The 57,671-nt window shown below is 58.0% G+C and carries 48 protein-coding genes (1 of these 48 running past the window's edge); 18 read left to right on the top strand and 30 right to left on the bottom strand.

Translation table 11 applies throughout. The features are described 5' to 3' along the window. Positions 1-1,113 carry the 5' portion of an FAD-binding and (Fe-S)-binding domain-containing protein gene (locus DFR38_RS16700; RefSeq protein WP_110313650.1) on the bottom strand. It extends 1,716 nt beyond the left edge of the window, so only the first 1,113 of its 2,829 coding nucleotides appear in the window; the start codon lies at positions 1,111-1,113; its stop codon lies beyond the left edge, outside the window. Positions 1,114-1,323: 210 nt separating this feature from the next. Between DFR38_RS16700 and DFR38_RS16695 the strand changes: the two genes are divergently transcribed. The 7 genes from DFR38_RS16695 (at position 1,324) to DFR38_RS16665 (ending at position 9,331) form a co-directional block, all read left to right on the top strand. Beyond that, positions 1,324-1,875 carry a hydrolase gene (locus DFR38_RS16695; protein ID WP_059285534.1) on the top strand — a complete coding sequence of 184 codons (552 nt, stop codon included), beginning with the start codon at positions 1,324-1,326 and terminating at the stop codon, positions 1,873-1,875. Between the two features lie 234 nt (positions 1,876-2,109). After that, entirely contained in the window at positions 2,110-2,946 is an 837-nt protein-coding gene (licT, locus tag DFR38_RS16690; protein ID WP_059285533.1) for a BglG family transcription antiterminator LicT, read from the top strand. A gap of 171 nt (positions 2,947-3,117) precedes the next feature. After that, positions 3,118-4,989, top strand: coding sequence for a beta-glucoside-specific PTS transporter subunit IIABC (locus DFR38_RS16685; protein ID WP_059285532.1), 1,872 nt, complete (start codon positions 3,118-3,120; stop codon positions 4,987-4,989). A gap of 10 nt (positions 4,990-4,999) precedes the next feature. Beyond that, positions 5,000-6,409 (top strand): glycoside hydrolase family 1 protein, encoded by a 1,410-nt coding sequence (locus DFR38_RS16680; protein WP_059285531.1) that lies wholly within the window; start codon positions 5,000-5,002, stop codon positions 6,407-6,409. Further along, positions 6,406-7,731, top strand: a complete 1,326-nt coding sequence (locus DFR38_RS16675; protein ID WP_082693361.1) for an OprD family outer membrane porin — start codon at positions 6,406-6,408, stop codon at positions 7,729-7,731. Before DFR38_RS16680 ends, DFR38_RS16675 begins: the two co-directional genes overlap by 4 nt. A 37-nt stretch (positions 7,732-7,768) precedes the next feature. After that, positions 7,769-8,602, top strand: a complete 834-nt coding sequence (locus DFR38_RS16670) for a histidine phosphatase family protein (protein WP_082693360.1) — start codon at positions 7,769-7,771, stop codon at positions 8,600-8,602. A gap of 396 nt (positions 8,603-8,998) precedes the next feature. Further along, on the top strand, positions 8,999-9,331 hold the full coding sequence (locus DFR38_RS16665; RefSeq protein WP_059285528.1) for a DUF2322 family protein: 333 nt from the start codon (positions 8,999-9,001) through the stop codon (positions 9,329-9,331). Between the two features lie 87 nt (positions 9,332-9,418). Here DFR38_RS16665 and DFR38_RS16660 read toward each other — a convergent pair whose 3' ends face one another. The 12 genes from DFR38_RS16660 to DFR38_RS16605 form a co-directional block, all read right to left on the bottom strand. After that, positions 9,419-10,666, bottom strand: a complete 1,248-nt coding sequence (locus DFR38_RS16660; RefSeq protein ID WP_059285527.1) for an aromatic amino acid transport family protein — start codon at positions 10,664-10,666, stop codon at positions 9,419-9,421. Between the two features lie 70 nt (positions 10,667-10,736). Next, a complete protein-coding gene (locus DFR38_RS16655) occupies positions 10,737-11,108 on the bottom strand; it encodes a nuclear transport factor 2 family protein (RefSeq protein WP_059285526.1) in 372 nt (123 codons plus the stop codon). 19 nt (positions 11,109-11,127) lie between these two features. Continuing rightward, the gene (locus DFR38_RS16650; RefSeq protein ID WP_059285525.1) at positions 11,128-12,564 is read right to left on the bottom strand and encodes an FAD-dependent oxidoreductase; all 1,437 of its coding nucleotides are present in this window, start codon (positions 12,562-12,564) and stop codon (positions 11,128-11,130) included. A gap of 306 nt (positions 12,565-12,870) precedes the next feature. Next, a complete protein-coding gene (rplI, locus tag DFR38_RS16645; RefSeq protein WP_110313649.1) occupies positions 12,871-13,320 on the bottom strand; it encodes a 50S ribosomal protein L9 in 450 nt (149 codons plus the stop codon). 18 nt (positions 13,321-13,338) lie between these two features. Next, complete coding sequence (gene rpsR / locus DFR38_RS16640) at positions 13,339-13,566, bottom strand: 30S ribosomal protein S18 (RefSeq protein WP_028535202.1); 228 nt, start codon at positions 13,564-13,566, stop codon at positions 13,339-13,341. 5 nt (positions 13,567-13,571) lie between these two features. Continuing rightward, on the bottom strand, positions 13,572-13,871 hold the full coding sequence (gene priB, locus DFR38_RS16635; protein ID WP_059287688.1) for a primosomal replication protein N: 300 nt from the start codon (positions 13,869-13,871) through the stop codon (positions 13,572-13,574). 18 nt (positions 13,872-13,889) lie between these two features. Further along, entirely contained in the window at positions 13,890-14,267 is a 378-nt protein-coding gene (gene rpsF, locus DFR38_RS16630) for a 30S ribosomal protein S6 (RefSeq protein WP_103524040.1), read from the bottom strand. A 165-nt stretch (positions 14,268-14,432) separates the two neighbouring features. Next, positions 14,433-14,708: a hypothetical protein gene (locus tag DFR38_RS16625; protein WP_110313648.1), complete on the bottom strand. Its 276-nt coding sequence runs from the start codon at positions 14,706-14,708 to the stop codon at positions 14,433-14,435. 176 nt (positions 14,709-14,884) lie between these two features. Then, a complete protein-coding gene (locus tag DFR38_RS16620; protein WP_420865220.1) occupies positions 14,885-15,211 on the bottom strand; it encodes a metal-sensitive transcriptional regulator in 327 nt (108 codons plus the stop codon). Between the two features lie 74 nt (positions 15,212-15,285). Next, positions 15,286-16,782, bottom strand: a complete 1,497-nt coding sequence (locus DFR38_RS16615) for a multicopper oxidase family protein (protein WP_110313647.1) — start codon at positions 16,780-16,782, stop codon at positions 15,286-15,288. 397 nt (positions 16,783-17,179) lie between these two features. Continuing rightward, on the bottom strand, positions 17,180-17,935 hold the full coding sequence (gene rlmB, locus DFR38_RS16610) for a 23S rRNA (guanosine(2251)-2'-O)-methyltransferase RlmB (RefSeq protein ID WP_059286070.1): 756 nt from the start codon (positions 17,933-17,935) through the stop codon (positions 17,180-17,182). Positions 17,936-18,019: 84 nt separating this feature from the next. After that, positions 18,020-21,286, bottom strand: a complete 3,267-nt coding sequence (locus DFR38_RS16605) for a sensor domain-containing protein (protein WP_244909913.1) — start codon at positions 21,284-21,286, stop codon at positions 18,020-18,022. Positions 21,287-21,490: 204 nt separating this feature from the next. Here DFR38_RS16605 and mfd point away from each other — a divergent pair, with 204 nt between their 5' ends. Both mfd and DFR38_RS16595 read left to right on the top strand, forming a co-directional pair. Then, the gene (mfd, locus tag DFR38_RS16600) at positions 21,491-24,892 is read left to right on the top strand and encodes a transcription-repair coupling factor (RefSeq protein WP_059286069.1); all 3,402 of its coding nucleotides are present in this window, start codon (positions 21,491-21,493) and stop codon (positions 24,890-24,892) included. A 179-nt stretch (positions 24,893-25,071) separates the two neighbouring features. Continuing rightward, complete coding sequence (locus tag DFR38_RS16595; RefSeq protein WP_082693449.1) at positions 25,072-25,785, top strand: Clp protease ClpP; 714 nt, start codon at positions 25,072-25,074, stop codon at positions 25,783-25,785. A 28-nt stretch (positions 25,786-25,813) separates the two neighbouring features. Here the strand turns inward: DFR38_RS16595 and DFR38_RS16590 are convergent, their stop codons facing one another. The 6 genes from DFR38_RS16590 to DFR38_RS16565 form a co-directional block, all read right to left on the bottom strand. Further along, positions 25,814-27,427, bottom strand: a complete 1,614-nt coding sequence (locus DFR38_RS16590; protein WP_161968937.1) for a methyl-accepting chemotaxis protein — start codon at positions 27,425-27,427, stop codon at positions 25,814-25,816. 513 nt (positions 27,428-27,940) lie between these two features. After that, complete coding sequence (locus DFR38_RS16585) at positions 27,941-28,270, bottom strand: DHCW motif cupin fold protein (protein ID WP_059286073.1); 330 nt, start codon at positions 28,268-28,270, stop codon at positions 27,941-27,943. Between the two features lie 482 nt (positions 28,271-28,752). Continuing rightward, complete coding sequence (gene adhE / locus DFR38_RS16580; RefSeq protein ID WP_110313646.1) at positions 28,753-31,428, bottom strand: bifunctional acetaldehyde-CoA/alcohol dehydrogenase; 2,676 nt, start codon at positions 31,426-31,428, stop codon at positions 28,753-28,755. A gap of 415 nt (positions 31,429-31,843) precedes the next feature. Continuing rightward, positions 31,844-32,878, bottom strand: coding sequence for a carbonic anhydrase (locus tag DFR38_RS16575; RefSeq protein WP_158527752.1), 1,035 nt, complete (start codon positions 32,876-32,878; stop codon positions 31,844-31,846). Positions 32,879-33,124: 246 nt separating this feature from the next. Then, the gene (locus DFR38_RS16570; protein WP_059286742.1) at positions 33,125-33,997 is read right to left on the bottom strand and encodes a DMT family transporter; all 873 of its coding nucleotides are present in this window, start codon (positions 33,995-33,997) and stop codon (positions 33,125-33,127) included. A 71-nt stretch (positions 33,998-34,068) separates the two neighbouring features. Then, the gene (locus DFR38_RS16565) at positions 34,069-34,695 is read right to left on the bottom strand and encodes a short chain dehydrogenase (RefSeq protein ID WP_158527751.1); all 627 of its coding nucleotides are present in this window, start codon (positions 34,693-34,695) and stop codon (positions 34,069-34,071) included. 243 nt (positions 34,696-34,938) lie between these two features. Between DFR38_RS16565 and DFR38_RS16560 the strand changes: the two genes are divergently transcribed. Both DFR38_RS16560 and DFR38_RS16555 read left to right on the top strand, forming a co-directional pair. Further along, positions 34,939-35,877, top strand: coding sequence for a LysR family transcriptional regulator (locus tag DFR38_RS16560; protein WP_110313653.1), 939 nt, complete (start codon positions 34,939-34,941; stop codon positions 35,875-35,877). A 107-nt stretch (positions 35,878-35,984) separates the two neighbouring features. Next, complete coding sequence (locus DFR38_RS16555) at positions 35,985-37,172, top strand: FAD-dependent monooxygenase (protein WP_110313643.1); 1,188 nt, start codon at positions 35,985-35,987, stop codon at positions 37,170-37,172. Between the two features lie 73 nt (positions 37,173-37,245). Here DFR38_RS16555 and DFR38_RS16550 read toward each other — a convergent pair whose 3' ends face one another. Both DFR38_RS16550 and ppsA read right to left on the bottom strand, forming a co-directional pair. Further along, positions 37,246-37,590: a YgiW/YdeI family stress tolerance OB fold protein gene (locus DFR38_RS16550; protein ID WP_059286740.1), complete on the bottom strand. Its 345-nt coding sequence runs from the start codon at positions 37,588-37,590 to the stop codon at positions 37,246-37,248. A 173-nt stretch (positions 37,591-37,763) separates the two neighbouring features. Continuing rightward, on the bottom strand, positions 37,764-40,151 hold the full coding sequence (ppsA, locus tag DFR38_RS16545; protein ID WP_110313642.1) for a phosphoenolpyruvate synthase: 2,388 nt from the start codon (positions 40,149-40,151) through the stop codon (positions 37,764-37,766). A 322-nt stretch (positions 40,152-40,473) separates the two neighbouring features. Between ppsA and ppsR the strand changes: the two genes are divergently transcribed. The 7 genes from ppsR to DFR38_RS16510 all read left to right on the top strand — a co-directional run bounded on the left by ppsR (position 40,474) and on the right by DFR38_RS16510 (position 45,580). After that, on the top strand, positions 40,474-41,295 hold the full coding sequence (gene ppsR / locus DFR38_RS16540) for a posphoenolpyruvate synthetase regulatory kinase/phosphorylase PpsR (RefSeq protein ID WP_059286739.1): 822 nt from the start codon (positions 40,474-40,476) through the stop codon (positions 41,293-41,295). A 264-nt stretch (positions 41,296-41,559) separates the two neighbouring features. After that, on the top strand, positions 41,560-41,823 hold the full coding sequence (locus DFR38_RS16535) for a hypothetical protein (RefSeq protein ID WP_059286738.1): 264 nt from the start codon (positions 41,560-41,562) through the stop codon (positions 41,821-41,823). Positions 41,824-42,105: 282 nt separating this feature from the next. Beyond that, positions 42,106-43,128, top strand: a complete 1,023-nt coding sequence (trpS, locus tag DFR38_RS16530) for a tryptophan--tRNA ligase (protein ID WP_059286737.1) — start codon at positions 42,106-42,108, stop codon at positions 43,126-43,128. 254 nt (positions 43,129-43,382) lie between these two features. Next, the gene (locus tag DFR38_RS16525) at positions 43,383-44,072 is read left to right on the top strand and encodes a CTP synthase C-terminal region-related (seleno)protein (protein WP_110313641.1); all 690 of its coding nucleotides are present in this window, start codon (positions 43,383-43,385) and stop codon (positions 44,070-44,072) included. Between the two features lie 10 nt (positions 44,073-44,082). After that, positions 44,083-44,409 carry a chorismate mutase gene (locus DFR38_RS16520; RefSeq protein ID WP_059286586.1) on the top strand — a complete coding sequence of 109 codons (327 nt, stop codon included), beginning with the start codon at positions 44,083-44,085 and terminating at the stop codon, positions 44,407-44,409. Between the two features lie 34 nt (positions 44,410-44,443). Next, positions 44,444-44,914 carry a CreA family protein gene (locus DFR38_RS16515; protein WP_059286587.1) on the top strand — a complete coding sequence of 157 codons (471 nt, stop codon included), beginning with the start codon at positions 44,444-44,446 and terminating at the stop codon, positions 44,912-44,914. A 6-nt stretch (positions 44,915-44,920) separates the two neighbouring features. Continuing rightward, positions 44,921-45,580, top strand: a complete 660-nt coding sequence (locus DFR38_RS16510; RefSeq protein ID WP_059286588.1) for a YdcF family protein — start codon at positions 44,921-44,923, stop codon at positions 45,578-45,580. Between the two features lie 372 nt (positions 45,581-45,952). On the opposite strand, the gene DFR38_RS16505 is transcribed toward DFR38_RS16510, so the two are convergent. From DFR38_RS16505 to DFR38_RS16465, 9 genes are all read right to left on the bottom strand, one after another. Continuing rightward, a complete protein-coding gene (locus tag DFR38_RS16505) occupies positions 45,953-47,080 on the bottom strand; it encodes a glycosyltransferase family 4 protein (RefSeq protein WP_204377506.1) in 1,128 nt (375 codons plus the stop codon). A 253-nt stretch (positions 47,081-47,333) separates the two neighbouring features. Next, positions 47,334-49,316 carry an asparagine synthase (glutamine-hydrolyzing) gene (gene asnB / locus DFR38_RS16500; protein WP_059286590.1) on the bottom strand — a complete coding sequence of 661 codons (1,983 nt, stop codon included), beginning with the start codon at positions 49,314-49,316 and terminating at the stop codon, positions 47,334-47,336. Further along, on the bottom strand, positions 49,304-50,377 hold the full coding sequence (locus tag DFR38_RS16495; protein ID WP_110313639.1) for a glycosyltransferase family 4 protein: 1,074 nt from the start codon (positions 50,375-50,377) through the stop codon (positions 49,304-49,306). Before DFR38_RS16495 ends, asnB (DFR38_RS16500) begins: the two co-directional genes overlap by 13 nt. Beyond that, positions 50,370-51,314, bottom strand: a complete 945-nt coding sequence (locus tag DFR38_RS16490; RefSeq protein WP_239688731.1) for a glycosyltransferase family 2 protein — start codon at positions 51,312-51,314, stop codon at positions 50,370-50,372. Before DFR38_RS16490 ends, DFR38_RS16495 begins: the two co-directional genes overlap by 8 nt. Next, entirely contained in the window at positions 51,304-52,368 is a 1,065-nt protein-coding gene (locus DFR38_RS16485; RefSeq protein WP_110313638.1) for an O-antigen polymerase, read from the bottom strand. The genes DFR38_RS16490 and DFR38_RS16485 overlap by 11 nt, the downstream gene beginning before the upstream one ends. Before the next feature lies 1 nt (position 52,369). Further along, positions 52,370-53,647: a glycosyltransferase family 4 protein gene (locus tag DFR38_RS16480; protein WP_158527750.1), complete on the bottom strand. Its 1,278-nt coding sequence runs from the start codon at positions 53,645-53,647 to the stop codon at positions 52,370-52,372. A gap of 114 nt (positions 53,648-53,761) precedes the next feature. Further along, positions 53,762-55,783, bottom strand: a complete 2,022-nt coding sequence (gene asnB / locus DFR38_RS16475) for an asparagine synthase (glutamine-hydrolyzing) (protein ID WP_059286594.1) — start codon at positions 55,781-55,783, stop codon at positions 53,762-53,764. A gap of 197 nt (positions 55,784-55,980) precedes the next feature. Further along, complete coding sequence (locus DFR38_RS16470) at positions 55,981-57,255, bottom strand: lipopolysaccharide biosynthesis protein (protein WP_082693527.1); 1,275 nt, start codon at positions 57,253-57,255, stop codon at positions 55,981-55,983. 227 nt (positions 57,256-57,482) lie between these two features. After that, a partial coding sequence (locus tag DFR38_RS16465; protein ID WP_244909912.1) for a Gfo/Idh/MocA family oxidoreductase occupies positions 57,483-57,671 on the bottom strand: 189 nt, incomplete at its 5' end.

The raw sequence follows: 57,671 nt of genomic DNA, 5'->3' as shown, positions 1-57,671 counted from the left end.
CTCGGCCACATCGGTAAAGCGAATGCCGGACAGATTGGGAATGGTGGCGATATAGCCGCAAATGGCGTCGATCTGCACAGTCAGCGCGCTAGCATCGCGGGCACGGGTTTCCATCAGGATGGCGGCAGCCTCGTCGCCCAGGGTTTTCAGTTCGGCCGGCACCCCCGCCTTGTTTTCCACCGAGCGCAGGCTGGCGCGGTCCAGCAGCTCGGCCGAGGACACCACGTCCTTGTGTTGGGCCAGCAACTGAATGGCATCGCAGGCATCCTTGATGGTGGGGTACAACACCAGCGCCGAGGCCTTGTGCGGCAGTTCTTCCACCGTGTGGTAAGTCGCCTCGGAGACAAAGGCCAGTGTGCCTTCGCTGCCCACAATCAGGTGCAGCAGCATGTCCAGCGGATCGGCAAAATCCACCAGCGCATTCAGGCTGTAGCCGGTGGTGTTTTTCATCTTGTACTTGCGGCGGATGCGCGCTTCCAGTTCGCCATCGGCGCGGATACGCGCAGCCAGCCCAGCCAGCCCGGCCAGCAGCCCGGCATGCGACTGGCGGAAGGCCGCCACACTGGCGGTATCGGCGGTATCCAGCACCGTGCCGTCGGCCAGCACCAGCCGCAGGCTCTTGATGGTCTGGTAAGTGTTTTGCGCCGTGCCGCAGCACATGCCGCTGGAGTTGTTGCTGACAATGCCGCCTATCATGGCGGAATTGATGGTGGCCGGATCGGGACCGATCTTGCGGCCAAACGGCAGCAAGGCGGCATTGGCCGCCGCACCGATTACCCCCGGCTGCAAGCGGATGGCCCGCCCTTCATCCAGGACTTGCAGGTCTTTCCAGCCATGATTGGCCACCACCAGAATGGAATCGCTCACTGCCTGGCCGGACAGCGAAGTCCCCGCCGCGCGGAAGGTCACCGGCAACTTCAACGCCGCAGCCTGTGCCAGCACCGCCTGCACTTCGGCCTCGGAGTGTGTCTGGATGACAATTTTCGGTACCAGCCGGTAACAGGACGCATCCGTCCCGTAGGCCAGGGTGGACAGCGGGTCGCTAAATACCCGCTTGGGGTCGATCACTTCGACAATGGCTTGTTGAAACAGCCGGTAAGCACCTTGCAGCATGAACTCTCTCCGCGGCGCGGGCAGCTGCTCTGTGTCGGCTTGCCACGCCAGGTTGCGCACGTCACCTGCTTGCAGAACTGCAATGACAGGATAACGGTCCCAAGAATGTTGAAGCGGCATAGTGCCACATCTGGCTTATCTGCCCATCAAGGGATTACCCTGTCAGCCAGACGGTTTATGCGTGGAAATAACAGAGAGGGAGACACAGACATGCTGATGCAAATCGATCAGGCCACCCTGCTGGTGGTGGATATCCAGGACAAGCTGCTGCCGGCGGTGGATCAGGCCGACAGCATGCTGGCTGCCAGCTTGTGGCTGGTGGGGGTGGCACACGATACCGGGCTGCCCATCGTGTTTTCCGAACAATACCCGCGCGGCCTGGGCCACACCGAAGCCAGCCTGCTGGCATTGGCGCCACAGGCCAGCGTGGTGGAAAAGCTGCATTTTTCCTGCGTGGCCGCCGACTGCCTGCCAGACAGCCTGCTGGCCCGCAAACAGGTGATTGTCTGCGGCATGGAAACGCATGTCTGCGTTTTGCAGACGGTGCTGCAACTGCTGGCACAGGGCAAACAGGTATTCGTGGTGGCCGATGCCGTGGCCAGTCGCCGCGACAGCGACAAGCAACTGGGCTTGCAGCGCATGCAGGCCGCAGGGGCGGTCTTGGTCAGCCGGGAAATGGTGTTGTTTGAAATGCTGGAGGTGGCCGGTAGTGAGTTATTCAAGGCTATGAGCAAGAAATATCTGATGGGTGTGCAGCCATAAACAATCCATTAAAAGGAAAGCCTGCAAGATAAGACAGATCGCCATGCCAAAAGGGCAGCTTGTCAGTCCTTATCTCTTGCACAGATAATCCCCAGAACGCTGGTTTTCTGGATTATACCTATTCAGCAAATCATCAATCCGGTAGTACCTCCCAGGCTTGTCACTGCAATAGCAGGCAAAACCTGATCCACACATGCCGTTGTGGATCAGGTTTTTGTTTTTGGAGGCTAACAAATGCGTATCTACAAGATACTGAATAACAATGCCGTTATTATCCGTAATGCACAACAGCAGGAACAAGTTGTCATGGGACGCGGGCTAGGCTTTCAAAAACGTCCAGGAGACTTTCTGGACAAAGCCTGTGTGGAAAAAATATTCTCACTGCAAGAGCCTGGCTTGCAAGCCCTGCTCAGCGAACTATTGCAACGGATTCCGGCAGAGATCATCACCACCAGTGATCATATCATTTGCCTGGCACGACAAAAAATTCCGTCTTTGCATGAGCGTATTTACCTGACGCTAGTGGATCATCTGCACTTTGCCATCGAGCGCCATCGTCAGGGCATGGCCATCAGCAATCTCATGTTATGGGATATTCAACAACTCTATCCATGCGAATACGATATAGGCTTGGCCTCATTAGAACTGATCGCACAGGAAATGGATTGTCAACTACCAATAGATGAGGCTGGTTTCATTGCATTGCACCTGGCCAATGCACAATTGACCGGCGACATGAAAATCACCAACCAGATCAGCCTTCTGATGCAGGAAGTACTACAGATTGTGCGCTTGAAAATGCATATCAGACTGGATGAAAACACCCTTGCCTTCCATCGCTTTGTGACTCATCTTAAATTTCTCGCGCAACGTCTGCTCAGTAAAAATGGCTTACTGCCAGGAGATATTGCATTACAAGAAATGGTGCAACAGTCTTGCCCACAAGCGTGGAACTGCGCCAAGACCATTAGCAAGCATATCGAAACCAACGGGCATGAAAAACTGAGCGATGCAGAAATAATGTACCTTAGCTTGCATATAAACCGGCTGCACGACAGGCAAGCCATCTAGCATCCATCCCCATGTTGAGCGCAACAACACCATGAAACCGACATGACTGAATAGCTCAAGCCCTTACTCTCAATGGGATTGTTATCGCAATGGCGAGCAAAACCTGAAATCACTCTCCACTGGGAGAGCTGTTTTCAGGTTTTTTTAATTTGATCACACAAGGAATAAAAAATGGAGGAACTGGCCAACACCATCCTGGCAAATATTGGTGGCAAGGATAATATCGAAAGCCTGGTCCATTGCGCCACGCGCTTGCGCTTCAAACTGAAAAACAGCGCCCTGGCCCACACGGCTGCCTTGAAACAAACACCAGGTGTGCTGATGGTGGTAGAAAGCGGCGGGCAATATCAGGTTGTGATTGGTAATGATGTCAGCCAGGTTTTTGCTGCAATCGAAAAACAGCGTCAGCTGCCAGAGCTGCCAGACCAGGCAGTCGGCGCTGCCCCCAGCGCTGGCGAAACCTTATTCAGCCGCTTTATCGATATTATTTCCGGCATTTTCACCCCATTTCTCGGCGTTCTGGCCGCCTCCGGCATACTGAAAGGTTTGCTGGCACTGGCGCTGGCCTGTCATTGGCTGGCAGCTGACAGCGGTGGTTATCACGTTTTGTATGCCGCCAGTGACGCACTGTTCTTTTTCCTGCCTATTGTCCTGGGCTATACCGCCGGACAGAAATTTGGCGGCTCACCCTTCACCACCATGGCAATCGGCGCCGCCCTGGTACACCCGACCATTCGTAGCCTGTTTGCCAGCGGTGGCAGCGCCGCGTCGCTGGATTTCTTTGGTTTGCCACTGACCTTGCTCGATTATGGTTCGTCGGTAATGCCGGTCATTTTCGCGGCCTGGTTCAGTTGCCTGCTGGAAAAACGCATTCAGCCACGCTTTCCTGCGGCCATTCGCAATCTGGCAACGCCACTGCTCTGCCTTGTCATCACGGTCCCCTTCACCTTTCTGCTGATCGGTCCGCTGGCAACAAAAGCCAGTCAGGGGCTGGCGGCTGGCTACCAATGGCTCTATGCCTTGTTCCCGGTGCTGGCAGGAGCCGTCATGGGCAGTTTGTGGCAGGTGTTTGTCATCTTCGGCCTGCATTGGGGCTTCATTCCGCTCATGTTTAACAATCTCAGCGTACTGGGTTACGACAGCATGTTGCCGCTGCTATTGCCGGCAGTGATGGGACAGGTGGGGGCGGTAGTGGGGGTCATGCTGCGCAGTCGAGACAGCAGGCAACGCTCGCTGGCTGCCTCTGCCGCCACTGCCGGGATATTCGGCATTACCGAACCGGCCATTTATGGCGTCAACCTGCCGGCCAGACGCCCCTTCCTGTTTGGCTGCATCGGCGGGGCGCTGGGCGGCATGGTGGTGGGCTATGTACAAAGCAAGGTTTACTCGCTGGGCCTGGTCAGCATTTTCACCTTCGCCCAGATCATTCCCCCCAGCGGCGTGGATAACAGTGTGTGGGGCGCATTAATCGGTAGCGCCATGGCTTGCCTGTTTGCCTTGCTCGCCACCTTTTTCTTTGGTCTGCCTGCCCCGGCCAATACCAGTACGACCGACGCTCCCCCTACGGAACAAGACAGCATCCGCTCCCCCATCAGCGGCAATATCCGTGAGCTGGCCAGCATTCCCGATACGGCCTTCGCATCCGGCGCCCTGGGAGCCGGGGTTACCATCTACCCCACCACAGACAGCCTGCACGCGCCTTGTGACGGCATCATCAGCGGCGTGCAGCCTTCAGGGCATGCACTCACCCTGCGCACAGCGCATGGCGTGGAAATACTGATTCATGTCGGCATCAATACCGTCCAGCTGCAGGGACAGCATTTTCATTCGCAGATCGTACAGGGGCAGCGCGTCACTGCAGGCCAGCTGCTCATGAACATGGACAGGGAGGCCATCGAGGCGGCCGGCTATGACCCCACCGTGCTGCTTACCCTGTGCCAAGGCGCAGACGAGGCCAGCATCCAGTTACTCCAAACCGGCCAGGTTAAAACTGGCGAGCCATTGTTTCTGCTGCACACCGATCATCACCCAAGCCAAACGTAAGGAGTCCGACATGCAACGTTTTCCCGAGCATTTCCTGTGGGGTGGCGCCATTGCTGCCAATCAGGCCGAAGGTGCCTACCAGCTTGGTGGCAAGGGATTGTCCACCTCGGATGTGCAGCCCCAGGGTATTTTTGGGCCTGTCATCCAGCGCCAGGATGGCGACTTCAACATCAAGGATGTTGCCATCGATTTTTATCACCGCTACCCGGAAGACCTCGCGCTGATGGCAGAAATGGGCTTCCGCTGCCTGCGCACCTCCATTGCCTGGAGCCGCATCTTTCCTGAGGGTGATGAAACAGAAGCCAATGAAGAAGGCCTGGCTTTTTATGAGCGCCTGTTCGACGCAATGGCCAGCCATGGCATCGAGCCGGTCATCACCCTGTCCCACTACGAAATGCCACTGGCGCTGGTCCAGCGCTATGGCGGCTGGCAGGATCGCCGGCTGATCAGCTTTTTTGGCCGTTATGCCAGAACCGTATTCCAGCGCTTTGGCCGGCGGGTGAAATACTGGCTGACCTTCAACGAAATCAATATGTCCTTGCATGCGCCATTTACCGGCGTGGGCATGGCGGCTAACAGCTCACCACAAGCCATCTACCAGGCCATTCATCACCAGCTGGTCGCCAGCGCCCGCGCCGTACGCGATTGCCATGCCATGCTGCCCCACGCGCAAATCGGCAATATGCTGCTGGGCGGCATCGTTTACCCGCTCAGCTGCCATCCGGACGACATGCTGGAAGCCCTGCGACAAAACCGCCAATGGCTGTTCTTTGGTGATGTGCAAGTACATGGCCGCTATCCGGGTTATATGGAACGGTTTTTCCGTGAGCAGCAGATTCAGCTGGAGATCAGCCCGCAAGACCGGGAAGATCTGCAACATGCGGTGGACTTCATCAGCTTCAGTTATTACATGTCCGGCTGCGCCACCGCCGACCCGGCCCTGCAGCAGCGCTTGCGCGGCAATATTCTGGATCTCCTGCCCAATCCGCATTTGCCCAGCTCCGAGTGGGGCTGGCAGATTGATCCGCAAGGCCTGCGCTATCTGCTGAACCTGTTATACGACCGCTACCGCAAGCCGCTGTTCATCGTGGAAAACGGCCTGGGTGCACGTGATGTGGTGGCCGAGGACGGGTCCGTTCAGGATGATTACCGGATCCGTTATCTGAATGACCACCTGCTGCAGGTGGCGGAAGCCTTGCAGGATGGTGTGGAGGTGATGGGCTATACCAGCTGGGGGCCAATTGATCTGGTCAGCGCATCAAAAGCGCAAATGTCCAAGCGCTATGGCTTCATTTATGTTGATCGTGATGATGATGGCCAGGGCAGCCTTGAGCGCCTGCGCAAGAAAAGCTTCTTCTGGTATCGCGATGTGATTGCCAGCCAGGGCGCCAGCCTGCAAGCAGGGGAGGCCCGGCCATGAAAACGCCATGGCAATATCCCCCGGCAAGCCCCCTCGCCCTGACCTTGCTGCTGACGCTGTGCAGCGGACCACCGGCATTGGCAGAGCCCACCCCAGCCTTGACCACAGAAAACGCTGGACTGCTGGGCGGAAGTCGACTGGATTTGTCGCTGCGCAATCTCTACCGCAGCGGCAATGCCAGTGAATGGGACCCGGACCTGCTGCCACATCATTACAGCACCTGGGTACAAGGCATCGGGCTGGATTACCGCAGCGGCTACTGGCAGGACCGGCTGGGCTTTGGCCTTTCCTATGAGTCAGTCATCAACCTGCGCACCCGCACGGAAAACGGCTACACCGACAATATGCTGCCGCCGGACCTCGGCAGCTTCAGCAAGCTCGGCCAAGCCTATCTGCGCTATCAACAACCCGGCCTCAGCGCCCAACTTGGCTGGCAGCGCATGTATAACGTCGGCGTCATTCATGCCCGCGACAGCCGTGCTGCGCAGAAGAGCTACCATGGCCTGCGCCTGGACGGCCAGTCCGGGCAGTGGAGCGGGCTGCTGGCCGTGGTGGATCGCACGATCGACCGGCACGAGCCTGGGCTGCGGCGCTTCTACAGCCGCGATGGCCGTCACCAGCTAAACCATATTGTCAGCGGCCAAGTGAAATGGGAAAGCTCAAAAAACAACTCGCTATTGTATTTTGCCGGTGAAGCCGACCGCTATCTGTTCCGCCAGGGGCTGGAAGCCTCCTGGCAGGCCCTGCCATCCGGACTGCGTATGGAAGGCTTTCTGTATCACAATCGCGGCCTGAGCTGGTGGGAAAGACGGGACTTCAGCCGCGATGCCTATCACTTTGGCTTGAAAGCGAGCCGCGAACTGGGGCCATTCACCCTGGCCGGGGGCGGCAGCCATACCTGGGCAAAACCGCAAAACGCTTCCGACCTGGGCTTCTTCTACTTCAACCTGGCGCGCAACGCGGTAGGCCGCTTCGCCAGCCCGGCCTACAACGGCATCTTCGACTACATGCATGATCGGGAAACCATGCTGTTCGCCAGCCTCAGCTATCGCCCGCAAGCCAGCACGCGCATCGGCATGGCCGGCTATCACGGCGCGGGCATGCGTGCCCAGCATGTTCCGCTGCGCCACTGGGACGTACTTGGCTTCATCGAGTACCAGCCGCCACAGCTAAAGAAGATGACCCTGCGTCTGCTGGCCGACTACGGCCATAGCTGGAAACGCACACGCAACGGACAGGTGGATGTGGCCAGCGGCCAGCAGATCAACAAACCGAAAATCGGCAGCGGCTTCCAGCTTGACTACTTGCTGCCGCTACTGTGAGCCCCAGCCCGAAACCCGCTTCAGCAAAGGAGCCACCATGCGCCTCTCTCCTGCCCGCCTCTGCCTGTTCACCCTCTTCCTGGCCCCTGCTGCCATGGCTGCTGACAGCACGCCAGACATCGAAATCTATATCGCACGCCATGGCAAAACCATGCTGAACGCCAGCGACCAGGTACAAGGCTGGAGTGATGCCGTCCTGACGCCGCAAGGCCAGCGCCAGGCCATCAGCCTGGGGCGCGGCCTGGCCAAGCACGGCATTCATTTCACTGCGGCCTACAGCAGCGACAGTGGCCGTGCCTTGCAAACAGCGCGCCTGGTCTTGGCCCACAACGGGCAGGCCCGCTTGCCGGTGCGCACCGACTGGCGCTTCAGGGAGTTCAATTTCGGCAGCTATGAAACCGCGGCCAATCAGACACTGTGGCAGGCCGTCGCGGCACAGCAGCAGATGAGCCTGGCGCAATGGCTGCAACAGGTCACGCCCAAGGCATTTGCCGATACGGTGGCGGCACTGGACAAGACACGGCAGAAGACGGGCAGCGACACGTGGCCCGCGGAAGACTATGCAGCCATCCAGCACCGTCTGCGCAGCGGCATGGATGAGCTGATCAGCCAGACCCGGCAATCGGGTGGCGGCAAGGTACTGCTGGTATCGCACGGACTCAGCATCAATGCCTTGCTTGACCTGCTGCTGCCCGGTCAGGCTGTGGCAACGATCAAACTGGGCAATGCCAGTATCACCCACCTGCGCTTGCAGCATGGCCAATATCAATTACTGGAAGTCAATGATTTGCGTTATGTCGCAGACGGACAGCTGCCTGTCGGTGCATCGCTGCCGGCAGACAGCATCGCACCACCCACGGCGGCAGAATGAGCAGCGCATAAATGGAAAGGTTGGCCGAAACGTGTGCTTCGGCCAACCTGCTTCCGGTGGCGGCTATGCCGCTCTGTTTTCTCCTTTGCAGACTGGCGCAGGACGGTGATGGCCGCTTGCAACCGCCATCTCCCGTCGCCAGCTACTGCCCCATTCTTAGCAAACAGCGTGCCAGGATAGCCAAACCACTGATATGGCAGGAATTAACCCATAGCCAGCGTATGCACCATCCGCCAGCCATGGCCTGTCGCAGCAAATACGCACCAAACTGGTGCCATGCTGCACCAGCAGCAGCCCGGCAACGGATCATGCCGACAGCAGGCCGTGGCGGCCTGCCTGTGCTAGCATCTGCGGCTATCATCCACTTTTGCCAGCACCACGCAGGAACAGACAACCATGACCACGCCCAGCTTCAAGGACATTCTGGACACCCTCCCCGCCACCAGCGGCATTAGCGCCATCGTGCTGCTGGATGCCGCGGGAGAACCCGTCGCCCGCCTGGAAAACCAGCCTGGCACCGCCGGCTCGGTGCGGGTTTATCATGCCCTGCTCAAGCAGCACGGCCATCTCGACCGCAACGCGGCCCAGCAGGGCCTGGCCCTGTATGCCGAGCACACCGCCGATGCCCGCCTGCATCCGGGTAAACACCCCAATATCGACCGCCTGCTGGCGATTGCCGAAGAGGGCGCTCCCGGCCTGCGCGCCCGCATTGTGCTGGAAAACGGCTGAGCCACCAGCCGGCTTGCCTGAGCGACCCGGCCTGCACCAGCTCGCTCCACGCTTCCCTGCGCAGGCTGGAGCAGGCGTTTTACCTTGTTACCAGCTCTCCGGCAGCACCCCAAACAGCGACACCACCGCATACACGCCGCTGAGGAAAAAGGTGGCCATGATCAGCCACTGCACGCCACGGTGGGCATACCAGCCGCAGACAAATTCGCTGGGCTCATCGCCGTGGCGGCGAGCTGCATTCAGCAGCAAGACCGGGATGATGCCCATCAGCACCCCGCCGAACGTGCCAGCGAAGTACAGCGCGTTGACGAAGCTGGCAATGCCCGAGTAAGCCAGCAGAAAGGGAGGCAATGCCACCACCAGCAGTACCAGCAGCCGCTTTGCTTTCCGGGTTTCGCTGCCCAGATGGAAGTGGTCGAAGATATTGGTGAACAGGCAGCCCCCCAGCCCCCAGTAGGAAGTCAGCATGGCCAGCAGGGCAAAGATATTGGCACTGTAATAGGCCCACTGCCCCAGCGCCCGGCCCCAGCTCAGCGTGGCAACCTGAGTCAGGTTGTCATTGCCCACCAGCGCAATCACCGAGGCGGGAATCAGCGCCACAAAGACAAAGGTCAGCGCCATGCCGCTGATGATCAGCCCGGGCAGCTTGCGTGGCGCAGACAGATTGCCACGCACCAGTTCCGGCACCAGAAACTGGGCACCGAACACGAATACCGCCAGATTGAACACCGGCACCACATACTGCCAACGGCTCACCCACAGATTGCTCAGCCGCGCATCCTGACTGACGATGGAGGCCAGGATCAGCGCCAGAATGATGACGATCATGCTGATGCTGATCAGCTTGTTGCCCGCCCCCAGCACCTTCAGGCCCAGATACAGCACCGCCACCGATGGCACGATGAACAGGATGCTGCCCAGCTCCCGGCTCATGCCATAGCCACCCAGCAAATCCAGCAGGATGCTGCCACTCCCCGCCATATAGGCGGTCAGCGCGCCAAAGCTGTTGGCGGCCACCGCCAGGAACAGCAGCCAGCCGCCTACCCCACCCAGATAACGGCGCGCCAGGCCGCTGAGCTGGTGGTTGCCGCGGGTGCGCAGCGCCACCTCGGTCAGATAGAGCATGGTGATGGTGCACAGCACACAGGTGAGTGCCAGACACAGCAGCAGCGGGAGATAGCCGGTCTTGCGCGCGGCAAAGGCCATGCCCAGCACACCGGCGCCGATATTGGTCCCGAAAATGATGCCTATGGTTTCCAGCCTGCTGATCGGCTGGACCAGCAGGCCGGAGTCTTCATGAGACGGCGCCGCTGGCGCAAGTTCGCTGGAATGCATGGGAGTATCCCGGTAATGGGTCAACTGACGGCAGCACGCCGCCGGCCAGGAGCAGACATGGCGGCAGGGTTTACTGCGGGTGCGAATACAGCTTGAAAGCGATGCGCCACTGCCCCTGGTGCTTGAACAGCGAGACATAATCGGTAAATACCCGCCCAGCCAGAGGCGTTTGCAATTCGGCCATGGCGGCATTGCCGCAGAGGCGGATGTCGCCAATCTGCAGCGCATAGGCAGCCCCTTGCGCATGCGGCGCAGGGCGGCTTTGCAGCAGGCTGCGGTATTGCGCCTGATCCAGCCGCGACTCGGCCCCCTCGACATCCCCCAGCAGCACGGCATCCGGCCGGAATGCCTCTGCCAGTTTCTCCGGGCGGCCGTAATACAGGGCCTCGTAATAGGCGGTGAGCGCCTGGCGGATCTGTTCCAGATCAGATGAGCAGGACATGTGTTTCTCCAGGTGGGATCTAGCGGGAAGGGGTGGCCGCCTTGGTGGGCGACAGCCCGGAAGGGGCCAGCTTGCACAGCTGTTGCATCAGCCAGGACGGCTGGCGGTTTTCATCGGCGGCCAGGTCAACCTGACCTACCGCATGGCGTATCAGCCGGCCTCCCAGATAACGGAAGGGTTCGGGTGGGAAATCGCGCTGCAGGCCGTGTACCAGGCCGCAACGCGCCCATTCGTTGTCCAGTGACAGGGCCAGTGCCGCCAGAATCTTGCCTCCCAGCATGGAGGGACCGACACCGTTGCCGGAATAACCGATGGCATAAAACACATTCGGCTGCTGCGGCAAGGCGCCAAAATGTGGCAGCCCGTTACGGGTGCGGTCGATGGGGCCGGTCCAGTTGCCGACGATGTCGTCTGCCTGCACGCCCGGATAGGTGCGGCGCAAATGGGCGGCCACCGTGGCGGCAATGCCGGATGCACCATCCAGCTTGTCGGCCAGTTTGGCGCCGTATAGCAATTGCTCGCTGCCGCCGCCCTTGCCGAACACGATGCGGCCATCCGGCGTGGTGCGGTAGTAATGCACCAGCATGCGGCTGTCGGAAATGGTCATGCCGTTTGTCCAGCCGATGGACTGCAATAACGCAGGCAGCGGGCGGGTTATGACGACATCGCTGGAGACCACGACAAAGGCCTTGCGGATGTCGGCAAACTGCACCGCCCAGGCATTCATCGCCAGAACCACCTTGTCGGCTCGCACACTGCCCTCGCGGCATTGCACCCGCGCCGGCATGCCGGCGTCCAGCCGCTGCATCGGGGAAGACTCGTATACCCTGACCCCAAGCTGACGGGCAACACGCAACAGGCCGCGCGCCAGCATGGCGGGCTGGATGGACGCTGCCAGCGGCTCGTACACTCCGTCCAGATGCAGGCGGGATCCGCTCAGCTGCGCCGCCTGCCCTGCGGCCAAGCGCTGGAAGGGGGACTGGCCCAGCCGTTCCAGCTGGCTGGCCGTACTGTCCCAACTGCCTAGCTGGGCGGTGGTGGTGGCAGCCCACAACCAGCCATCCAGCCGCAGCTGGGCATCAATGCCATGCTGCTGGCAGAAGGCCTGCAGATCGACAATGGCCTGCGCCGACTGCTGGCACAGGCGCAGCGCTTCGGCCTCGCCGCACATCTTGGCCAGCGACAGGAACTTGGCCCACAGGCTGAGCACGAAACCGCCATTGCGGCCACTGGCCCCGCTGCCGCACAGCCTGGCTTCGACGATGACCACTTCGGTGTCCGGGCGGGCCTGCTTGATTTCGATGGCCGTCCACAAGCCGGTAAAACCACCGCCCACAATACAGACATCGGCGCGGATATCCTGCCGCAATGGTTCGGGGCTGGCCGGCCCTTCCGCTGCCAGCGCTTCGGCAAGCCAGCTACTGAAAGCACTACAGCGGGATGCGGCAGAGGACATGCGCTCATACTCCTGGTATCGGGACAGGGGACTGCCTTGCCGGCGGCCATCAAGCGCGGGGCCAGCCTTCCGTGCAGGGCAGCGCTGTTGGAAAGATCAGCAGGGAGCTTATTTGAATTGAGCGGACAGATTGATGGGAAAGGACTGAAACAGCAGCATGAAAGGAGTTGAGCCTGGCCGGTAAAATCCGCGGCAGCTGTCGGGCAGGTGGACAGCGCAAGCCATGGCGCCGCCAGACGGGCGCCAGACATGAAAAAAGCCCGCCAAGGCGGGCTTTTTCTTGCAGCACAATTCCGGGTAAGGGAATCAGGCTTGACCGACCACAACGATCTTGATCGGAGCAACCACGTCGTGGTGCAGGGCGATTTCGATGTCGTACTCACCGATGGCCTTGAACGGGCCGTTCGGCAGGCGAACTTCGAAACGCTTGATTTCCACGCCGAATGCGGTCACGGCTTCAGCCACGTCCACATTGGTCACGGAACCGAACAGACGGCCATCCACACCGGCTTTTTGCGCGATGGTGATCACGGCGTCAACCAGCTTTTCAGCACGGGCCTTGGCATCAGCCAGGATCTCGGCTTGCTTGGCTTCCAGTTCGGCGCGACGTGCTTCGAACTCTTTCAGGTTGTTTTCGGTGGCGCGCTTGGCTTTGCCTTGCGGGATCAGGAAGTTACGGGCGTAACCGTTCTTGACCTTTACCACGTCACCCAGTTGACCCAGGTTGGCAACTTTTTCGAGCAGAATGATTTGCATCTTAAGTCCTTTCCCGGCTTAGTGTTGGTCGGTGTAAGGCAGGAATGCCAGGAAGCGAGCACGCTTGATAGCAGTGGTCAGCTGACGCTGGTAGCGAGCCTTGGTACCGGTAATGCGAGCCGGGATGATTTTGCCGTTTTCGGCGATGAAGTCTTTCAGCAGATCAACGGATTTGTAGTCGATATCCTTGATGCCTTCTGCCGTGAAGCGGCAGAACTTCTTGCGCTTGAAGAGTTGACGAGCCATTTTGACTAACCTTTTACAAATTCAACATATTCGATATTGAGTACCAACCGCGGATTTTTCAGACTGCGCTGGGACAGGAATCCGGTGAATGTCACCGCGTTTCCGGCCAGTTTCCCGGCATGTTTCCGGGCGTCTTCTCCAATCAGCACGGCCTGGATTTCACAGGCCACATCGCGTTCGAACCCGCCGGCAGTCTGTCTAGACTGGTGCCTGATCCACATTTCCACTACCGGAATACCGGCAGGGGTGTAACGCAGGGCTTCTTCGCGTTCGACCGTCGCGGTCAATACCAGACGGTTCTGCAAGTCCTTGTCTCCTGCCAATTAGGCAGCAGCTTCGGCCTCGGCTGCCGGCTGCTGGGAATCCAGCAGGTTCTTGGCCTTTTCGTCCTTCATCATCGGGGACGCTTCGGTAACGGCGCGATCCAGCTTGATGGTGAGGTGACGCAGAACAGCGTCGTTGAACTTGAAGGCGTGCTCGATCTCGGCCAGGGTTTCGGACTGGCACTCAACGTTCATCAGAACGTAGTGGGCTTTGTGCAGCTTCTGGATCGGGTAAGCCAGTTGACGACGGCCCCAGTCTTCCAGACGGTGAATCTTGCCTTCAGCGGCCAGAACCATGCCCTTGTAGCGCTCGATCATGGCCGGAACCTGTTCGCTCTGGTCCGGATGGACGATGAACACGATTTCGTAATGACGCATGTTAACTCCTTATGGCTATTTAGCTTTTTGCCATGCGGTTGCAAAAAGCAAGGTAGTGAAACCGCAGCATTCTACGCACTTAATCCGGCTGCGGCAAACAAAATCGGCCGCCGCCGCCGCGCAGGATGAAGCCGGCGTGGCAAAAGCCGCAAAGCGGCTGGCGGCTTACAGCCGTTTGTCGCGCCGGATATCGCTGACCAGACCGTTGTGCAGAATCACCAGCGTGGTATAGGGCAGATCGGTATCGCCCAGCCAGAACAGCTGGCGGTCGCCATTGCCGGCAGGGTCGGCGCGCACATAATCCGGCTTGCCGGCCACTTGCAGCAGCTCGGCTTCGCTCATGTCGCGGTGCAGATGCATGAACTGTTCAAAAGGCAGGGGGTCGGCCAGCGACCATGACGACAGCAGCAGGCCGGCCAGCACGGGCAATGCGGTTTTCATCTCGGTGGTTTCCTGAAAAGGGGGCAACAGAATGCTGCAAAGATTAAAGCAAGTCTTGCGCCTGCGCGCGCCGGACATGCTCAGCCGCAGCCAACGCCCTGCGGTTTGTGCTGCCGCCACGGGTCAAGCCCGGCACGGGTGCGGCCTGCTTGACCGCACCAAAGCACGGTCAATGGCTAACGGACTTTCTTCACCACCTCGATCAGCTCGGTCACCATGCCGGTGGCGTCGCCCTCCTGCAAGGCCTTGCTGACACAGCCTTTCATGTGGTTTTCCAGCAACTGCATGGAGACCGCATCCAGCGCCGACTTGACCGCCGCCACCTGGGTCAGCACGTCCACGCAGTAGCGGTCGGCTTCCACCATGCCGCTGATGCCGCGTACCTGGCCTTCGATGCGTGCCAGCCGCTTGAGCAGGGCCGCCTTGTTCGGCTGCACCACGCTCTTGCCGGCCATGTCGGGCGGCGTGTGACAGCAGGCATCGGTTTTGGGGGCAAGGCTCATGCGAACTCCGGCAGCGGTTGGACAACAGGAGTGTCAGTGTAGCATCGCCCGCCCCCCGCCGCCGCCCGCCCGGTTCAACTGCCCACGTCCAGCATGGCCATCATGCCGGCATCTTCATGTTCCAGAATGTGGCAGTGAAACATGCGCAGGCCGGGCATGCCCTGCACAAAGCGCAGGCGCACGGTTTCGCCGGCCGGGATGTTCACCACATCGCGCCAGGCGAGGAAGGGCTCGGTTTGCCACACCCCGTCCTCGGTGCGGGCCTGCACCTGGAACTGGGTGCCGTGGAGGTGGAAGGGATGGTCCATATGCGCCTGGCTGACGATGTCCCATTCCTCGATCTGGCCGACCTTGCCGCTGAAATCCACCCGGTTCATGTCGAATTTCTTGCCATTGATCAGGAACATGGCGGCCGGATCGGCCATGTTTTCGCTGAAGTTGACCACCCGCTTGAGCGCAGGTGCGCCCAGCGGGGTGATATCGCGCAGTTTGTCCGGCAGCGTGGCGGTGGCCTTGTTGCCCGCCTGTCGGATGGTGGCCAGCGTGAGGCTGTCGTCCTGCTCCGGACTCATGGCCTTGCCACGGTGGTATGGCAAGGCCAGCAAGGCGGATGGCTGACCGGGGGTGAAGCGCCCGGTGATGACGATTTCTGCCCGCTCACCCGGTGACAGCAGCAGGCTGTCGATGCGCCGTGGCGTCGCGATCAGCCCGCCATCCGTCCCCACCAGATCGACCTCGTGCGCTGGCAAGGCCAGCTTGAGGATGCGCGCGCTGCTGGCATTCCAGATGCGCCAGCGTTGCCGCTCGCCTTCCGCCAGGGCGATCACCGGTTGCCAGCCGCCATTCACCAGCAGGAACTGGCCTTCGCGGCCATCATGCCGGTCGGCTGCACTGTTATCGGCAATCTGGCCATGGGCATCCAGCTTGAGGTCGGACAACACCAGCCACTGCTCCGGCAGATGGGCCAGCGGGTCATCATGACTTTTCACCACGAACACCCCGGCCAGCCCCATATAGGCCTGCTGTGCGGTATGGCCATGCGGATGCGGGTGATACCAGTAGCTGGCGGCGCTGCCCGCAGCTAGCTCGAAACGATAAGTACGCTGCTGGCCGGGCAGGACCGGAGCATGCGGATTGCCGTCCTGCTCGGCCGGCACCGGCATGCCATGCCAGTGGATGGTGCTGGGCTGCTGCAGCGTATTGGCAAAAGCAATGTTCACTTCGTCCCCCTCCCAGGCCACGATGGCCGGGCCGGGAATCTGGCCGTTATACGCCCAGAACGTGGTGGCCGGCTTGCCCGGCAGCAGCGGCAGGCTGACCGGAGCGGCTTGCAAGCGGCCGACAAACTGGCCGGCCCTGCCGTGATTTTGCAGCCGGGACAGCGCGGGCAATGGCAAGCCGCGTGGCAGGCCCAGGCTATCGGCGGCAGGCATGCTGGCGCTTGCGCCGTGGTCCATGGCCGCGTGATCCATGGCCGGCATGCCGGCCATGCCATCAGCCCGGCTATTGCCTGCCAGCACCGGCAGTAGCGCCAGCGCGCCACTCCATTGCAGAAAATGTCTTCGGTCCATGCGTCGACTCCGTCGGTGGGGGCGGATGTGATGCCTGCCCCGGCAGGATCATCGCAAATCACTCATACCCCCCAAGGGTATAAAACCACTAGAACAGAGTATAGCCAGCAAGGTTCCGCCACGGAGCTGCGCAATGGCAAAAAACTGCCCTGCATCAAAAAACCCCATGCCGTGGCATGGGGTTTTATTGACAAACGCCCTCTCGCTTCCTGCAAGGAAGGCGAGGCTCCCTTACCGGGTAAGGGCGGGCGGATCGGGAATGGAAGGGAAGGCTGCCGAATCAATCAGTTAATTGAAAGGCCCGGCTTTGCCGGGTCCGCTGCAACCGTAGCGAATCATTTTGTCAGCAGCCTGCCCCATGCCGAGGCATGGGGTTTTCGGAGAGCGTGTAGTGGGTTCAGCCGGCCTTTTCGGCGGCCAGCACGCGCTGGCGGCGGCTTTCCGCCAGCACCATGCCGGAGGACACCGACACATTGAGGCTTTCCACCGTGCCGAACATGGGAATGGACACCAGCACGTCGCAGTGTTCGCGCGTCAGGCGGCGCATGCCCTCGCCTTCCGAGCCCATCACCCAGGCCAGCGGGCCGGCAGCATCGACATGGAACAGATCGGTATCGGCTTCCATGGTGGTGCCGGCAATCCACACCCCGGCGTCTTTCAGATCACGCAGGGTGCGCGCCAGATTGGTGACGGTGATGTAGGGAATGACTTCGGCGGCACCGCAGGCCACTTTGGATACGGTGGCATTCAGCCCGGCCGAGCGGTCCTTGGGGGCAATCACCGCATGCGCGCCCATGGCGTCGGCCACGCGCAGGCAGGCGCCCAGATTATGCGGGTCGGTGACACCGTCCAGAATCAGCAGCAGCGGCGGTTCGGCCAGGTTTTCCAGCACGTCGTCCAGGTCTACGTGATTACGGCTGGCATCGATCATCGCCACCACGCCTTGATGGCGGGCGTTGCCACTCATGCTGTCCAGCCGCGCCTTGTCGACAATGTGCAGCTTGATGCTTTCTTCAGCGGCCTTGTCCAGCACGGCCTTGGCCCGTTCATCGTGGCGGCCGCCGGCCAGCCAGATTTCCAGCAGGCTCTTCGGGTTCTGCCACAAGCGGGCGTTGATGGCATGAAAGCCGTGAATGAGTCGCTTGTTGCTCATGCGCTTGAAGCCTTGTAAACGGGGAATGGGCGCTATTGTAGCCGCAAAGCCGCGCCGGCTGCTGCCAAACTGCGCGCGGCCCCGCTACAGACCACCCTGCCAGTCGGCCAGTATGGCCAGACGCGCCGACTTGGCCAGCTGCTCGGCCAATTGCGGAAATTCCGCCGCCGGCACCGGCTTGCCAAAGTGATAGCCCTGCAACAGCGTGCAGCCTTTCATTTCCAGGAAGTCGGCCTGGGCGGCATTTTCCACCCCTTCGGCCACCACGCTGAACTTGAGCTTCTTGGCCATGGCCAGAATGGCCTCGGCAATGGCCACACTGTCTTCATCGCCGGGCAGGCCATCGACAAAGGAGCGGTCGATTTTCAGCGTATCCAGCGGGAAGCGCTTGAGGTGCGACAGCGAGGAATAGCCGGTGCCGAAGTCATCGATGGACAGCCAGACGCCCAGTGCCTTGAGTTCGCCCAGCTGCTGCACGGTTTCCACCGGGTTTTGCATGATCATGCTTTCGGTGATTTCCAGTTCCAGCCGGCCAGCTTCCAGGCCGGTGCTGTGCAGGGCACGCGCCACATTGTCCACCAGCGTGCTCTGCTCGAACTGGCGCGCCGACAGATTGACCGCCACCCGTGGTACATACAGGCCGGCCTGATCCCAGGCTTTCAGCTGGCGGCAGGCTTCCTGCAATACCCAGTCGCCAATCGGCTTGATCAGGCCGGTTTCCTCGGCCAGCGGAATGAAACGCAGCGGCGGAATCAGGCCCAGCTGCGGGTGACGCCAGCGAATCAGCACCTCCACCCCGGACATGTCGCGGCTGGCGGCATTGAGCTGTGGCTGGTAATGCAGCTCGAATTCGCCGCGCTCCAGCGCCTGGCGCATGCCGTTTTCCAGCAGCAGGCGCTCGAAGGTCTGGGTGTTCATCTCGGCATCGAAAAACTGATAGGTGTTCTTGCCGGCATCCTTGGCGCGGTACATGGCGACATCGGCATTTTTCAGCAGGCTGCGCGCATCGGTGCCGTCATTGGGGAAGACGCTGATGCCGATGCTGCCGGTGACAAACACTTCGTGCTCTTCCAGCCGCAGGCCACGGCCCAGTACCGCCAGGATGTCCTCGGCCAGCGCCGCCAGCTCGGCCTGATCGGCAAACTCGGTCAGCAGCAGGGTGAATTCGTCGCCACCTTGCCGGGCCAGCAGGCCGCGCTCGCCCACCGAATTGGACAGGCGGATGGCGATTTCGCGCAGCAATTCATCACCGGACTGGTGACCGAAGGAGTCATTGATCAGCTTGAAACGGTCCAGGTCGATAAACATCACCGCCAGCGGGCCGGGTTCGCCGCTCATCTCGACAATGGCCTGCTCCAGCCGGCTGATCAGGCTGCTGCGGTTGGGTAGCCGGGTGAGCGGGTCGTGATTGGCCAGAAACTGCAGCCGCTCCTCGGCCTGCTTGCGCACGGTGATGTCGGAAAACACCGCCACATAATTGCTGTGAAAGCCAGCATCATCGCGCACCAGCGAAATCGACAGCTCGGCCGGATACCAGTCGCCATTCTTGCGCCGGTCGCGCATTTCACCCTGCCACTGGCCGTGCAGGGCCAGCGCCTGCTGCATGTGCTGGCTGGCCGCATCGTCGCTATCGGCAAAAATGCGCGACAGCTTGCCCAGCGCCTCGCCTTCCTCGTAGCCGGTAATGCGGGTAAAGGCATGGTTGACGGCGATGATGCGGGCATCGGCATCCAGAATCAGGATGCCTTCGGCCGAATTCTCGAATACCTTGGCCGCCAGCTTGAGATTGGTATCCGCCGCGATGCGGTCGGAAATGTCCACCACCACGCCGATCAGCGCCGGCTTGCCCTCGTATTCCACCAGCCGGCTGTGCACTTCCAGATCAACCAGATGGCCGTCGCGGCTGATGGCGCGGGTGGTGTAATGCATGATCTGGATATTCTCGCGCAGGCGGCGCTTGATCTGCAGCCGGATGCGGCTGGCCTCGCTGGGTGGCAACAGCTTCTCCAGCGCCATGTTCTGCATTTCCTGCGGCGGGTAGCCGACAATGTCGGCCAGCTTGGGGTTCACATACACCAGCTTCTCGTCCTGCAGGATGTAAATGCCCACCAGGGTCTGTTCCACCAGTGCCCAGTACTTGTCTTCCGCCTCTTTCTTGGCCTGCAGCTCTTCGCGGCTGCGGGTGATGTCGGTGTCCACACTGCCCACCCCGGCCGGCCGGCCCTGGCTGTCAAACAACGGAAACTTGCTGACCAGCATGGTGAAGCTGTTGCCGCCCACGCTAAAGCTTTCCTCGAACTGACGCGGCTCCAGACAGCTGAGCACCACCGCATCCTGCTGCCTGATGCGGCTGGCGTCGTCTGCAGTGAAATAGTCGTCCAGCGAGTGCCCCACCATGGCGTGCTCGCTGACGCCCAGCATGCGGCTGTAAGCACGATTGGCCAGCAGGAAGCGGCCATCCAGCCCCTTGAGCGACATCATGTTGGGGCTGTTGTTAACCAGCGACTCCACCCGCGAACGGAATTCGTTGAGCTCGTCCTCCTTGCGCCGCTGCACATCACTGAGCGTGGCCACCAGCAAGGCCGCCACAATGAAGGTGAGGCAGAGCACGGTGTCGTTCATCAGCTCGGTCACGCCGGCATGCAGATACAGGCCGGGCAGATAACACGGCAGCGACAGCAGCAGGCAGAGCAGCGAACCGGACAGGCAGGCCCCCAGCAGACGGCCACGGAAGGCAGCCCAGATCAGCAGTGGGAAGAACAGGACCGGACGGGGAAAAGGCAGGCTTTGCGCATTGCTGACCATGGAGGCCCACACCACCAGCATCACCAGCAGAATCACCAGCAATTCCAGCAGGCGGCGCTGCTCGGGCCAGCCGGACATGCGCAACAGCGGTAGCCAGCAGGTCATGGCCAGCATGGCACAGCCGGCAGCCAGCGCCGTCCATTGCAATACCTGCGGCAAGGCGCCATGCCACAGCGAAAAGACGCCGAGCAAGGCAATCGGCGGTGCCAGCAGATAGGCGGACACTTCCAGCAGCCGCCACAGCAACTGGGCAATGGCCGAGCCATCCTCTTCACCGGCAGTGCCTTGCAGCAGGCGTGCGCCCGGCAGCATCAGCAGCAGCGACGCCGACAGGGCCAGCGCCCATGGCCAGGCCAGCCACTGCATGCTGATCAGCCATGCCGCCACCGGCCAGCGCCAGGCCACGCCAGCGCCACGCCATAGCAGCCAGCCGGCAAACAGGCCGTGCGGCAGGAAACCATATAGAGGTATTTCACCCAGCTCGTGCCTGGGCCATAACAACAAGCTGGCAGCGAACAGCGCAAAGGCCGCCCAGCTTGCAAACATCCCCTTTGTATTCACTCTCCCAGTCCTTTGCAGCCATGCATTGACCCTGCCCGCTCTTGTTCGGGGGCAGTCATTATTCGAAGTGTGGTTCAGATGCCTGGCGGGTCGCGGGCCTTGTGGCCTCTTGTAAATGGATGGCAAACACACCTTTGGTATGAAATGCCCGCTGGTATAATACCCGCAGATCCACGAATGTGAAGAAGAATGTTGGACACTCTGCCCCGCATTGCCCCGGCCGGTCAAAAGACCCGCTGTCCCGCCCTGCCGGATGGTCTGGACGCGGCCGTACTGGCTGGTCTGGCCCAGGCTGGCCACACCCTGCTCATTCTCACTGCCGATGCCCAGGCCGCCCAGCGGCTGAAGGCCGAACTGCCGTGGTTTGCGCCCGACATCAAGGCCGCGCTGCTGCCCGATTGGGAAACCCTGCCCTACGACCATTTTTCGCCACACGGCGAACTGGTAAGCGAGCGGCTGGCCACGCTGTGGCAGATCCACCGCGGCGAATGCCAGGTGGTGATTGCTCCGGTCAGCACCGCCATGACGCGGCTGGCGCCGGTCAGCTACCTGCTGGGTCGCACCTTTCTGCTGCAGAGCAAGCAGGCACTGGATGTGGAGCAACTGCGCGCCGACATGGTGACGGCAGGCTACAACCACGTCACCCAGGTGATGGCGCCGGGCGAGTTTTCCATTCGTGGCGGCCTGGTGGACCTGTTCCCCATGGGCAGCCCCCTGCCCTACCGCATCGACCTGTTCGACAAGGAAATCGACAGCCTGCGCACCTTCGACCCGGACAGCCAGCGCACGCTGTACCCGGTGCCGGAAATCCGCATGCTGCCGGCACGGGAATACCCGGCCGATGAAAGCGGCGTCACCGCCTTCCGCCAGCACTACCGCGAGCGCATGGAGGGCGACCCGTCCAAGAGCCGCATTTATAAAGAGGTATCGGCCAATCTGTTCCCGGCCGGCATCGAGTACTACCTGCCGCTGTTCTTCGACCAAACCGCCACCCTGTTCGACTACGTGGGCGAATCGGCATTGGTGGTGCTGCACCGCGACGTGGCCGGGGCTGCCGATACCTTCTGGAAAGACGTGCAGAACCGCTACCACATGGCGCAGGGCGACCCGGAACGTCCGGTACTGCCGCCGGCCGATGTGTTTTTGCGCCAGGACGAATTCCTCGGCCGCATCAAGCCCTATTCGCGCATTGAAATCCCCGCCAGCGGCGACGCAGACTCTGCCAGCCTGATGCTGCCCGACCTGGCCGTCGAGCGCCGTGCCGACAACCCGCTGCACAAGCTGGCGCATTATCTGCAACACAGCGGCCAGCGCGTGCTGCTGACGGCAGAAAGCCTGGGCCGGCGCGAAACCATGGTGCAGTTCCTGCACGAGCATGGCATCAAGCCGCAACTGATCGACCACTGGCAAGAGTTTGCCAGCGGCAACATGCCGCTGGCGCTGGTGGTGGCCCCGCTGTATTCCGGCTTTGCCCAGCAACAGCCGCCACTGTCCATCATTACCGAGAGCGAGCTATACCAGCACATCGCACGCAGCCACACCCGCCGCCGCCATGTGAAGATGAGCTCGGACTCCATGCTGCGCGACCTGGCCGAGGTGAAATCCGGCGACCCGGTGGTGCACGAGCAGCACGGCATCGGCCGCTATATCGGCCTGGTGTCGATGGACCTGGGCGAAGGCGAAACCGAGCTGATGCAGCTGGAATACGCCGACAATGCCACGCTCTATGTGCCGGTGAGCCAGCTGCACCTGATTTCGCGCTATGCCGGTGGCCCGTCCGAGCAGGCCCCGCTGCACAAGCTGGGCAACCCGGCCTGGGAAAAAGCCAAGAAACGCGCCGCGGAAAAAGCCCGCGACACCGCCGCCGAGCTGCTTAACCTCTATGCCCAGCGCGCCGCGCGCGAAGGCCACAGTTTTACCCTGTCCCACCACGATTACGATGCCTTTGCCGCCGGCTTCGGCTTCGAGGAAACCATCGATCAGGCCAATGCCATCGAAGCGGTGATTCACGATATGTGCAGCGGCAAGCCGATGGACCGCCTGGTGTGTGGCGATGTGGGCTTTGGCAAAACCGAAGTGGCGCTGCGCGCCGCCTTTGTTGCGGTAATGGGCGGCAAGCAGGTGGCGCTGCTGGTGCCCACCACCCTGCTGGCCGAGCAGCATTTCCAGAATTTCTCCGACCGTTTCAACGACTGGCCGGTGAAGATTGCCGAGCTGTCGCGCTTTCGCAGCGCCAAGGAAAGCAAGGCGGCGCTGGCCGGGCTGGCCGAGGGCACGGTGGACATCGTCATCGGCACCCACAAGCTGGTGCAGCCGGACGTACAGTTCAAGAACCTGGGGCTGGTGATCATCGACGAAGAACACCGCTTTGGCGTGCGCCAGAAAGAACAGCTCAAACGCCTGCGCGCCAATGTCGACGTGCTCACCCTCACCGCCACACCGATTCCGCGCACGCTGTCGATGGCGCTGGAAGGACTGCGCGACTTCTCGGTCATCGCCACCGCACCCAACCGCCGGCTGGCGGTGAAAACCTTTATCAGCCCGGCCAGCAATGGGGTGATCCGCGAGGCCGTACTGCGCGAACTCAAGCGCGGCGGCCAGGTGTTCTTCCTGCACAACGAAGTGGACACTATCGAAAACATGCGGGAAAAACTGGCCGAACTGGTGCCGGAAGCGCGCATCGGCGTGGCCCACGGCCAGTTGCGCGAGCGCGAGCTGGAACAGGTGATGCGCGATTTCCTGCAACAGCGCTTCAATGTGCTGCTGTGCTCCACCATCATCGAAACCGGCATCGACATTCCCAATGCCAACACCATCCTGATCAACCGCGCCGACAAGTTCGGCCTGGCCCAGCTGCACCAGCTGCGTGGCCGGGTGGGCCGCAGCCATCACCAGGCTTATGCCTATCTGCTGACGCCGGACGGCATGAGCAAGGACGCCGGCAAACGGCTGGAAGCCATCCAGCTATCCGGCGAGCTGGGGGCCGGTTTCTATCTGGCGATGCACGATATGGAAATCCGTGGCGCGGGCGAAGTGCTGGGCGAAGGCCAGTCGGGCGAAATGCAGGAAGTGGGTTTCTCCCTGTTTACCGAGATGCTCAAACAAGCGGTGCGCGACCTGAAAAAAGGCCGCGAGCCGGACCTGGACGCACCGCTGGGCGTCACCACCGAAATCAATCTGCACAGCCCGGCGCTGCTGCCGGATGCCTACTGCCCGGACGTGCATGAACGGCTGGTGCTGTACAAGCGCCTGGCCACTTGCGATACCGAGCAGGACATCGATGCCATCCACGAGGAACTGATCGACCGCTTCGGCCTGCCGCCGCAAACGGTAAAGACGCTGATCGAAAGCCACCGCCTGCGTCTGCTGGCCAAGCCGCTGGGTGTGGCCAAGCTGGACGCCAGCGAAGTGGCCATCCAGTTGCAGTTCATCAAGAACCCGCCGATCGACCCGATGAAGATCATCCAGCTGATCCAGAGCAAGAAGAACTACAAGCTGGCCGGTCAGGACAAGCTGCGGGTGGAGTCGAAGATAGAAGAAGTGGGCCTGCGCGTGGTACGGGTGAAGGAGCTGCTGAAAGAACTGGGCTAGGTTAGGCCAGATCCCGCTCCACAACGCCTGCCGCCCGGTGCTGCAGGCGTTTTTTCTGTTTCCTGCATTGCCATATCGCAAAACAGGGAGGAAACAGGCTGGGCGCTCTTGTGGTGGCAGGGCTACACTGACAGTGCAACACGCAGTCTTCCTCATCCTTACAACAACAGGAAAATGCGATGACCCACTCCCGCTACCACGCCCCGCTGCAAGACCGCAGCACTGACGACGACGAAGACGACGATGTGAAACTGCCCGCCTTCCGCCGCTATGAATCACAAGGTGTGATCCGCCAGATTTCCTACTATCTGTCCGGCGAAATTGTCGACCCCATCCAGTACACCGACCTGCTGTACACCCTGCGCACTGCCAGTGCCACCGACCTGATCTTCCTGCACCTCAACACCCCCGGCGGCAATTTCGATACCGGCTTGCAGATCATCAACAACATCGCCGCCAGCGAGGCGCACGTCATCACCATTCTGGAAGCCCGCGCCTTTTCCATGGGCGCACTGATCTTTCTGGCTGGCGACGAGCTGATCGTGCACGACACCTGCCAGCTGATGTTCCACAACTACTCGTCCGCATCCGTGGGCAAGGGCAATGAGCAGGCGGCGCAGGTGATGGCCAGCCGCAAATGGTTCGACAAGGTGATGCGCAATGTCTGCCGCCCCTTCCTGAGTGATCAGGAACTGGAACGCATCAGCAAGGGCGAGGATATCTGGCTGGATACCGACGACATCCGCCGCCGCCTGCTGCATCTGCAAAAGGGTGAACCGGCGGTCAAACCCAAAACCGCTAGCGCCAAGGTCAAGCCGGTGGCGCTCAGCGCGGATGACAGCGCCGCCACCAGCAAGCCGGTGCGCGCCAGCCGCAAGAACAAACCGGCCTGAGCAAACCGGTGGCCCAGCCCATGCCGGCTTACAGCCGGAACTTGGCCACGCTTTGTTGCAGGGTCTGCGAGGTCGTCGCCATGCGGCTGGCCGCGCTGGCCACCGAGCCGATGGCGGCGGCATTCTCTTCCGACATCTGGGCGATGGCCTCCACGCTGCGCGACAGGCTGCTGGCCGCCGTGCGCTGCTCGCCCAGGGCATCGGATATTTCATTCATCGCCACGGTCACCTCGGCCGAACGGTCGCAGATGGCATGCATGGACTGCCGCGCCAGGCTGGCGGTATCCGCCACCTTGGCCACATCCTGGCTGGCTTGCTGCATGCGTTCGGCCGCCATGGCCGTCTCGTGGTCTATGCTGCTGGTAATGCTGGCAATCTCCTGCACCGAGCGCGAAGTCCGCTCCGCCAGCTTGCGCACCTCGTCGGCCACCACGGCAAAACCACGTCCCTGCTCGCCGGCACGCGCGGCCTCGATGGCCGCATTCAGTGCCAGCAGATTGGTCTGATCCGCCACATCCTTGATCACAGTGGCGATATTGCCGATGCCCTTCACCTGCTCGGACAGATTGATGATGTCACTGGCCGCCTCGCGGATATCGCCGGCAGCGGTCTGGATGTCTTCGGTGGCGGCTGCGACATGGGTGCCGCCGGTATCGGAAGCGGCACCGGCATCACTGGCCTTGCCTGCGGCGCTGCGCGCATTGCTGGAAACATGCTCGATGCTCACCGTCAGCTGCTCCACGGCTGCGGCGGCCGATGAAGTGGATGCCGACTGGGTGTGCACGCTGGAGGAAACCTGGCTGCTGGCGGTGGACACCTGCTGCGCGGTCTGCGCCACCTCCTGCGCCCCCTGCACCACCTGGCGGATGATGCCGGCCAGCTCCTGACGCATTTGCAACAGCGAGTGCATCAGCTTGCCCAGTTCATCCTGCGGGCCGGCTGTCGTATCGTCCGGCTGCAGATTCCCGGCAGCCACATGTTCGGCCAGCTGCTGGGCCATGCCGATGCGCCGGGCAAAATTACCCGACATGATGATGGCCAGCCCGATGCCCAGCAGCATGGCCACACTGGCCACGATCAGCACGATGGTGCCGGTGTCGTGGGCTTGCGCACGGATATTGCCGACTGCCGCATTCATTTTCTGGTCCTGATGCTGCGACAGTTGATTGACTGCGTCCTGAAAGCCTTTCAGGGAAGGACTGAATTCCGTTCTGACAAAATCCAGTGATTTGCTGCTGTCCTTCTGTTTCAACAGGGCGAATAGGGTGTCGTATTTGCTGCGAATGGCAGCGCGGGCGTTCTGGATATTATCAAACAAACGTTTGCCTTCAGCCGATTTAACCAGCAGCGATAATTTTTCCATATCGTCACTGTTTGCCTTGGCATTGAGCCTGATAGTGTCAACCAGCTTATCAAGTTGGCCAGGATTGGTTTCCAGTGCCGCCTGATAACAAAGATCTTCGGCAAGAATGGCCCGTTTGACCAGATTATCTGCCAGCTGCGCCTTGGGATAGATATCATTTTCAATCTGGCTGGCCTGATCGGCCAAGGCAGATACGCCAAGCCCCGCATTGATACCGATTATCAACATCAGAACCAGAATCAAACCAAATCCGGCAAAGAACTTGCTGCGGATACTCATATTGCTGATAAACATTGCTTGCGCTCTCTCGTATTTATTAGGTCACCACAAACTGGCTAAATAATTGATGTTATTGTGTTTATCGCGCCCCCTGTCTGCGGCCCCAGCGCGATCACCAAGCATTATGCAAGAGTAATACTACAGGCTTGTGTTGATTCGACCTGCCGTCAAATCAAACTTGTATTAAAAACTGTTGGTGACAGCCCTAGCCGTCCCGTTCCGCTTATCGGCCTTCTCTGACCGGCACGGCCAGCACAGCAATATCAGTGCCATGGAAAATCCGGTTTATTCATTCGATATGAAACAAAGGCCACAGCAAATAATCACCGCCATTTTAATGACAATGACAATAAAATGCAGCCGGCAAGATGGTAAAAGCCAGTGAGCAAACAGGGACGGGATAGCTGCAGACAAAAAACAAGCGGGATGGCAGAGAGGAGAAAACCGGCCCGGAGCCACCAAGGCCGGTCAGCCCGGACCGCAGCCAGGCCATGAGGCCCGCTGGGACGGGGTTCAATCAACAATAAACAGCCGCGCCCCGGTCTTGGTCGAGGAGCGGTGTGGCTCGGCCTCGTCACTGACCTGATAACTCAGGCCGGGCGTCAGCATGAAGCGGCGGCCATCGGCCAGCTCGGTCAGCAGTTCGCCCTCCAGACACAGCAGGATATGGCCCTTGCGACACCAGTGATCGGCCAGATAACCGGGGCTGTACTCCACCATACGCACGCGGATGTTGCCGAACTGGCAGGTCCGCCATTGTGCCATCCCGCTTTCGCCGGGATGCTCGGTCGCGGTGATGGTCGACCAGTCGGTGACGCCAAAGGGAAAGTCGCTTAGCTGCATGATCTGCTCCATTGCCAGAAGTGGTGATCATTTATGACAGAAGATTTGACCTTCAGGCAAGCCTGCGCGGCACGCAGCTCACCCGGACTGTCCTGCGGCTACGGAACAACGCCGCGCCGGCCAGAGCTGCATCGATACGCTCGGCCATCCTCCGCCCTCCTCCTGATGCGGCTCGGCAGCCTGCATGCTACTGCGCCAGCCGCCACGGCGACCAGCCCCCGCCGCGGTGCCAGACGCCAAAAAGCCCGGAGCGTGCTCCGGGACTCAGCTGATTGGCAATCTCTCTCGCTTTCTGAAAAGAAAACGAGGCTGCCTTACAGGGTAAGGGCGGGGGGATGCGGAATAGATGGCAAGGCTGCGGAAGCCATCAGTGAGTCGAAAGGCCCGGCTTTGCCGGGCCCGGTGCCATCGCAGCAAATCACTTGGTCAGCAGCCTGCAGCCCGGAGCGTGCTCCGGGCCTGTCGGGCGATGCACTAAAGCCTTATACCGCCTTGAGCTTGCCCTTGGACTTGCTGCTCACCACAGCTGCTGCATCCGCGGTGGCGGCCTCGCGCAGATGGGCTTCGCACCAGGCGTGGCCGTAGTAGCTGTCCAGCAGCAGTTGCTTCAGTTCGCTGATCAGCGGATAGCGCGGGTTGGCGCCGGTGCACTGGTCATCGAAAGCCGCCTCGGCCAGCTTGTCCACCTTGGCCAGGAAATCCGCCTCGCTCACCCCCGCGGCCTGGATCGACATGGGGATATTGAGTGTCTGCTTGAGCTCGTCCACCCACTGCACCAGTTTTTCCACCCGCTGGTGATCGCGTTCGGCCTCCAGCCCCAGGTGACGGGCGATTTCGGCATAGCGCGCCACGCTCTTGGGCCGGTCGTACTGGCTGAAGGCGGTTTGCTTGGTCGGGATGTCTGCGGCGTTATAGCGGATGACATTGCTGATCAGCAAGGCATTGGCCAGGCCGTGCGCCAGGCCGAATTCCGCACCCAGCTTGTGCGCCATGGAGTGGCACACGCCGAGGAAGGCATTGGCAAAGGCGATGCCGGCAATGGTGGCAGCGTTATGGACTTGCTCGCGCGCTTTCGGGTCGCGTGCGCCGTGGAGGTAGGCCGATGGCAGGTAGTCCTTCAGCAGCTTCAGCGCCTGCAGGGCTTGCGGGTCGGAGTATTCATTGGCCATCACCGACACATAGGCTTCCAGCGCATGCGTCACCGCGTCGATGCCGCCAAAGGCGGTGAGCGATTTGGGCATGTCCATCACCAGATTGGCATCGACAATGGCCATGTGCGGGGTGAGTTCGTAATCGGCAATCGGGTATTTCACCCCGGTCACTTCATCCGTCACCACGGCAAACGGGGTGACTTCCGAGCCGGTGCCGGAGGTGGTGGGCACCGCCACCAGCATGGCCTTGCCGCCCAGCTTGGGGAACTGGTAGATGCGTTTGCGGATGTCCATGAAGCGCAGCGCCAGGTCGGCAAAATGCACTTCCGGGTGTTCGTACATCACCCAGATGATCTTGGCGGCATCCATCGGCGAGCCACCACCCAGCGCCATGATCACGTCCGGCTGGAAGGCATGGGCCAGATCAGCCCCCTTGCGCACGATGGCCAGTGTCGGGTCGGCCGGCACCTCGAAAAACACTTCCACTTCCAGCCCCATCTTTTTCAACAGGCGGATGGGCTCGTCGACAAAGCCGTGTTCAAACAGGTATTGCCCGGTGACGATCAGACAGCGCTTCTTGCCGGCCAGGTCTTCCAGTGCCACCGGCAGGCAGCCACGGCGGAAGTAAATGGACTTGGGCAGTTTGTGCCACAGCATGTTTTCCGCCCTCTTGGCCACGGTTTTCTTGTTGATCAGGTGTTTGGGGCCGACGTTTTCCGAGATGGAATTACCGCCCCAGGAGCCACAACCCAGCGTCAGCGACGGCGCCAGGCTGAAGTTGTACAAGTCGCCAATGCCACCATGCGAGGACGGGGTGTTGATGAGGATGCGCGCGGTTTTCATCTTGTCGCCAAAAGTGCGGATGCGCTCGCCCTGCAAGTCCTGATCGGTATACAGCGCCGAGGTGTGGCCGATGCCGCCCAGAGCCACCAGTGCTGCGGCCTTGTCGCAGGCATCGGCAAAATCACGGGCGCGGTACATGGCCAGCGTGGGTGACAGTTTTTCGTGGGCGAAGGCTTCGTCATTGCTCAGATCGCTTACTTCGCCAATCAGCACCTTGGTGTCGGCCGGTACGCTGATGCCGGCCATGGCGGCAATCTTGACCGCGCTCTGGCCGACGATGGCAGCATTCAGATTGCCACGGTTGAGGATGACCCCGGCCACGGCGGCGGTTTCCTGCGCGCTGAGAATGTAACCGCCATGGCGGGCAAAGCGTTCGCGCACGGCTTCATAAATGCTGTCCACCACGATGACCGACTGCTCCGAGGCGCACACCACGCCGTTGTCAAAGGTCTTGGACATCAGGATGGAGGCCACGGCGCGCTTGATGTCGGCGGTTTCATCGATCACCGCCGGGGTATTGCCCGCACCCACGCCAATGGCCGGTTTGCCGGAGGAATACGCCGCACGCACCATGCCGGGACCGCCGGTGGCCAGGATCAGGTTGATGTCCGGATGCTGCATCAGCGCATTGGACAGCTCGACGCTGGGCTCGTCGATCCAGCCGATGATGTCCTGCGGGGCGCCGGCAGCCACCGCGGCTTCCAGCACCAGCCGTGCCGCTTCGCAGGTGGAGCGACGCGCCCGCGGATGCGGCGAGAAGATGATGGCATTGCGGGTTTTCAGCGCGATCAGCGCCTTGAATATGGCGGTGGAGGTGGGGTTGGTGGTGGGCACGATGCCGCACAGGATGCCAATGGGTTCGGCAATGGTGATGGTGCCAAAGCTGTCGTCTTCCGACAGCACGCCGCAGGTTTTTTCATCCTTGTACTTGTTGTAGATGTACTCGGAGGCAAAGTGATTCTTGATCACCTTGTCTTCCATCACCCCCATGCCGGTTTCTTCCACCGCCATGCGCGCCAGCGGAATACGGGCATCGGCGGCCGCCAGTGCGGCACTGCGGAAGATGGCATCGACCTGCTGCTGGGAGAATTCGGCAAAAACCGCCTGGGCCTGTTTGACACGCGCTACCAGCGCATCCAGTTGTTCGAGAGTGGAAACAGACATGATGCTACTCCAATAATAAAGAAAGAAATCTTTCTGCTCCGGTTTAATCCCGCGTGATTATCCATTCAACATCAATCGATCACGCTGCTGCTGGACTGCCGGAATCACCAAGCCATTTTTGTAATTAACCCACTACAAAAAGACTCATTAATCTGTAGCAATAAATCGCCTGACAGCCTTTGTTTTCAATGGACCGTCTTAATTGCAGCCAGATTACTCCCCTTATCGCTCCGGAGTTTTGCGCCAAACCAAACTACTCCGGCAATTTCAGCTTTTTTTGAATAAGCTCCTCGCTCCGCACAAACAAACCCGCGACCGTGCTGTAGCAGGCCGCTTACAAAACCGCCAGACAAGAAAAACCGCCACGGCGCAATGGCGCGGTGGCGGTCGGTCGTGACGGAGGGATGGCTGGGCGTCAGTGCATGAAGCTGTAGCTGAAATACTGGCCCTGCTTCATCAGCTGGCGGATTCTGGCAGGGTCGGTCTCGCCATTCAGATTGGTGATGATCAGCTTGCCACTGCCCCGTTTCAGATCATTGCGCCAGTCGAAATAGCCGCCCAGAATCGCCAGCCGGCCGGCTTCCACTTCTCCGGAGAAGGTCAGAATGGCACCTTCCACCTGATTATTGATGTTGAGCAGCGCACCATTGGTACTGTCTATGCCCTGCGGCAAGCCCATGTGATGGACCACGGTCGCCATATCCGCGCTGGATGGCTCCTCCTCGCCCGCCACCGCCTTGATCGATGCGCAGGCGGCATGGCTGGCAAAAATCAGCACCGGTGTATGCAACTGGCGGATACCGTATTCGATGGTGCCCACCATGGGCTGCAACTGGTTGCCGACAGCGCGCACCAGATACAAGCCATCCACCACGCCCTTGGCCGGAATATCGGTCGGCACGCTGGAATCGGAGCAGCTGACCACCGTGGCACGGGCAGCTTGCTGGTCGCTGAGCGCGCGGAAATAAGCACGATCCTGTCCATTGAAATGGCGGCTGCTGGCCGCCATGATGCGCGCCACTTGCTCGCGGATCTGCTGCAACTGCGAGGCATAGGGCGAACTGCTGCGTGGCGGCCGGCTGCTGCGGTGTCGGGCCGGCTTTTTATGCGCCACCGCCTTGGCATGCGGCTTGCTGCCCGGGGCATGGACTTCCGGGCTGGGTTCGTGCAGCGCCTTGATCTCGGGTGCCGGTGCCTGTTTCACCTCGGGCGCCATGGCCTCCGGCTCCTTGGGCTTGGCGCGTGCCGCGGCCATGGAAGCAGCCAGTTTGGTGGGCAGGATAATGGTCTTGCGGCTGACTAAGGGTGCCGATGCCGCCTCGGCAGCCGCCGGCTTGGCCGCGCTCGCTGTCGGGCTCTGCTTGCCCGGCAATACGATGGGAGCCCCCACCTTGTCTTCCGCCACAGCCAGCTGCCCCAGCATCCCCAGCCCAAGCCAGAGAAGCACCATCCTGCTGCCGGCATTTCGCCCTTGTCTATTCATCACCGCCATCCATTCTGTTGTTATCCCTGGCTAAGGTCTGCCACCTCAGTGACGCCTGCTCATGCCTAGTGGCACTACGCGGACGCTGCCTTCACTATCGGCCAGCCTGGCCAAAACTGAAGCCACGACATGGCATCCGGCTGGCCCTTGCTGCAAAAACATGCCGGATCACCCGCAAAGCGGCGGCCCGGCAGCGCCAGTGCCGCTGCCGTATCAATGGCTGCCAGCACGCTGCTGCCCCAGCACCACCCCGCCCAACACCAGCAGGCAGGCCAGCCACTGGCTGCCCAGCAGCGTTTCTCCCAGCAACAGCCAGGCCAGCAGCACGGTAAACAAGGGAATCAGGTTGATAAAGGCCGAGGCATGCGCCACCGGCATCTTGCTGACCGCCCAGGTATACAGGCCGTAAGCCCCCAGGGTGACGCAAGCTCCCAGGTACAGCACCAACAGGCTGGGCAAGAGCGGAAAGTGCGCCGGCCACTGCGCCCAAGGCGTCAGCAAGGCCACGCCAAACCAGATGCTGCCCAGCACGGTCTGCATGCCGGTAATGGCCAGGGCCGAATAGCGGCGCGACAAGCGCTTGGCAATCAGCACATAGCAGGTGGCACACAGCATGGCGCAGAACTCCAGCAGATTGCCCAGCGCCGGATGCGGCGCCTGTGCCGAAGCCTGGCCATCCAGCGTCAGCCACAACACGCCGACAAACGATACCGCCAGCCCCAGCCAGTTACGTGGCGTCATCTTTTCACGCAGGAACAACATCGCCCCCACCCCGGTCAGCAGCGGCAGAGTGGCGGTAATCACCGAGGCCTGCGAGGCCGAGGTATTCACCAGTGCCTGCGCCTCGAACAGAAAATACAGACAGGGCTCGGCCAGGCCCATGGCCAGCATCCAGCGCCAGTCGCCGCGCTGGTAACGCCAGCGCTCGCCACGTTGCCACAACATGGGCAGCAGGCAGCAGCTGGCAATGACCATGCGGGCAAACAACACCGCCAGCGGGTCGAATACGGCAAACACGATCTTGAGCGCGATAAAGGCGCTGGCCCACAACAACATGGCAGTACTCAGCGCAAAGGCAGGCAACATGGGTAATCCATCGCAAAAGAAAAAGCCGCCGGCGACCATCGCCAGCGGCGGTCATTCTCCCATATCCCGTCCTAGCGCGTGACTTCGGCAAAGACTTCCAGCACCTTGCCGCTCAAGGGCTGGCTCAGGGCACGTAGATAACTCCGGGCAATCTGTTCGCTGCTGATCGACATGAAACCGGCAAAGGCCGCGGCACCGCGCTCATCCCCCGCCACCGGGCCGGGGCTGACCAGATTCACCCGCGCCTGGCCCCACAGCTCCTGCGCCGCCGAGCGCACAAAGGCCGCCAGGCCGGCGTTGACCAGGCTGGCACAACTACCGCCGCTGATATGTTCACGCTCCAGCAGGCCGGAAGTCAGCACGAACACCGCACCGGCTTTAAGATGACGGGCACCGCTCTGCACCAGCCGCACCTGTCCCAGCAGTTTGTGATTCAGCCCATCCTGCCAGTCGGTCTCAGTCAATTGCGACAGCGGCTTGAACGGCACATGGCCGGCCGTCACCACCACCGCATCCAGATCAGGATGCGCCTGATACATCGCCTCGATGCTGACCGGGTCGGTCATGTCCACCTGTACATCACCACTGCTGCGCCCGCCCACCAGCACCTGATGCTGCGCGGACAGCAGCTCCACCACCGCGCTGCCGATGACACCGCGCCCACCAATCACCAGTACTTTCATTGTCCTGCCTTTCATGATTTGCCTATCGTTCAAAAAAACATGCCAATCAATCATACGCAGGACAAATATCGCGGATAAGCCCAATAGAAAATCTTCAATGTTCAATAAAAAGAACAATAATGCCAATGACAGCCCTGGGCGCTTGCTGGCATGGCCTTGGGAAAATTCTTGGTACTGTTCAAAAAACAGGGCCAGTCCTATGCTAATATCGTGAAAAACGCCGTCAAACCTGCCGCCCTTGCCACACACTGTTCTGCCATGAAAACAAGCCAGACTCCCTCGCCCGATGCCCTGCTGGCCTTTGACGCCCTGGCGCGCAAAGGCAGTTTTACCGCCGCCGCCGATGACATCGGCTGCGCCAAAAGCCGTATCAGCCAGCTGGTGAAAGAGCTGGAACAAGGCTTGGGTACGGTGCTGGTGCTACGCAATACCCGGCGGGTGGCGCTGACCGAAACCGGCCGCCGCCTGGCCGAGCATGCCCGCCAGCTGCGCGAAATGCTGGAGCAGGTGGGACCGGACATCGAACAGGCCCAGGGCTTGATCGAAGGGCCGCTGCGTATCAGCGCCACCGCCTCCTTTGCCCAGTATCTGCTGGCTCCCATGCTGTCCGAGCTGGCGGCCTGCCATCCGGACCTGGAACTGGAACTGCGCGCGGAAAACCGCCTGCAAGACCCGATCAACGACGGCGTCGACTTCTGCATCCGCTCGCGCAATGTGCACGACGACCGGCTGGTGGCCAAGCCACTGGGCTTTGTCTGGGAGGCGCCCTATGCTTCGCCCGACTATCTGGCCAAGGCCCCGCCGCTAAACAGCCCGGACGACCTGTGCCGCCACCGCATCCTGCTCAACAGCCACCATGTTTACGGCCGCGAATGGCGGCTGGAAAAAGATGGCGAACTCAAATCCATCACCACCCGTCCCATGCTGGTCTGCGACCAGTACGCCTCGCTCATCTCCGGCCTGATTGCCGGCCACGGCGTGGCCCTGCTGCCGCACTATGTGGCCAGCCATTATCTGGAAAGCGGCCATCTGGTCCGCGTGCTGCCCGGCTGGCAAGGCGGCAGCTGGCCGGTGTACCTGGTGTTTCCCTATCGCCAGCCCTTGCCGAAAAAATACGAAGCCTTCATCCAGCACGTCACCCCGCGCCTGCGCGCCGTACTGGAAGAACGGCCACTGTATTCCGGCGAAAAACCCTGACTGGCACAGCCTTGATCCAGACCAAAGCGGCCGGCGAACGGCTTTGCCACAATCGCGCGTCATCAGTGCAACGAGAATCAGGCGCAGTGCGCCCAATGAGGCTGGCAATGGAATACGTGGATATTTTGATCGTGGGCGGTGGCATGGTGGGCAGCGCCCTGGCCTGCGCACTCAGTGGCAAGGGCTTGCGCATTACCGTACTGGAACAGGCTGCGCCGCAACCCTTTGATAGCGCCCAGCCACCCGACCTGCGGGTGTCGGCCATCAGCCCGGCTTCGGCCAGCCTGCTGGACGGGCTGGGCGCCTGGCAAGGCATCCTCGCCATGCGCGCCGCACCCTACCGCCGCATGCAGGTGTGGGAAGACCAGGAAAGCAAGGGCACGCTGTTCGATGCCGCCGAAGCGGGGGTGGACACACTGGGACACATCGTGGAAAACCGCATCGTGCAACTGGCCACCACCGCCTGCCTGCAAGAGAAAGACGACATCCGTTATATCTGCCCGGCGCGCATTGCCAGCATTGTTTACGAGCCCAAGGCCTCGCGCGTCACGCTGGAAGATGGCAGCGTGCTGGTGGCCCGCCTGCTGGTGGCCGCCGACGGTGCCCGCTCGCAAGTGCGCGATGCCGCCGGTATCGGCATCACCAGCTGGGACTACCCCATGCATGCGCTGGTGGCCAGCTGCGAAATGAACCATGATCAGCAGGACATCACCTGGCAGCGTTTCACCGCCAGCGGTCCGCAAGCCTTTCTGCCGCTCACCGGCAGCCACGCCTCACTGGTGTGGTATCACACCCCGACCGAGGTCAAACGCCTGCTGGCACTGAGTGATGAAGCACTGGTGTCGGCTTTCTGCGCCAGCTTTCCGCAGAAACTGGGTGGCATCCGCCAATTGCTGGCACGCGGCTCTTTTGCCCTCACCCGTCGCCATGCTGCCAGCTATGCCAAGGACGGCGTGGTACTGGCCGGCGATGCCGCGCATACCATCCACCCGCTGGCCGGGCAGGGCGTGAATCTGGGCTTTCAGGATGTGGCTGTACTGGCCGAGGTCATCGGCGATGCCGTCAGCGCAGGCCACGACTTTGCCGACGGCCGCGTACTCAAACGCTACGAACGCCGCCGCAAGCCGGCCAACCTGGCGATGCAGACCGGCATGGACGCCTTCTGCTACGGTTTTGCCAATGAAATCGGCCCACTCAAGGCCGCGCGCAAGCTGGGCCTGCAGCTGGCCGACAAGGCTGGCCCGCTCAAGCGCGAAGTCATCCGCTACGCGCTGGGGCTGCCGCGCGGAGCCTGACCAGCCCCGCTGCCAGCAAAACAAAAACCGGACAAAAGTCCGGTTTTTTCATGCTCTCACCGCCTCAGCCAGGCTATTTGAGAATTTCCACTTGTTTGACATCAATCTTGCTGCCAGAAAACTCCTTGTCTACCTTGCCCTGCAAACGGACTTTGCTTTGCGCGGTAAATTTTTCAGCCGGCAGATACTTGCTGTCGATTTCCACTTTTGCCGTACCGCTGGCATCCTTGAACTCATAATGCTTGTGATCGATCTGGCGGACGATATTGCCCTCCAGCATGACGCGGCTGTCGTCGGCGGCCTGCAACGCCTTGGCCACGGTGGTGAGCGCGGGTGTGCTGCCTTCGCCGACAAATTCGGCATGGGCGCCCAGCGGCAGGATGGCGGCGATACTCAGCATGGCAAGAATTTTTTTCATGATCTGTCCTTATATGAAGGGAAAGTGCCCCACCATTTAAGTCCGGTGAGCTTAAGCCATGCTTAAAACAGCCATCAGCAAACTCATGCTTTAGGTCAGTCACAGCAATGCCGCTCGCCCATAAAAAAACCGCCCTCGAGAGGGCGGTTTCTGTCTAACCGGCAGTTGCAGGCTTAGGCGTTCAGTTCGCGGGCCAGGTACAGCCAGGTTTCCACCACGGTGTCCGGGTTGAGGGACACGGTTTCGATGCCCTCTTCCACCAGCCACTTGGCAAAGTCCGGATGATCCGACGGGCCCTGACCACAGATGCCGACATACTTGCCAGCCTTGCGGCAAGCCTGGATCGCCATATGCAGCATGGCTTTCACGGCTTCGTTGCGCTCGTCGAAGGTGGCGGCAATCGGGCCACCGGAGTCGCGGTCCACACCCAGGGTAAGCTGGGTCATGTCGTTGGAGCCGATAGAGAAGCCGTCGAAGAACTGCAGGAACTTGTCGGCCAGCACAGCGTTGGTCGGCAGTTCGCACATCATGATCAGACGCAGGCCGTTTTCGCCACGCTTCAGACCATTGGCAGCCAGGATTTCCACAACCTTCTCGGCTTCAGCCAGGGTGCGGACAAACGGGATCATCACTTCCACGTTGACCAGGCCCATCTCGTCGCGCACCTTCTTGATGGCGCGGCATTCCAGGTCGAAACAGTCACGGAAGGATTCAGCCACGTAGCGCGCAGCACCACGGAAACCGATCATCGGGTTTTCTTCATGCGGTTCGTACAGCTGACCGCCGATCAGGTTGGCGTACTCGTTCGACTTGAAGTCGGACATGCGCACGATGACCTTTTTCGGGGTGAAGGCTGCGGCCAGGGTGGCAACACCCTCGGCAATCTTGTCCACATAGAAGTCAACCGGGCTTGCGTAACCGGCAATGCGATCGCTGATGGTCGCCTTCAGGTCGGCCGGCAGGGTGTCGAATTCCAGCAGGGCCTTGGGGTGAATACCGATCTGGCGGTTAATCACGAATTCCATGCGAGCCAGACCCACACCTTCGTTCGGCAGCTGCGCGAAGTCGAAGGCCAGTTCCGGGTTACCCACGTTCATCATGATCTTGACCGGGGCGGCCGGCATCTTGTCCAGCTCGAGGTCGATCACTTCCACGTCCAGCAGGCCATCGTAGATGTTGCCGGTATCGCCTTCGGCGCAGGAAACGGTCACCTGCATGCCTTCACGCAGGATGTCGGTGGCGTCACCACAACCCACCACGGCCGGGATACCCAGTTCGCGGGCGATAATCGCCGCGTGACAGGTACGACCACCACGGTTGGTCACGATGGCGGCGGCACGCTTCATCACCGGTTCCCAGTCCGGGTCGGTCATGTCAGTCACCAGTACATCGCCAGCCTTGACGCGATCCATCTCGGAAGCGTCCTTGATGGTGCGCACGGTGCCCTGGCCAATCTTCTGACCAATGGCGCGGCCTTCGCACAGCACGGTGGACTTGCTGTTCAGGCGGTAGCGACGCAGGGTGTCCTTGCGGTCTTCCTGCGACTTCACGGTTTCCGGACGGGCTTGCAGGATGTACAGCTTGCCATCGCCACCATCACGGCCCCACTCGATGTCCATCGGGCGGCCATAATGTTTTTCGATGATCAGCGCGTATTCAGCCAGCTCGGCCACTTCGGCGTCGGTGATGGAGAATTGCTTGCGCAGTTCTGCCGGTACATCCACGGTCTTGACCGAGCGGCCAGCCTGGGAAGCATCGGTGAATTCCATCTTGATCAGCTTGGAACCCATGTTCTTGCGCAGCACGGCCGGACGACCTGCTTTCAGGGTCGGCTTGTGTACGTAGAATTCGTCGGGGTTGACGGCGCCTTGTACCACGGTTTCGCCCAAGCCATAGGAAGCGGTGATGAACACCACGTCTTCAAAGCCGGATTCGGTGTCGATGGTGAACATCACACCAGCAGCACCCGTGTCGGAACGCACCATACGCTGTACACCGGCGGACAGAGCCACCACATCGTGGGCAAAGCCTTTGTGTACGCGATAGGAAATGGCGCGGTCGTTGTACAGGGAAGCAAAAACATGCTTCATCGCATCCTTGACGTTTTCAAGGCCACGAATGTTCAGGAAGGTTTCTTGCTGGCCTGCGAACGAGGCATCGGGGAGGTCTTCTGCAGTTGCGGAAGAACGGACTGCTACGGAAATATCTGCACCACCGGAATCGGCAACCATCTTGTCCCAGGCAGTCTTGATATCTTCATCAAGCTTGGCCGGGAAAGGGGTATCGATGATCCACTGGCGAATTTCCTTGCCGACTCGTGCCAACTCGGTCACGTCGTCGATGTCCAGATTGGACAGCGCGGCGCTGATCTTGTCAGCCAAGCCATTGTGCTGGAGGAAATCTCGGTAGGCATCCGCGGTAGTGGCAAAACCACCGGGGACTCGGACGCCCGAGCCTGCCAGCTGACTGATCATTTCACCCAGGGAGGCGTTCTTGCCGCCTACCTGTTCAACGTCAGTCATGCGCAGCTTCTCGAACCAGATGACGTAGTTCTCTGCCATCACTTCACTTCCTGTGTTGGATTGGACGGATAGAAAACCCGCATTCTAGCCGAATACCACAGGACTTGCGTAGCCCATTTTGCAGCGCACAACATCAGGGTTTGCCCCATATCAATGCAAACCACGCCCGAGAATGGTGAGTGTAAGGGCGTTTCTTTGCCGATTTGTGACCGCAATGTAGTGTGGCAACTACAACAAAAGCCATAGCCAGGGCGGATCATGGCCAATTCATGCCAGCACCCTCTGCGCTGCCGTACAGTCGGCGGGCAGGGGTATAATCCCTGACAACTATTTTCTTACCGATTCCGAAACAGGTGCATCCATGCCACACCGCCGCTCCGCCTTTTTCATCTCCGACCGCACCGGCATCACCGCCGAATCGCTGGGCAATACCCTGCTGACCCAGTTCGACACCCTGGAATTCAAGCGCGAGGCCATCCCCTTCATCGACACGGTGGAAAAGGCCCAGGTAGTGGTCCACCACATCCGTGCCGTGGCCGAAGCCGATCACCTCAAGCCACTGGTGTTCACCAGCATCGTCAACCCGGAAGTACGCCAGGTACTGCATATCGACAATGCCTTGGTGGTGGATTTCTTCGATACCTTCATCGGCGAGCTGGAAGCCGAGCTGGGGCAAAAGGCTTCGCTGACCCTGGGCAAGGCGCATGGTGTGGGCAGCGAGGAGAAATACGACCACCGCATCGAAGCGGTGAACTTCTCGCTCAATCACGACGACGGCGTAAAGCTGAAAGACCTGGCCGAGGCCGATGTCATCCTGGTGGGCGTGTCGCGCTCCGGCAAAACGCCAACCTGCCTGTATCTGGCACTGCAATACGGCATCAAGGCCGCCAACTACCCGCTCACCCCGGAAGACCTGGACAGCCCCACCCTGCCCAAGATGCTGCTGCCCTACCGCAACAAGATGTTCGGCCTGACCATCGACCCGGCGCGCCTGCACCATATCCGCCAGGAACGCCGACCGGATTCCAAATACGCCAGCCTGGACAACTGTCACTTCGAAGTGAACGAGGCCGAATCGATGTTCCGCTTCCACGGCGTGCCCTTCATCAGCACCACCCACAAGTCCATCGAAGAAATCGCCACCACCATCATGCACAAGGCCACCTTGTCACGTCGTTTCTAAGCACCGCTGACAAAAACCCTGCTGCTGCGTGGCGCCTCCTTGCTCCAGGGCCGCTACGCTATTTTGTGAGCCGCGCTAAGCCGCGCCAGCGGCTGGCAAGCAAAAAAGGAAGGCTGTCATGCCTTCCTTTTTTTGCGCCCATCGCCACCACAGCCGGGCCACAAGCACAATATCCCATTGTTTTAAATGGACTTTTAAAACACAGCGCAGGAACTGTCACCGGCCACGGCGGCTCCAAACAAGACCACCACAGCGGAGCGGCCCATGTTCATCCTCCCCATCACCAGCTGGCACAGCTATGCACCAGGCAGTTGGCGCCAGGGAACGCAGCTGGCCGGCGTCAGCGGCAAACCGGACACCCCCGTGCTCTCCGGCGAACTGCGCAAGGAAATGGCGGAAGCCCGCCACGATCAGCAGCAATCTGCCGCCGGGCAGCAACAGCCGGACCACGCCTTCCCCGGCAGAGCGGCCCAGGACCACCAGCAAGCCGCCCCGGCGCTGGGCAGTGTGATCGATGTCAGCGTCTGAGCTGTTCAGAATAATCCCGCACTGTTCCTGTCATTTTCTTTGGGTATTTTTGCAACAGCCGCTGCTTGACGGCGGCAAGCCGGCCGTGTTGTGATAGAAAACATGAACTCACGCAACGCATTCGCATCCTTCAACTGGTGGTGGCGCCTCTTCTGAGGTGGCACCGGCGACTGCGCACGCATACAACCCGGAGGCTGCCGACAAGGCGGATCCGGGTTTTGTTTTGTCTACGTTCCTCCTTGTCGATGGTTTCCCTTGCTTGATTACCAACAGGAACCCGACATGAAACCGAGCGACATCACTTCCCAGGACATCATTCTCACCGGCGACCGCACCACCGGCTCGCTGCACCTTGGCCATTACGTGGGCTCGCTGCGCAACCGCGTACTGCTGCAGGACCGCTGCCAGCAATTCCTGCTGCTGGCCGATGCCCAGGCGCTGACCGACAATATGGGCAATTACCTGAAAGTGCGCGACAACGTGCTGCAGGTGGCGCTGGATTATCTGGCGGTGGGCATCGACCCGGCCAAGAGCACCATCTTCATCCAGAGCCTGGTGCCGGAGCTGACCGAGCTGGCGTCTTACTACCTCAATCTGGTGACGGTATCGCGGCTGGAACGCAACCCCACCATCAAGGATGAAATAAAACAACGCGGCTACGAGCGCGACATTCCGGCCGGCTTCCTCACCTACCCCGCCGCCCAGGCCGCTGACATCACCGCCTTCAAGGCCACCATCGTGCCGGTGGGCGAAGACCAGATCCCGATGATCGAGCAGACCAACGAAATCGTGCGCCGCTTCAACAGCAGCGTGGACACCCCGGTACTGGTGGAAGCCAAGGCCATGGTGCCGGCCGTGGGCGCGCGCCTGCCCGGCATCGACGGCAAGGCCAAGATGTCCAAGTCGCTGGGCAACACCCTCACCCTGTCCGCCACTGCCGATGAAATCCGCCAGGCGGTGAAGATGATGTACACCGACCCCAATCACCTGCGCGTGTCCGACCCCGGCCAGGTGGAAGGCAATGTGGTGTTCAGCTATCTGGATGCCTTCCACCCCAATATCGAACTGGTCAAGCGCCTGAAAGAGCATTACCAGCAAGGCGGACTGGGAGACAGCGTCATCAAGCAGCATCTGGAAGAATGCCTGCAAGAACTGCTGGCCCCCATCCGCCAACGCCGCGAGGAATACGCCCGCGACCCGGCAGCCATTCTGGCCATGCTCAAACAAGGCACCGCCCGCGCCCGACAGGTGGCCGCCGTCACCCTGAGTGAGGTGAAGGCCGCCATGGGGCTGAACTACTACTAAGCGCCACCAGCAAAACCCTGCGGCAGCCATGCGCCCTCCTGCCCTACCTCGGCTACTGCCGGCGTCGGCGCAGCTTGCCCCGGAAAGGCTACGCCCTTGTTAGCCACTCTCAGCCGCCAGCGCTGCTGCGTGCATCCCGGTCGATCCGGCTTGTGATGCACGCAGTTATATTGATCGCAATCTGTAATTTTTTTACAAATCACTACTTAACAAACATCTGGTCGATATCAATCAAACCCGCAAAAGGACTGACCATGACCCGCATCGCACTGGTAGGCGACTTTGATCCCGGCGTGGCTGCCCATCAGGCCATCCCGCTGGCGCTGGAGCTGGCCGCCGGCCAGCTGGATGTGGAGGTGCAGCCGGTGTGGCTCGCTACCGACCGCATCCACAGTGCGGCAGATCTGGCAGGCCATGCCGCCATCTGGTGCGTACCGGCCAGCCCCTATCGCAATATGGACGGCGCACTGACGGCCATTCGCCATGCCCGCGAACAGGGCATCCCCTTTCTGGGCAGCTGCGGCGGTTTCCAGCACGCCATTCTCGAATACGCCCGCCATGTACTGGGCTGGCAGGATGCCGAGCATGGCGAAACCGCCCCCGCTGCCGCGCGCGCCGTCATCGCCCCGCTCAGCTGCGCCCTGGTGGAAACCCGGGCCGAAGTCCGCTTTGCCGCCGGCTCGCAACTGGCCGCCATTTATGGACAGGCATCCGCCATGGAAGGCTATCGCTGTCGCTACGGACTGAACCCGGCCTTTGCCAGCGAACTGACCAATGGCCCCCTGCAAGCCACCGCCTTTGATGAAGATGGCGAAGTGCGCGCAGTCGAGCTGAGCGGCCATCCCTTCTTCATCGCCACCCTGTTTCAATCCGAGCGCGCCGCCCTGCAAGGACAATGCCCGCCGCTGGCCCGCGCCCTGCTGCAAGCCGCCCGCCACCACTGAGGACACCACCATGGAATTTGTTTACCAGTGCCAGAACCTGCCCGAAGTACGCAGCCAGATAGACCGTATCGACCGCGCACTGGTGGCCCTGCTGGCCGAACGCGGCCTGTATGTGCAACAGGCAGCAGCCTTCAAGCAGAGCAGTGACGAGGTGGAAGGCGGCAAACGGGTGGATCAGGTCATGCGCCGGGTGGAAAAGCTGGCCGGCGAACTGGGCGCCGATCCGCAACTGACTGCCGAGGTCTACCGCACCATGATCAGCCACTTCATTGCCAGTGAAATGCGCGAATTCGACCGGCGGCAGGCGACCATGGGCAAAACCGCGCCGCCGGCTTAGACTGCAGCTTTTCTCCCCCCGACAAGGCATTGCCGTGAAAAACCTCTGTGCCACCCTGCTGCTGACCAGCCTGTGCTGCCTGCCCACCGCCCATGCCGAAGAAGTCGGCAAGGTCTCCACCACCTTCCGCCTGCTCAGCCCCAACGACAAGGTGGTGGTGGACGCCTTTGACGACCCGGCCGTCAGCGGCGTGGCCTGCTATGTATCGCGCGCCCAGACTGGCGGCTATGGCGGTGCTGTCGGCCTGGCCAAAGACCCGTCGCGCTTTTCGGTCGCCTGCCGCCAGATCGGCAGCATCAGCTTTGCCCGACCCTTACCGAAACAGGAAGAAGTATTCAAGGAAAGCGCGTCCTTCGTGTTCAAGCATGTGCGCGTGGTGCGCATTGTCGATGCCAAGCGCAATACCCTGGTTTACCTCACCTACTCTGACAAGCTGATCGACGGCAGCCCGGACAATGCCGTCACCGCCGTGCCGGTCAGCGGCCAGGGCATTCCGCTGAAATAGCCATTCATGTCCACACCTACCCTGCACAATGCCCGCCTGCTGTGGGATTTCCTGAGTGCCGGCCGCAGCCACCAGCCCAGCGACATCCTGGTGGTGTGCGGCTCTTACGATATCCGGGTGGTGGAATATGCGGTGAGCCTGCTGCAACAGGGTATCGCCCCGCGCATGCTGATCAGCGGCAATACCGGCAACTGGACCGCTGAACTATGGAACAGACCGGAAGCCGAGGTCTTTGCCGAACGCGCCCTCGCGCTGGGTGTGCCAGCGTCGCAACTACTGCTGGAGCCGCAGGCGCGCAATTTTGCCGAAAACCTGAGCTTGTCGCGCCAACTGTGCCCGGCCGCCCGCTGCGTCACCTTTGTCACCAAGCCCAACTCCATCCGCCGCGTCATGCAGACCCAGCCCGTGCAATGGCCAGGCATCACATACAGCGTGGATGCCCCCGACTTTGCCTTTCCCTGGGGCGTATCCAATATGGTGGGCGTATTCGGGCTGATCGAAGAAATGGTCGGCGATATCCACCGCCTGCTGCGCTATCCGCGCCTGGGCTTTCAGCAAGCGCTGCCGATACCGCCGGTGGTGCTGGAAGCATGGCAACAACTGATAGCCCTGGGCTACAACCGGCACTTGCTACGTGGCAGTGCGCTGGATGATCTGCCCGCCTAGCCTGGAGCTGGCTTCCGTAGCAATGACCGGCAGCATTGCTGTGCAGAACCCAGGCTCAGCATTGTGGCAAGGAGCCCATGCGTTTGGGTGGGTCAATAGCGAAGGCAAGACCTGGCCTGTGTATCGATCATCGGAAAGGTGGCGTGCGACCGTAAATGATGCATGTGGTCGCACGACGATGGCTAGCCAAGTATGGCCAGGCCGCTGCGACACAGGCCAGCCAGCCAATTCATATGCCTACAGCAGCATCCACAGCTGCAATAACTAGAGAGAGGGCCGGTGGTTATAAACAATTGAACCAAACCACCGCCACAGGGGACATTGCAGGTTTCCAGAGATATTTTTTCAAATACCCATCTGTAGCTGCAATAGCTAGATCAATTCTCGATAGACTTCGATCGTGCGGCTAAGAACAATTTTTTCATCAAAATTACGCTGGACATGCTCGAGTGCAGCCTTACCCAGACGTTCACGCAAGTCCCTATCCTGATGCAGCAGCAAAATGGCATCGGCCAATGACTTTTCATCCCTGATGGAAACAATAATACCATTCTCACCTGGTCTATTTACTGCCTCCCGGCACCCGGGAATATCGGTGGTAACAAGAGGCAGTCCACAAGCGCCGGCCTCAATCAAAGTACGGGGCAAGCCCTCTCCGTAATAACTAGGCAATACAAATATATCAGCAGAAGACATCAACTCAGGCATATGGAAATTATCAACATGGCCAAGCCAGGTGACTATCCCTTCTGCAACCCAAGATTTAACCTCTTCCTCGGTCACCGAAGCCGGGTTTCCTGGATCGGGCGAGCCGGCCAGAACGAACTCGATCTGCTCGCCCAATTGAGCCTTGAGCATTCTTGCCGCCCCAACAAATTCAGCAACCCCCTTGTCCCACAGGAGTCTGGCTGTCATCAACACCCTTACGGGCTGGCCATGGCGCTGGCTTCGATCCACACATTTAAATCGCTCGCAATCAACCCCGGAACTCATGATAAGACGAATATGATCCGGTTTGACAATTGATGCTTTTTTAAAAACATTCACATCATCAGGATTTTGTAAAATCAGCCGCGAATTTCGCCCCGTCAGTGCAACACGCATCAAATTACGCACGACAGGCCGCAACAGTCGTGCTCGGATATGCTGGCTGGTAAATATATAACCGAGGCCCGCTACCGCATTGACACGAGCAGAAACCTTTGTTGTCCTGGCAATCAAGGAACCATAAATTGCACTTTTAATGGTAAAACTATGCACGACATCAGGTGACACCTTATCCATCCAGCGATTAAGCCATAGCAAGAAGCGTAGTTCTTTTACAGGATTCATGCCGCGCCGACTCATTGGTGCAACATCCCAGCGGAATCCTTCTTGTATTATTCTTTCCCCATACTCTCCATGCGGAGAAAGAAAAATAACCTCATGCCCCTTGCCCCTCAGCTTTTTAGCCAGGGAGAGGCGGAAATTATATAAATACCAGTCCGTATTAGCAAACAAGACTATTTTCATACTAATCAAGGCCCATAGATTTACATTTCACCTGCCGGACATATGGTCCACAAATGTAAAAGCTGAAAAAACAAATCAAAACTGAAAATCATGATTGAATTCTATCAATACACAACATACCGAAGGCCATACCAAAACCACACTATCGTAAAGCCAGCTTACTGACTTACGCATCGAAAACATGATACCACATGGATGTTTGACTAAATAATCCAGAACAATCAAACTGAAATACAAGTCATCACGCAATCGCCAACTGAAGATAACCATCCGATTGCAACCAGCTATTAAAAGCCAGAACACACCACAATTGAGCCTGCCAATTCCTCCTGCCACTGACATGCTCTTCCCATTTTTTCCTTACCAGATCCACATTGAAATAGCCATCCCGACGCAAACGCTGTTCGGATAATAAATCCTCCGCCCAAGGCCGCAAGTGGCCACGTAACCAAGCAGCAACTGGAATGGCAAAACCCTGTTTGGGCCGCTCGATCAGATTTTTCGGCACATGTTTGTAAAGTAACTGCCGCAAAATCCACTTACCCTGTCCATCAGAAACTTTCATCGAATGCGGCAAACGCCAGGCAAACTCCACTACACGATGATCCAGCATAGGCACCCGCGACTCGAGACTCGCAGCCATGGCCGCCCTATCGACCTTGACCAGAATATCATCAGCCATATAGGTCATGGTATCCATCGCCATCATCCACGGTACAAAACCATCGGTTGAAGTACCGGCCCCCATCCGAGCAAACAGGCCCGGCGTTTCACTTCCATTCAGTACCAGCTGCTCAGGATGCTGCCATTGGGAAACCAATCCCTGATACAGCGCCTCCGGGCTGCCACACTGCATGATTTCTGCCAGCTTATGCAACTTGTTGCCAAACTGGGCAACTTGAAATCGCTGTGGCAATAAAAAGCTCATTACTTGATAAAATGCATCCCAGCGCTCCTCTGGCATTGCCGTCAGACAACGCGACATTGCGGAGGCCACCGTCGGTGGCAAATGGCGCAATCTGCCCCACAGCCTATCCGCCAGCAAATAGCGGTTGTAGCCGCCAAATATCTCGTCGCCACCATCGCCGGACAAGGCCACGGTCACATGCTGTCTTGCCATGCGACTAACCAGCATGGTGGGAATCTGGGACGAATCGGCAAAAGGCTCATCGTACACGGCAGGCAACAAAGCAACCTGATCCACCGCATCCTGCGCACTGACATAGAGCTCGGTATGGGCGGTACCAAGGTGACGGGCGACCTCCCGGGCATGGGCAGCCTCGTTGTAGCCTTCTTCAGCAAAGCCGATGGTATAGGTCTGCACCGGACGACTGGACTCCGCCTGCATCAAGGCAGTAATCAATGACGAATCAACACCGCCTGACAAAAAGGCACCCAGAGGAACATCAGCCATCATCTGCAGCCGTACAGACTGACGCAAAACCTGTTCCAGCTCATTGACTGCATCAGCAGCAGATCCCTGGAAAGGGTTCTGCTTCCCTTGCTGGATAGCCTGCTGCAAAGACCAATAAGTTTTGGGTGTCTCCATGGCTGCCGCACCAGCCGCAGGCCGCAGGGTGAGCCATGACGCAGCCGGCAGTTTGAAAATACCCTGATAAATGGAGTACGGTGCGGGAACATAACCAAAGCGCATCATCGCAGTCAGCGCCTGACGATCCACGCTGGCACAAAACCCCGGATAGGCTTTCAGTGCTTTCAGCTCGGAACCAAACAAAAAGGTCGAGCCCTGCCAGCCGTAATACAATGGTTTTTCACCAAAACGATCGCGTGCCAAAGAAAGCTGGGCGGCCTGCCTATCCCACAGAGCCAGGGCAAACATGCCCACGCAGCGCTCAAGCGTATGCTGCAGACCCCAAGCCTCGATACAAGCCAACAAGGTTTCCGTATCAGAATGGCCACGCCAAGCGATGGCAGCAGAGGAGCGCTCCAGCGCAGCCCGTAATTCCAGGTGGTTATAAATTTCTCCATTGAAAGCCAATACAAACCGTTGGCTGCCAGAGACCATCGGCTGATGACCCGCCGGAGAAAGATCCACAATCGACAAGCGACGGTGAGCCAATGCGATACCTGCACTCCCATCAACCCATACGCCGGCGTCATCAGGTCCTCGGGTCATGATGGCACTGGCCATGCCTGTTGCTACTCGCTCGGCCCACCCGGACTCAAACCCGCTAGTACTGGCGAATCCTGTCAGGCCACACATATCTTGGACTCCAAAAGTGTGACTAGCCTCGATGCAATCACTTGTAGCGAATACTGCGTCTCAACCAGCTTTCTTGCGTTAATACCCATTTGATCTCGCAATGCAGCATCTGCCATCAGGACTTCAAAAGCAGCATGCCAATCATCTTCTGTTTTTGCCAAAAATCCGACGTCTGGATTGACAATATCAACATTCACGCCGATGGGCGAGGCAATGACCGGTCGACCACAGGCCATATATTGAATCAATTTGTACCCACACTTTCCTCGCTCCCACATATCATCAAATAACGGCATGACTCCAACATGCACACTAGATAATAACAGACCCTCTGTATCAGCTGACCAAGGGTGCTGTTCCAAGGGACATTGATAATGCCCCAAGTCAGGCGCGCCAATAGTAACCAGTTTTATATTTATTTTTTTGGACAAGGACTCCAAAACAGGGCGAATGATTTCAAGATATTTCGAAGTCGATGGTGTACCAATCCAGCCTATTCGCAATTCACTGCTGGCAACGGGAGGCAAGACCGGGTAGCGCTTAATATCTACAACAGTTGGAAAACATTCAACAATTTTGGCTCCATGCTGTATGGCATACTGTTCCAGATAAGAATTTCCCACGGTAACGCATCTTGCCGCACCTAATAAAACATCCAGCTTGGTGCCAAGCAACGTACGTACCCACAACGAGCGGTGCTGATCATAATTATGAAAAATAGCATCATCATAATCAATGATATATGGAACTTTCATGAAAGAAAGCCATGCCTCAAAAATACCGGGCAAAAAGGGAAGCGTCTCTTTTTCAACCCAGACCGCAGAGTAATCACGCGCTTTCAGTAGCATCAACATGCGCTTGAAATAAGCAAGCACAATATCAGCCCCGGAACGTCGCCCGGTAACATAGAGTGCTTCCAGATAGTCATCATCAAAAAAAGGCGACACCGTCACTTCAAAGCCAGCGGCTTGAAGTGCAGTAATATACTGGAAAAATCGTAAACGACTGCTGGCTCCTTTCTCCCCGTAGCGGGAAAGAACCAGGAGTTTGCGCTTAGCCATCAATACAACCCTTTCCTAAGGTTGCGGGCAAATCCTTCCATAGCATGCCATACCCCCAGCATGTATCACGCGCCTCTTGCCATGAGCGCCGCAATAAGGCCCTGGCCAGGCGTGGCCAGGGCTCCACCAGCATAGTCAGCATGACAACCCCCCAGGCGGCAGGGCGACTGAAATGCCTGAAGCCGTAAATCATCCGGCTACGCAAGGAATAAAACAAGCGATGCGCCTTGACCTGATCGGACGTCCCCCCACCTTTATGGTAAGCAGATGCATCAGCAAGGTAATAGCTATTCCACCCAAGCATTTTAGCGCGAAGTGCGAAATCCAATTCTTCGAAATAAACAAAATATCTTGTATCAAATCCATGCAATTCATCAAAGACAGAACGTCGAACAAAGAAAAATGCACCGATGACCTCATCAACGAATTTATTACTTAAATGGTCAAACTCAATCATAAAATGGGAAGGAAAAATTACAGGAAAAAACTTACTCAATCCTGTACAGTGGCCGACATATGTACAAAGCGATGGAAATCGCGCGCAACTACGTGCAACATTGCCAGAGTCATCTAACAACTTAACACCACAAACAGCTACTCGACTTGCCTCATCCGAAAGCATAAAACTTATAACTTTATCAATACTATCCTGATGCAAACACGCATCAGGATTCAAAAATAAAATAAATTCAGAATTACAATAAGAAGCACCGAGATTACATGCTTTAGAAAAACCCAAATTCTCTTCCGCACGAATACAGCGCACAAAAAGGTTGTTATTTTGGAAAATTAAATTAGCATCAGACCCATCGACAGACCCATTATCCACAACCACAACATTTGCAACAAAATTGAAAGCAACACGTGAAATTGACTCAACACACTCGCGAAGCATGCTACCTGAGTTCCAATTTACTATAACGATATCAACCATCATTTTCATTAACCCAATAAAGCGGAATACAAGTTAGCGCAACGTAAAGCGGCGTAACCAAATTAAATAACCACGCGTAGAAAATCATAAAAACAGAGAAAATCAATGTGGCGTTTACAATAACAAAATAGGAAGACCGGCTTTCCAATCCTTTTAGAAAACCATAGAACAGCCCCATGAATGACATTGCAAAAAAAACACCCCACATTCCAAACCACAAATATGGCTCCGCAAGATAGGTAAATACATTAAACTCACCATCGTCAATCGATATCGGAGATACGCATTCATGAAGCGGCAATACTTTAGCGAAGGATCCGAAAACGATACCCAAACAGCTAATTGATGGATTCGCAAGAATATTGGCATCAAAAGCACTAATTCCATATGAAAAATATGGAAGCAGAAAAAACATACCATTAGATTGGTCCTTGCCTGCCGAAAATGCCATCAAAACAGCCAAGGCAATAAAAAACAGTCCTGCAAAAAGCAAATGTTTGAACCTAGCATAGCCGCATGATATCGAAACATAAAGAATAGCGCAGACTCCAAAAAGTATCGAAGTTCTCTCACCAATAGAAATTGAAGGGATAAGAAATGCAATAAAATAAAAAAAAGAATCCTTTATTTTTTTTTGCAAAATGGATAACAAACTAACAACAAGTGCGAAAACAGCACAATAAGATGCGCCATAATTTCCAGATCCTTCATAAGTATGACGATATCGCAAATTATAAACAATACCCCCCCCACCCAAAACACCAAACTTCACAATAACGGCCACTCCAATCACCGCACCAACAATTGAAATAATCTTATACAATTTTATTAAATTCTTATTAACCAGAGGAGGTTCAATAGATGTGCTTAATTTGAATCCAGAGAAAAAATGCAAACACCGAACATATCCATATAACAAAGAAAATGCGACACAACCAAATAAATAAATATAATGCACCGACTGAAATTCAGAATAAAAAAATATCCTATTCACAACCACAGAAACAATGCCAACAAAAAATAAAACTAAACCAGGTGACAAAAATAATCTTTCCATTTTAAACTTTCAACATTTCACCAGCCTGAAATTGTCGTTCAAATGACTTCAATAGCTGATATGATCTAAATGTTTTTTTACCACCCAGCACATCAAGAATTGCACTTTCAATTAAACGTACATCTCTACCCAATACCCAGCCAGCTCCGCTATCAATCACAATACAGCCTGATGATGAATCATCTGCAGATCCAACGGCAATAATTGGTGGGCCTGCGAAAATATACTCAAACAGTTTTCCAGTAACAACACCTCGAACACCAGGCGCTACAAACTCAAGAAATAAAAGAGCACTGGCATCTCGCTGCATGTGCAAAGCCTGCCTTCTAGGGACCAACCCCATGCATCTGACCATATCAGCCACCCCCTCTCGCTCAGCAATATCAGTTACATTTGTATTATTTCCGCAAAAGATGATTTGCAATCGAGCCGAAGATATAACACCAGCTTTTCTTAAATTGCACACGGCCTGAAACAATGGCGCAGGATCTTGTTTACCAGCATAAATCGACCCCGTATATACGATGCGGAATACTCCGTCGTCTGGGAATGCCGGTTCAGGCGGTAGTTGTTGGTAATCTTCCGGGTCGAAACCGTTATAGATGACCTCCACCTTGTCGCCATACTTGGCACGCAAGGTTTCTGCCAATGGTTCCGAAACCGTCGTCAAGGCATCGGCAGCCTGGCACCAGCGTCTTTCCAGCCAGCGCTCCAGAGGACGCAGCAGCGGTAATCCGGAAAAGGTATGGTTATCCGTCCATAAGTCACGCCAATCTGCAATCCACTTTTTTGCATGGCCATTCTTGCGCAAGCGGTAGGCTGGCGCATGCACGCTGTAAGGTCCCGCAGAGCTGACCACCAGATCCCATTGCTCAGCGCTTGCCGCCTTGAACGCCACCCGAGCCCACAAATCCATGGGATCGGGCATGCGGCAGCCATAAGCAAAGCCGTATTGCATTTGCCATTTTGCGATACGAGCACGCAACCTTTGCTTGAGCGACATCCGGGTAGCCGCTGCGGGCTTTGCCTGCACCCCGGCATCTGCCATCGCAGCAGAACCCACCAGGCGTCGCAGGAAAGCCATGCCAGGGATAGGCAACTCGATCACCCGAAAACCCTCACTAGGCATGGGCGAGTCTGCGGCAGCAGGTTTTTTGGTCGTGGTCAGCACAGTGACCTCATGACCGGCACGCGACCAGTATTTTGCCCAGGAATAAGGACGCAAGGCAGCAATCGAATTTTGCGGCGGAAAAAATGCCGAGATGATAAGAATTTTCAATGATTGTCCTGACTCTATGACAGGTTAACAACAGGCGGGCAAACGCAGCACACATGCTGCTGACACACTTTTATATCGACCACTCAGTAATTAGTCCATCGCCCACAGACAAATTCACACTTGCAACTGAAAGGCTTTTAGCCAATGCCCGAAATTGATCAGACGCCATGGCAAGAAACTAAAAGGAACAGTTCCTTGCAAGGTATTTTCCAGTAAACGCCGTGTCGCATCCGCATTCAAGATGCCATGACTGATATCAATCGACTCATCCAGTGCGGCCCGGAACTGCCCTGTGGCGCGTTCTTTCAGCCAGACTTCTTCAGGTGTGACAAATCCCAGTTTGTCCATACGCGTACGCACACCATCCGGCAATACTGAGCGCATTGAATCACGCAGGACACGCTTGGTTACTCCGCCATGCAACTTGAACTCATCGGGCAGCCCCAGTACAAACTCCACCAGCCGGTAATCAAGGAAGGGGACACGCGACTCGATTGAGTGCGCCATGGAGTCACGGTCTTCCCAGTGCAGCAGCATTTGCAAATTGCTTGAAACTAACTGGGAGACCGAGAGATCCTTGATGTTTTGCGCAGTATGGGCACCATTACTGACCATGGGGTTGACTGGCAAAGCACCCAGGCGCCCCAGATTCAACCAGTCGGGGGCATTATGCTGGCGGCCGGTACGACGGCGAAGCGGGTCCTTGATGGCTTCTGGCACGATGTAGTTGAGCAGGTATTTACCAGCACGGTCAAAACCATAGCCGTGCACCCGCTTCATTGCCGACATTTCATGCAGCAATGCCAGCCAGCGCCCCTGACGAAACAATGAGGCCAAATGAGGTCCAAAGAAATCATGATAACCAGCCAGCTGTTCGTCGGCCCCTTGTCCATCCAGCATCACCTTCACCCCATTGTCGGCAGCCAGGCGAAATACATTCCATTGAGCATAGATGCTGGTTGAGCCGAATGGCTCATCCTGATGCCAGGTTATTTCGGCAGCACTGGCAAACAGGCCTTCCAGTTCTGGATAAACATAATGGGCCTCGACACCTGTGTGCTCGGTCACCATATCTATCCATTTGCGTTCATCATACTTCGCGACATTTGCACAGGCGGAAAATGTCTTCTGCCGTACGTTACCACCATGCCCCTTCAACAACTGGTTCATGACACAGACAATGGAAGAGGAATCCAGACCACCGGACAAGCACGAACCGACAGGTACATCAGCACGCAAACGCAAGCTGACTGCTGCTTGAAAGCGTTCGGTAAATTCGTGGCATGCTGCAGCGTAATCGCCTTCAAATACCTGTGCTGCAAGGGTGTACCACTGTTTGGTGGCTAAACGTTTGCCAGCCCCAGGCAACTGCGCCTGCTCTGAGCAATCAATATTCACCAAATGGCCCGGCTGCAATTGATATACAGCGGAAAACATTGTTTCATCTGTATGATCAGACAAACCAGCAGTCAGAAAATCATAAGCTTTTTGACCATTTACCTGGGGCTGCCAACCTGGCAAGGCGGTAAACTGTTTGATTTCGGAAGCAAATGCAAGAAAACCAGCCGGTGACATCCAGTAATATAGCGGTTTGACACCAAAGCGGTCTCGAGCCAGAAAAAGATTCCGGCGCTGTGTATCATAGATGGCCAGCGCAAACATGCCATTAAAGCGTTGCAGGCAGGCATCACCCCACTCAGCATATGCCGCCAGTATCACTTCCGTATCAGAGTGAGAGCGGAAGCTGTGGCCAATAGCCTCGAGCTCACTGCGCAATTCTACATGGTTGTACACTTCACCATTGTAAACAATCCAGTAACGACCATTTGCATAGCTCATGGGCTGATGCCCCAATGGCGACAGATCAACAATGGACAAGCGCCGATGGCCCAGTGCAATGCGTACAGAGCTATGCGACTGTGCTGTAAGCGTTGTTTTAGGCGAATAGGGCAGATCGGTCTGCCAAACCGGATCGGGCGTATCGGCTCCTCCGCAAATAATCGGAGATTTCTTTTCATTGTCGAAAAGTACAAAACCTTCATCATCAGGCCCTCGGTGCCGAATAAGATTCGTCATCGCACCGACAATATCATGAGAAAATGGCTTATTTGCAACTAATCCGGCAATACCACACATATTTATATCCTGATAGCCGTTAACATACAGATTTCCATCCGAGACAAACCATGCAGACTGTTATATAAAAGTCAAAAAATATTACCACATATTAATGAGCATGATTTTTCAGCCATATGTAAATTCACTTACCCACCACGGAAAGATTGCCTGTCGATACAGGGGCCAAAATTATATTACATGACAACCCCACCCTCTTACCCCAAGGCTTTATCGTGCCGATCAACAACCATTTTGACAATTAAAAAATAAAAACCATACTTGATAATTTCATTAGCAATCAGAACGGCAAAAAAGTACTCAAGTGTAAGGTACGATGCCGCATTCAGTAAGACAACTGCACTAATTATAAAATAAATGATTTGCCACATAGCACTAATTCTTACTTCTCTACATACAAGTAGAATTGATGTTACAGGAGAAACACACATCCTGATCAATACCGGAGTCAATGATAAAAGGATGAACAAAGTATCAGTACGCCAGCCATGGCCAAGAACCAATTTGAACGCCATGCTTCCCAGCAGCGCTGCCCCACAGAAAATGGCAATGGCGAGTATGCACAAGCGCCTGACAGTGCTCATCAGAACTGGCGACAGTTTACCATTACCCCTATATACATCAGCACTATACTTATAGAATGCCTGTGAAATTGATGCCACAATCAATGAAATAGGAGCACTAGACAAACGAATTATTTGTGAATAATTACCGGTATCTTCCGCGCCGTAATAAGAAGATATAACAAGCACAGGCAATGCAAGCGCAAGAGAATCAAACAACGAAGCAGGCATGGATATAACGGGATACTCCCAATAACTCCGCAGCACCTCCCAAAGCCCCAAATCAGCTTTTCTGCGACTCCGCATTTTAAGCCTTAGCAAACCCAAAAAAACAACACTGGCAAGACCAAGGCAGAACGCCACTTCCAGACCGGCTCTTACATAAAAAAAAGCCCAAAAGAAGAAAAAAAATGGCTGAACAATGCTCAGCAATGCATTGATATTAAAATCACCCTCCCTTACCGATTGCGCAAAAATAACTGACAACAAGCCCTGCAAACAGGCAGCCGCTGCAACCATGACGGCAACAGAATGTTCCAATAGTAATTCTGGCCAATGCAAATAGCGGTATAGACCAGAATAAATCAGTAGACAAAATATAGGAAATGAGAAAACAGGCATTAACAAACCAAGAACAGTCAACGACTTGGTCTCACTCTCAGCTGAAGCCGGTATTGCCACATCGAGCCGAAATGCAGTTATCGTTGCTAAGACTCCACTCAAACTGGTAAATGTGGCAAATACACCGAACTCTGCTGGACTATAAATTCGCGTCAATAACGGAGTCGAAAGGAGTGAAACCATCTGCCCACCAGCTATGCCAAGCCCACTCACCAATGAGTTTTTGAGAAACCCGCTGTCGGATATTTTCCGTTTTAAATTATCTAGCAACCTACTAACAAGACTCATATATTGTACTCAAGAAAATATCAACAATCTCCAACTTACTCATCAAAGATAGAGCCGTTACATCAATCAGAATATCAGTGCAATACAGCACAAAGACCACTCAAAGATACATACAGATACTGTATATAACAGCCCACATATGCTGTGAATTTTACAAGACCGTAATAAATCATCGACTATGCCCAAAGCTCAACAAAGTCCATCACCATTACGGCCCTGACAAACGATCAGTAATCCAGTGGCAGGCTGACACGGCGGCCATCGCGGGCCGACAGATACATGGCAATCAGCAGTTCCAGCGACTTCAGTCCTTCGCGGCCATCGGTTTCCGGCTCGGCCTTGCCCTGCATGACGTTGATCACATTGTCGTAGTACAGCGGGTGACCAAAGCCATAGACGCTGGTGGTGGCGTAGCT

Origin of the sequence: Aquitalea magnusonii, from assembly GCF_003202035.1 — a bacterium.
GTDB lineage: Bacteria > Pseudomonadota > Gammaproteobacteria > Burkholderiales > Chromobacteriaceae > Aquitalea > Aquitalea magnusonii.
Note: the sequence above shows the minus strand (reverse complement) of the source record. Positions and strands in the feature narration are given on the sequence as shown.

Bases quoted from the DNA above. Each gene is read 5' to 3' on its own strand.
- DFR38_RS16695 (WP_059285534.1), top strand. From the start codon at position 1,324: ATGCTGATGCAAATCGATCAGGCCACCCTGCTGGTGGTGGATATCCAG.
- licT (WP_059285533.1), top strand. From the start codon at position 2,110: ATGCGTATCTACAAGATACTGAATAACAATGCCGTTATTATCCGTAAT.
- DFR38_RS16685 (WP_059285532.1), top strand. From the start codon at position 3,118: ATGGAGGAACTGGCCAACACCATCCTGGCAAATATTGGTGGCAAGGAT.
- DFR38_RS16680 (WP_059285531.1), top strand. From the start codon at position 5,000: ATGCAACGTTTTCCCGAGCATTTCCTGTGGGGTGGCGCCATTGCTGCC.
- DFR38_RS16675 (WP_082693361.1), top strand. From the start codon at position 6,406: ATGAAAACGCCATGGCAATATCCCCCGGCAAGCCCCCTCGCCCTGACC.
- DFR38_RS16670 (WP_082693360.1), top strand. From the start codon at position 7,769: ATGCGCCTCTCTCCTGCCCGCCTCTGCCTGTTCACCCTCTTCCTGGCC.
- DFR38_RS16665 (WP_059285528.1), top strand. From the start codon at position 8,999: ATGACCACGCCCAGCTTCAAGGACATTCTGGACACCCTCCCCGCCACC.
- DFR38_RS16660 (WP_059285527.1), bottom strand. From the start codon at position 10,666: ATGCATTCCAGCGAACTTGCGCCAGCGGCGCCGTCTCATGAAGACTCC.
- DFR38_RS16655 (WP_059285526.1), bottom strand. From the start codon at position 11,108: ATGTCCTGCTCATCTGATCTGGAACAGATCCGCCAGGCGCTCACCGCC.
- DFR38_RS16650 (WP_059285525.1), bottom strand. From the start codon at position 12,564: ATGTCCTCTGCCGCATCCCGCTGTAGTGCTTTCAGTAGCTGGCTTGCC.
- rplI (WP_110313649.1), bottom strand. From the start codon at position 13,320: ATGCAAATCATTCTGCTCGAAAAAGTTGCCAACCTGGGTCAACTGGGT.
- rpsR (WP_028535202.1), bottom strand. From the start codon at position 13,566: ATGGCTCGTCAACTCTTCAAGCGCAAGAAGTTCTGCCGCTTCACGGCA.
- rpsF (WP_103524040.1), bottom strand. From the start codon at position 14,267: ATGCGTCATTACGAAATCGTGTTCATCGTCCATCCGGACCAGAGCGAA.
- DFR38_RS16625 (WP_110313648.1), bottom strand. From the start codon at position 14,708: ATGAAAACCGCATTGCCCGTGCTGGCCGGCCTGCTGCTGTCGTCATGG.
- DFR38_RS16620 (WP_420865220.1), bottom strand. From the start codon at position 15,211: ATGAGCCTTGCCCCCAAAACCGATGCCTGCTGTCACACGCCGCCCGAC.
- DFR38_RS16615 (WP_110313647.1), bottom strand. From the start codon at position 16,782: ATGGACCGAAGACATTTTCTGCAATGGAGTGGCGCGCTGGCGCTACTG.
- rlmB (WP_059286070.1), bottom strand. From the start codon at position 17,935: ATGAGCAACAAGCGACTCATTCACGGCTTTCATGCCATCAACGCCCGC.
- DFR38_RS16605 (WP_244909913.1), bottom strand. From the start codon at position 21,286: ATGTTTGCAAGCTGGGCGGCCTTTGCGCTGTTCGCTGCCAGCTTGTTG.
- mfd (WP_059286069.1), top strand. From the start codon at position 21,491: ATGTTGGACACTCTGCCCCGCATTGCCCCGGCCGGTCAAAAGACCCGC.
- DFR38_RS16595 (WP_082693449.1), top strand. From the start codon at position 25,072: ATGACCCACTCCCGCTACCACGCCCCGCTGCAAGACCGCAGCACTGAC.
- DFR38_RS16590 (WP_161968937.1), bottom strand. From the start codon at position 27,427: ATGAGTATCCGCAGCAAGTTCTTTGCCGGATTTGGTTTGATTCTGGTT.
- DFR38_RS16585 (WP_059286073.1), bottom strand. From the start codon at position 28,270: ATGCAGCTAAGCGACTTTCCCTTTGGCGTCACCGACTGGTCGACCATC.
- adhE (WP_110313646.1), bottom strand. From the start codon at position 31,428: ATGTCTGTTTCCACTCTCGAACAACTGGATGCGCTGGTAGCGCGTGTC.
- DFR38_RS16575 (WP_158527752.1), bottom strand. From the start codon at position 32,878: ATGGTGCTTCTCTGGCTTGGGCTGGGGATGCTGGGGCAGCTGGCTGTG.
- DFR38_RS16570 (WP_059286742.1), bottom strand. From the start codon at position 33,997: ATGTTGCCTGCCTTTGCGCTGAGTACTGCCATGTTGTTGTGGGCCAGC.
- DFR38_RS16565 (WP_158527751.1), bottom strand. From the start codon at position 34,695: ATGAAAGGCAGGACAATGAAAGTACTGGTGATTGGTGGGCGCGGTGTC.
- DFR38_RS16560 (WP_110313653.1), top strand. From the start codon at position 34,939: ATGAAAACAAGCCAGACTCCCTCGCCCGATGCCCTGCTGGCCTTTGAC.
- DFR38_RS16555 (WP_110313643.1), top strand. From the start codon at position 35,985: ATGGAATACGTGGATATTTTGATCGTGGGCGGTGGCATGGTGGGCAGC.
- DFR38_RS16550 (WP_059286740.1), bottom strand. From the start codon at position 37,590: ATGAAAAAAATTCTTGCCATGCTGAGTATCGCCGCCATCCTGCCGCTG.
- ppsA (WP_110313642.1), bottom strand. From the start codon at position 40,151: ATGGCAGAGAACTACGTCATCTGGTTCGAGAAGCTGCGCATGACTGAC.
- ppsR (WP_059286739.1), top strand. From the start codon at position 40,474: ATGCCACACCGCCGCTCCGCCTTTTTCATCTCCGACCGCACCGGCATC.
- DFR38_RS16535 (WP_059286738.1), top strand. From the start codon at position 41,560: ATGTTCATCCTCCCCATCACCAGCTGGCACAGCTATGCACCAGGCAGT.
- trpS (WP_059286737.1), top strand. From the start codon at position 42,106: ATGAAACCGAGCGACATCACTTCCCAGGACATCATTCTCACCGGCGAC.
- DFR38_RS16525 (WP_110313641.1), top strand. From the start codon at position 43,383: ATGACCCGCATCGCACTGGTAGGCGACTTTGATCCCGGCGTGGCTGCC.
- DFR38_RS16520 (WP_059286586.1), top strand. From the start codon at position 44,083: ATGGAATTTGTTTACCAGTGCCAGAACCTGCCCGAAGTACGCAGCCAG.
- DFR38_RS16510 (WP_059286588.1), top strand. From the start codon at position 44,921: ATGTCCACACCTACCCTGCACAATGCCCGCCTGCTGTGGGATTTCCTG.
- asnB (WP_059286590.1), bottom strand. From the start codon at position 49,316: ATGTGTGGCCTGACAGGATTCGCCAGTACTAGCGGGTTTGAGTCCGGG.
- DFR38_RS16495 (WP_110313639.1), bottom strand. From the start codon at position 50,377: ATGGCTAAGCGCAAACTCCTGGTTCTTTCCCGCTACGGGGAGAAAGGA.
- DFR38_RS16490 (WP_239688731.1), bottom strand. From the start codon at position 51,314: ATGATGGTTGATATCGTTATAGTAAATTGGAACTCAGGTAGCATGCTT.
- DFR38_RS16485 (WP_110313638.1), bottom strand. From the start codon at position 52,368: ATGGAAAGATTATTTTTGTCACCTGGTTTAGTTTTATTTTTTGTTGGC.
- asnB (WP_059286594.1), bottom strand. From the start codon at position 55,783: ATGTGTGGTATTGCCGGATTAGTTGCAAATAAGCCATTTTCTCATGAT.
- DFR38_RS16470 (WP_082693527.1), bottom strand. From the start codon at position 57,255: ATGAGTCTTGTTAGTAGGTTGCTAGATAATTTAAAACGGAAAATATCC.